At 40.0% G+C, this 57,671-nt stretch carries 46 protein-coding genes and 2 pseudogenes (1 of these 48 running past the window's edge); 28 read left to right on the top strand and 20 right to left on the bottom strand.

The window, feature by feature from the left end; genetic code table 11:
- Positions 1 to 250: 250 nt before the first annotated feature.
- From VYJ22_RS08425 to VYJ22_RS08355, 15 genes and pseudogenes are all read left to right on the top strand, one after another.
- Entirely contained in the window at positions 251 to 2,485 is a 2,235-nt protein-coding gene (locus VYJ22_RS08425; protein ID WP_329903526.1) for a RelA/SpoT family protein, read from the top strand.
- Between the two features lie 30 nt (positions 2,486 to 2,515).
- Positions 2,516 to 4,495, top strand: a complete 1,980-nt coding sequence (locus tag VYJ22_RS08420; protein ID WP_329903525.1) for a fructose-1,6-bisphosphatase — start codon at positions 2,516 to 2,518, stop codon at positions 4,493 to 4,495.
- A 7-nt stretch (positions 4,496 to 4,502) separates the two neighbouring features.
- A complete protein-coding gene (locus VYJ22_RS08415; protein ID WP_329903523.1) occupies positions 4,503 to 6,851 on the top strand; it encodes a transglycosylase domain-containing protein in 2,349 nt (782 codons plus the stop codon).
- A 111-nt stretch (positions 6,852 to 6,962) separates the two neighbouring features.
- The gene (locus VYJ22_RS08410) at positions 6,963 to 8,162 is read left to right on the top strand and encodes a lipoprotein N-acyltransferase Lnb domain-containing protein (protein WP_329903522.1); all 1,200 of its coding nucleotides are present in this window, start codon (positions 6,963 to 6,965) and stop codon (positions 8,160 to 8,162) included.
- Between the two features lie 6 nt (positions 8,163 to 8,168).
- A complete protein-coding gene (locus VYJ22_RS08405; RefSeq protein WP_329903521.1) occupies positions 8,169 to 9,782 on the top strand; it encodes an alkaline phosphatase family protein in 1,614 nt (537 codons plus the stop codon).
- An 11-nt stretch (positions 9,783 to 9,793) separates the two neighbouring features.
- Entirely contained in the window at positions 9,794 to 13,126 is a 3,333-nt protein-coding gene (secA, locus tag VYJ22_RS08400; protein WP_329903520.1) for a preprotein translocase subunit SecA, read from the top strand.
- A gap of 71 nt (positions 13,127 to 13,197) precedes the next feature.
- Positions 13,198 to 14,088: a YicC/YloC family endoribonuclease gene (locus tag VYJ22_RS08395; RefSeq protein ID WP_329903519.1), complete on the top strand. Its 891-nt coding sequence runs from the start codon at positions 13,198 to 13,200 to the stop codon at positions 14,086 to 14,088.
- A 1,501-nt stretch (positions 14,089 to 15,589) separates the two neighbouring features.
- The gene (locus VYJ22_RS08390) at positions 15,590 to 15,799 is read left to right on the top strand and encodes a hypothetical protein (RefSeq protein ID WP_329903518.1); all 210 of its coding nucleotides are present in this window, start codon (positions 15,590 to 15,592) and stop codon (positions 15,797 to 15,799) included.
- A gap of 12 nt (positions 15,800 to 15,811) precedes the next feature.
- A complete protein-coding gene (locus tag VYJ22_RS08385) occupies positions 15,812 to 16,030 on the top strand; it encodes a hypothetical protein (protein WP_329903517.1) in 219 nt (72 codons plus the stop codon).
- A gap of 12 nt (positions 16,031 to 16,042) precedes the next feature.
- Positions 16,043 to 16,632, top strand: a pseudogene (locus VYJ22_RS08380) (hypothetical protein).
- Between the two features lie 17 nt (positions 16,633 to 16,649).
- Positions 16,650 to 17,063 carry a PcfK-like family protein gene (locus VYJ22_RS08375; RefSeq protein ID WP_329903516.1) on the top strand — a complete coding sequence of 138 codons (414 nt, stop codon included), beginning with the start codon at positions 16,650 to 16,652 and terminating at the stop codon, positions 17,061 to 17,063.
- An 18-nt stretch (positions 17,064 to 17,081) separates the two neighbouring features.
- The gene (locus tag VYJ22_RS08370; RefSeq protein WP_329903515.1) at positions 17,082 to 17,612 is read left to right on the top strand and encodes an antirestriction protein ArdA; all 531 of its coding nucleotides are present in this window, start codon (positions 17,082 to 17,084) and stop codon (positions 17,610 to 17,612) included.
- 67 nt (positions 17,613 to 17,679) lie between these two features.
- Complete coding sequence (locus VYJ22_RS08365; protein ID WP_329903514.1) at positions 17,680 to 18,903, top strand: PcfJ domain-containing protein; 1,224 nt, start codon at positions 17,680 to 17,682, stop codon at positions 18,901 to 18,903.
- A 27-nt stretch (positions 18,904 to 18,930) separates the two neighbouring features.
- Positions 18,931 to 19,185, top strand: coding sequence for a hypothetical protein (locus VYJ22_RS08360; RefSeq protein ID WP_329903513.1), 255 nt, complete (start codon positions 18,931 to 18,933; stop codon positions 19,183 to 19,185).
- A 4-nt stretch (positions 19,186 to 19,189) separates the two neighbouring features.
- Complete coding sequence (locus VYJ22_RS08355; protein WP_329903512.1) at positions 19,190 to 19,420, top strand: hypothetical protein; 231 nt, start codon at positions 19,190 to 19,192, stop codon at positions 19,418 to 19,420.
- Positions 19,421 to 19,661: 241 nt separating this feature from the next.
- Here VYJ22_RS08355 and VYJ22_RS08350 read toward each other — a convergent pair whose 3' ends face one another.
- From VYJ22_RS08350 to VYJ22_RS08340, 4 genes and pseudogenes are all read right to left on the bottom strand, one after another.
- Positions 19,662 to 21,860 (bottom strand): hypothetical protein, encoded by a 2,199-nt coding sequence (locus VYJ22_RS08350; RefSeq protein ID WP_329903511.1) that lies wholly within the window; start codon positions 21,858 to 21,860, stop codon positions 19,662 to 19,664.
- 123 nt (positions 21,861 to 21,983) lie between these two features.
- A pseudogene (locus VYJ22_RS11635) lies at positions 21,984 to 22,196 on the bottom strand (glycoside hydrolase family protein); the annotation flags it as partial.
- Between the two features lie 702 nt (positions 22,197 to 22,898).
- Positions 22,899 to 23,876: an alpha/beta hydrolase gene (locus VYJ22_RS08345; protein ID WP_407988826.1), complete on the bottom strand. Its 978-nt coding sequence runs from the start codon at positions 23,874 to 23,876 to the stop codon at positions 22,899 to 22,901.
- Positions 23,877 to 23,982: 106 nt separating this feature from the next.
- Positions 23,983 to 24,795: a glycosyltransferase family 2 protein gene (locus tag VYJ22_RS08340; protein ID WP_329903510.1), complete on the bottom strand. Its 813-nt coding sequence runs from the start codon at positions 24,793 to 24,795 to the stop codon at positions 23,983 to 23,985.
- Positions 24,796 to 25,098: 303 nt separating this feature from the next.
- Here VYJ22_RS08340 and VYJ22_RS08335 point away from each other — a divergent pair, with 303 nt between their 5' ends.
- Genes VYJ22_RS08335 through VYJ22_RS08320 form a run of 4 tightly spaced genes read left to right on the top strand, consistent with a single transcriptional unit; the run spans position 25,099 to position 28,493 of the window.
- Positions 25,099 to 25,875 (top strand): polysaccharide deacetylase family protein, encoded by a 777-nt coding sequence (locus VYJ22_RS08335; protein WP_329903509.1) that lies wholly within the window; start codon positions 25,099 to 25,101, stop codon positions 25,873 to 25,875.
- 33 nt (positions 25,876 to 25,908) lie between these two features.
- Entirely contained in the window at positions 25,909 to 26,862 is a 954-nt protein-coding gene (locus VYJ22_RS08330; RefSeq protein ID WP_329903508.1) for a glycosyltransferase family 2 protein, read from the top strand.
- Positions 26,863 to 26,886: 24 nt separating this feature from the next.
- Positions 26,887 to 28,083, top strand: a complete 1,197-nt coding sequence (locus VYJ22_RS08325) for a glycosyltransferase family 87 protein (protein WP_329903507.1) — start codon at positions 26,887 to 26,889, stop codon at positions 28,081 to 28,083.
- Positions 28,083 to 28,493, top strand: a complete 411-nt coding sequence (locus VYJ22_RS08320; RefSeq protein WP_329903506.1) for a GtrA family protein — start codon at positions 28,083 to 28,085, stop codon at positions 28,491 to 28,493. Before VYJ22_RS08325 ends, VYJ22_RS08320 begins: the two co-directional genes overlap by 1 nt.
- A gap of 75 nt (positions 28,494 to 28,568) precedes the next feature.
- Here the strand turns inward: VYJ22_RS08320 and VYJ22_RS08315 are convergent, their stop codons facing one another.
- The 6 genes from VYJ22_RS08315 to VYJ22_RS08290 form a co-directional block, all read right to left on the bottom strand.
- Positions 28,569 to 29,687, bottom strand: a complete 1,119-nt coding sequence (locus tag VYJ22_RS08315; protein ID WP_329903505.1) for a glycosyltransferase family 4 protein — start codon at positions 29,685 to 29,687, stop codon at positions 28,569 to 28,571.
- 142 nt (positions 29,688 to 29,829) lie between these two features.
- Positions 29,830 to 30,051 (bottom strand): DUF2795 domain-containing protein, encoded by a 222-nt coding sequence (locus VYJ22_RS08310; RefSeq protein ID WP_329903503.1) that lies wholly within the window; start codon positions 30,049 to 30,051, stop codon positions 29,830 to 29,832.
- Between the two features lie 80 nt (positions 30,052 to 30,131).
- Positions 30,132 to 30,698 carry a cob(I)yrinic acid a,c-diamide adenosyltransferase gene (locus VYJ22_RS08305; protein ID WP_329903502.1) on the bottom strand — a complete coding sequence of 189 codons (567 nt, stop codon included), beginning with the start codon at positions 30,696 to 30,698 and terminating at the stop codon, positions 30,132 to 30,134.
- Positions 30,699 to 30,713: 15 nt separating this feature from the next.
- Positions 30,714 to 31,379 carry a hypothetical protein gene (locus VYJ22_RS08300; RefSeq protein WP_329903501.1) on the bottom strand — a complete coding sequence of 222 codons (666 nt, stop codon included), beginning with the start codon at positions 31,377 to 31,379 and terminating at the stop codon, positions 30,714 to 30,716.
- A gap of 161 nt (positions 31,380 to 31,540) precedes the next feature.
- Positions 31,541 to 32,215, bottom strand: a complete 675-nt coding sequence (locus VYJ22_RS08295; protein WP_329903500.1) for a potassium channel family protein — start codon at positions 32,213 to 32,215, stop codon at positions 31,541 to 31,543.
- A 10-nt stretch (positions 32,216 to 32,225) separates the two neighbouring features.
- Positions 32,226 to 33,950 carry a TrkH family potassium uptake protein gene (locus VYJ22_RS08290; RefSeq protein WP_329903498.1) on the bottom strand — a complete coding sequence of 575 codons (1,725 nt, stop codon included), beginning with the start codon at positions 33,948 to 33,950 and terminating at the stop codon, positions 32,226 to 32,228.
- A gap of 223 nt (positions 33,951 to 34,173) precedes the next feature.
- Here VYJ22_RS08290 and VYJ22_RS08285 point away from each other — a divergent pair, with 223 nt between their 5' ends.
- Positions 34,174 to 34,311: a hypothetical protein gene (locus VYJ22_RS08285; protein WP_329903497.1), complete on the top strand. Its 138-nt coding sequence runs from the start codon at positions 34,174 to 34,176 to the stop codon at positions 34,309 to 34,311.
- Positions 34,312 to 34,529: 218 nt separating this feature from the next.
- Here VYJ22_RS08285 and VYJ22_RS08280 read toward each other — a convergent pair whose 3' ends face one another.
- The 10 genes from VYJ22_RS08280 to VYJ22_RS08235 all read right to left on the bottom strand — a co-directional run bounded on the left by VYJ22_RS08280 (position 34,530) and on the right by VYJ22_RS08235 (position 47,219).
- Positions 34,530 to 35,441: a glycyl-radical enzyme activating protein gene (locus VYJ22_RS08280; protein WP_329903496.1), complete on the bottom strand. Its 912-nt coding sequence runs from the start codon at positions 35,439 to 35,441 to the stop codon at positions 34,530 to 34,532.
- Positions 35,428 to 37,857: a trans-4-hydroxy-L-proline dehydratase gene (hypD, locus tag VYJ22_RS08275; protein ID WP_329905594.1), complete on the bottom strand. Its 2,430-nt coding sequence runs from the start codon at positions 37,855 to 37,857 to the stop codon at positions 35,428 to 35,430. The genes VYJ22_RS08280 and hypD overlap by 14 nt, the downstream gene beginning before the upstream one ends.
- 119 nt (positions 37,858 to 37,976) lie before the next feature.
- Entirely contained in the window at positions 37,977 to 39,266 is a 1,290-nt protein-coding gene (locus tag VYJ22_RS08270) for a S28 family serine protease (RefSeq protein WP_329903495.1), read from the bottom strand.
- A 76-nt stretch (positions 39,267 to 39,342) separates the two neighbouring features.
- Positions 39,343 to 40,731: an aminopeptidase P family protein gene (locus VYJ22_RS08265; protein WP_329903494.1), complete on the bottom strand. Its 1,389-nt coding sequence runs from the start codon at positions 40,729 to 40,731 to the stop codon at positions 39,343 to 39,345.
- A gap of 558 nt (positions 40,732 to 41,289) precedes the next feature.
- A complete protein-coding gene (gene nqrF, locus VYJ22_RS08260) occupies positions 41,290 to 42,525 on the bottom strand; it encodes an NADH:ubiquinone reductase (Na(+)-transporting) subunit F (RefSeq protein ID WP_329903493.1) in 1,236 nt (411 codons plus the stop codon).
- A gap of 39 nt (positions 42,526 to 42,564) precedes the next feature.
- Complete coding sequence (gene nqrE, locus VYJ22_RS08255; protein ID WP_329903491.1) at positions 42,565 to 43,179, bottom strand: NADH:ubiquinone reductase (Na(+)-transporting) subunit E; 615 nt, start codon at positions 43,177 to 43,179, stop codon at positions 42,565 to 42,567.
- Positions 43,180 to 43,211: 32 nt separating this feature from the next.
- Positions 43,212 to 43,853 carry an NADH:ubiquinone reductase (Na(+)-transporting) subunit D gene (nqrD, locus tag VYJ22_RS08250; RefSeq protein ID WP_329903490.1) on the bottom strand — a complete coding sequence of 214 codons (642 nt, stop codon included), beginning with the start codon at positions 43,851 to 43,853 and terminating at the stop codon, positions 43,212 to 43,214.
- 5 nt (positions 43,854 to 43,858) lie between these two features.
- Positions 43,859 to 44,611: an NADH:ubiquinone reductase (Na(+)-transporting) subunit C gene (nqrC, locus tag VYJ22_RS08245; protein ID WP_329903489.1), complete on the bottom strand. Its 753-nt coding sequence runs from the start codon at positions 44,609 to 44,611 to the stop codon at positions 43,859 to 43,861.
- Positions 44,612 to 44,623: 12 nt separating this feature from the next.
- Positions 44,624 to 45,835 carry an NADH:ubiquinone reductase (Na(+)-transporting) subunit B gene (locus VYJ22_RS08240; RefSeq protein WP_329903488.1) on the bottom strand — a complete coding sequence of 404 codons (1,212 nt, stop codon included), beginning with the start codon at positions 45,833 to 45,835 and terminating at the stop codon, positions 44,624 to 44,626.
- A 28-nt stretch (positions 45,836 to 45,863) separates the two neighbouring features.
- The gene (locus VYJ22_RS08235) at positions 45,864 to 47,219 is read right to left on the bottom strand and encodes a Na(+)-translocating NADH-quinone reductase subunit A (protein WP_329903487.1); all 1,356 of its coding nucleotides are present in this window, start codon (positions 47,217 to 47,219) and stop codon (positions 45,864 to 45,866) included.
- A 362-nt stretch (positions 47,220 to 47,581) separates the two neighbouring features.
- On the opposite strand from VYJ22_RS08235, the gene VYJ22_RS08230 reads away from it, so the two are divergent.
- From VYJ22_RS08230 to pyrI, 8 genes are all read left to right on the top strand, one after another.
- On the top strand, positions 47,582 to 48,646 hold the full coding sequence (locus VYJ22_RS08230; RefSeq protein ID WP_329903486.1) for an NAD-dependent epimerase/dehydratase family protein: 1,065 nt from the start codon (positions 47,582 to 47,584) through the stop codon (positions 48,644 to 48,646).
- 548 nt (positions 48,647 to 49,194) lie between these two features.
- The gene (locus VYJ22_RS08225; protein WP_329903135.1) at positions 49,195 to 50,103 is read left to right on the top strand and encodes an IS982 family transposase; all 909 of its coding nucleotides are present in this window, start codon (positions 49,195 to 49,197) and stop codon (positions 50,101 to 50,103) included.
- 473 nt (positions 50,104 to 50,576) lie between these two features.
- Entirely contained in the window at positions 50,577 to 51,500 is a 924-nt protein-coding gene (locus tag VYJ22_RS08220; RefSeq protein WP_329903485.1) for a dimethylarginine dimethylaminohydrolase family protein, read from the top strand.
- A gap of 14 nt (positions 51,501 to 51,514) precedes the next feature.
- Complete coding sequence (radA, locus tag VYJ22_RS08215; RefSeq protein WP_329903484.1) at positions 51,515 to 52,900, top strand: DNA repair protein RadA; 1,386 nt, start codon at positions 51,515 to 51,517, stop codon at positions 52,898 to 52,900.
- A gap of 3 nt (positions 52,901 to 52,903) precedes the next feature.
- A complete protein-coding gene (locus tag VYJ22_RS08210) occupies positions 52,904 to 54,481 on the top strand; it encodes an NAD(P)/FAD-dependent oxidoreductase (RefSeq protein WP_329903482.1) in 1,578 nt (525 codons plus the stop codon).
- 317 nt (positions 54,482 to 54,798) lie between these two features.
- Positions 54,799 to 56,031, top strand: a complete 1,233-nt coding sequence (locus tag VYJ22_RS08205; protein ID WP_329903481.1) for a transglutaminase-like domain-containing protein — start codon at positions 54,799 to 54,801, stop codon at positions 56,029 to 56,031.
- Positions 56,032 to 56,352: 321 nt separating this feature from the next.
- Positions 56,353 to 57,264: an aspartate carbamoyltransferase gene (gene pyrB, locus VYJ22_RS08200; RefSeq protein WP_329903479.1), complete on the top strand. Its 912-nt coding sequence runs from the start codon at positions 56,353 to 56,355 to the stop codon at positions 57,262 to 57,264.
- A 13-nt stretch (positions 57,265 to 57,277) separates the two neighbouring features.
- Positions 57,278 to 57,671: the 5' portion of an aspartate carbamoyltransferase regulatory subunit gene (gene pyrI / locus VYJ22_RS08195; protein ID WP_329903477.1), read on the top strand. The gene runs 62 nt beyond the window's last position; only the first 394 of its 456 coding nucleotides appear in the window; its start codon is at positions 57,278 to 57,280; the stop codon falls past the right edge of the window.

The raw sequence follows: 57,671 nt of genomic DNA, 5'->3' as shown, positions 1-57,671 counted from the left end.
ATAGATATCCGCTTACTTTTATTAATATTATTGCATTTATTAAAATAAAATAGAATATTCACCCGTTATTTTTCTTTATTTTTACGTATTATTATTTTACGGTTTCTTACGGTAATTGAAACAATACTTCATGTTTATGGAGAAAAAAGCTTTCACAATGAATAGATAAAGTCTTTTTAGCGTGTTATTGTGATACGAACAGTATTGTTTTATAATTCTCCGATTAAAATTCTTTCACTAAATTTAGGGTATGTTTACAGAGCGCGAAAAGTATAAAGTGTTTGGTTGCGTAAAAGAACTTTTACCAACACTCAAAGAGGTTGTTGTGCAGGACAGACTGAGGTCTATCCGTGAGACCATGTTGGGTTTGATTGAGGCTAAATGTTTTGATCGTGACGACAACGGCTTCAATGGCTTTGTAAGGCAAATGGAGGTTGCGCGTATAGCCGTAAAGGAGATGGGGCTTGATGCAGACTCTGTATTGGCTGTACTGTTTTACAGACCCGTATATAAGGAGTTTATGACTCTCTCCGAAGTAGAAGCTCTGGCGGGAGAGAATGCTGTACGTCTGATACAGCTACTAATCAAGACATCCGAGCTTTACATGCGAGCCAAATCTGTAAACTCTGAGAACTTCCACAATCTACTTCTCTCTATTGCCGAGGATATGAGAGTGGTGTTACTTATTATAGCTGATAGACTTTATCTCCTGCGCAATGCCAAGCAACTACATACTGATGAGTTGAGGACATCTTTGGCAGTGGAGGTTTCTTTTTTGTATGCACCCATCGCACATAGGTTGGGTTTGTATACGATCAAGGGAGAAATGGAAGATTTGTGTCTCAAGTACACAGATAGAAAAACATTTGACTACATCAAACGTAAGCTGGGTGAGACTAAAAACTCACGGGAAGCGTATATCAAATCTTTTATCACCCCCGTGCGCGCACGCATCAATAAAGATATGCCCCATGTGAATTTTGAAATCAAAGGGCGCACCAAGTCGATAAGTTCCATTCGTAATAAACTGAAGAAACAGTCGTTCGAGGATATATATGATCTTTTTGCCATCCGTATTATTTTAGATGTTCCTCTGAATGAAGAGCGGCATCACTGCTGGCATGTATATTCTATCATTACAGATATGTTTATGCCCAATCCTGAACGTCTCAAAGACTGGATATCCATCCCTAAAAGTAATGGATATGAATCCCTGCATATCACGGTCATGGGGCCACAGAATAAATGGGTGGAGGTACAGATACGTACCCGCCGTATGGATGAAATTGCTGAGATGGGACTAGCTGCTCACTGGAAATACAAAGGGATCAAGAGCGAAACAGGATTGGATGAGTTCCTTACATCTGTACGTGAGACGCTGGAGGAAGTTCGGCACAATGCTCCCGGTGATAAGGGATCTATACTCGAAAGCTCTTTGCTAACCCTGAAAACTCAGGAGATATATGTATTTACCCCCCAAGGTGCTGTGATAAAATTACCCAGTGGTGCTACTGTACTTGACTTTGCGTTTACTATTCATAGTCGAGTGGGAGCACAAGCGGTGTCAGCAAAGGTCAATGGAAAGAATGTTTCTATCAAGCAGCAACTGCACAATGGAGACTCGGTCGAGGTTATTACTAATGCCCAACAAACGCCTAAGGCCGACTGGCTCAATATCGTAGTAAGTACCAAAGCCAGATCGAAGATCAGGCAAATCCTGCGAGCAGAGGAGGAAGCCGGCATCAGTGTGGCCAAAGAGCTAATAAACAGGCGTATCAAGAACAGAAAGCTTCAGTACAACGAAGCCCTGTTTCTCCGTCTCACCAAAAAGCTGGGGTACAAAACTCTCTCAGAGTTTTATAATGATATCTCCCATGATAAGTTGGATGTACAGCTTTTTATGGAGCAGTATGAGGTCGAGCTCAAGAAAGAGGCGGAATACAGGGAGTCTCAGGCGGCAGCATCAGCTCATAGGAGTGCTGATACATTTGTAGATGTCGTGACTGAGCCCAATGATAGCGATAGCAGTAAATCCTCTGCTTCCGATATTTTGGTTCTTGATCAAGGGCTTACGGGAGTGGAGTATAGCTTGGCTCAGTGCTGTCATCCTATCTATGGTGATCAGGTTTTCGGATTTGTCTCTAATAAAGGAATCAAGATACATCGCACCGACTGCCCTAATGCTCCGGATATGTTTTCACGTTTTGGCAATCGTATTATACAAGCCCGGTGGAGCGGTAAAGGCAATGAGGGGTACAGGGTGAGCCTTGAGATTGTGGGGCGTGACGACTTAGCCGTTGTGACCAATATAACCTCATTGCTCAAAAAAGAAAACAATACTAAATTACGGGGCTTTTCCATCGACTCTGCTGATAGTTTGTTCAAAGGCATATTTACCGTGGAGGTAAATGGCAGAGAGGCACTATCTAATATTATACGTAAACTTCGCAGCGTTGTGGGTGTTAAAAGTGTAGAGCGTTTATAAATTGGAATACTAACCTAAAAACCATACATCATGAATGCAACCGATGCGGAACTCAAATATTTGACATTGCTGTCTGATAAGTTCCCTACAGCGGCGGAAGCTGCTACTGAAATAATGAATTTAGAGGCAATATTGAGTTTGCCCAAAGGGACAGAGCATTTTCTTGCCGATATACACGGCGAATACGAGGCTTTTATACATGTGCTTAAAAATGCTTCAGGAACCATAAAAAGAAAGGTCAACGAGCTGTTCGGAGGTAAAATACGAGCGCAGGAGAGGTGTGAGCTATGCACTCTTATTTATTACCCCAAGGAAAGTATTGACTTAGTCAAGAGTAAAGATGAATCTATGGATGACTGGTACATGGTTACCATAAACCAGCTGATCAAAGTATGCCAAAAAGTAGCTGAAAAATACACGCGCTCCAAGGTGCGCAAGGCTTTACCCCCAAAATATAGTTATATCATACAGGAATTATTGCATGAGGATGGACTGAATAAAAATAAATCCGCATATCTGCAAAGTATATTCCGTTCTATTATCGAGACCGGTCAAGCAGAGGACTTCGTTATAGCTATTTCTGAGACAATACAGCGCCTGGCTATCGATCATCTGCATGTTGTAGGAGATATTTATGATAGAGGGCCCGGAGCTCATATCATTATGGATAAATTGATTAGCTATCACACTTTTGACATCCAATGGGGCAATCATGACATATTGTGGATGGGTGCAGCAGTGGGCAACGCAGCCTGCATGGCCAATGTAGTGAGGATAGCTCTGCGCTATGCCAATCTGGATACACTGGAAAACGGTTACGGTATCAATTTATTGCCATTGGGCAAATTCGCCATGGAGACGTATGCCGATGATCCGTGCGAGCGCTTCAGACCGAAGCTCAGCGAAGAGTCCCGTGCTTTTTATGATGATAAGAGTGTTTATCTTATAGGTCAGATGCACAAGGCTATTTCTATCATACAGTTCAAACTCGAACATCAGATAATCCAACGTCATCCCGAATACAAAATGAATAATAGGGATATCTTGCATGGTTGGAATGCTGCTGATGCTACTATTGTTTTGCCTGACGGCAAAGCTTATCCTACGCTTGATAATTATTTACCTACTGTTGATCCCAATGATCCTTATGCATTCACAGAGGGTGAGCAGAGGATTGTGGAGCGACTGATGCAATCATTTCTACAAAGTGAAAAGTTGCAGAAACATGTCGACTTTTTGTACCGTAGCGGTAGTATGTATCTTTGCTACAATTATAATCTGCTGTTCCATGCATCAATCCCTCTGAACGAAGACAGATCCTTTAAGGATGTAACAGTGGGAAAGAAAAAATATAAAGGCCGAGCTTTGCTTGATAAGGTAGAGGAGTGGATACGTGCTGCTCATTTGGACAAAAAGCAAGGGCTTGTCGATACCGATCAAATAGATTTTATGTGGTATTTGTGGTGTGGCCCTGATTCCCCCTTGTTTGATAAGTCAATGATGACTACCTTTGAGCGGTATTTTATAGAGGACAAGGATACTCATACGGAGAAGAAGGGTTTCTACTATGTGTATCGTACGGAGCAGGAGGTGTGCGAGAAGATATTGAGCGAGTTTGGGCTTGAGGGACCCGACACTCACATCATCAATGGGCATGTGCCCGTGAAAGCATCCAAAGGAGAAAAGCCTATTTCTGCCGGTGGTAAGTTGATGCTTATAGACGGTGGGTTTAGCAAAGCATATCAGGCAAGTACCGGTATAGCAGGATATACCCTGATATTTAACTCTGAAGGGTTGCATTTGGTGAAGCATGAGCCTTTCAGTTCTACCCATGAAGCTATAAAATACATGGAGGATATTGAAAGCGTTACAGTGGTGAGGGAGTTTAGCTCGCATAGGATGCTGGTGAGAGATACCGACAAGGGTAAACAGCTTACCGAGCAGGTCAATGACTTGAAAAAACTCCTTACAGCTTATCGCTACGGAGCCATTAAAGAGAAAGACTTATAATTTTTAGATGAAACCGCATAGTAAACAGATCATCCGCATTTTGTGGATTATATTTTTTGGAGCTTGGGGACTAATATTTGTGCTGTTCTCCTTGATCTCATTAGGTGTTATAGGCTATATGCCGGCTGTGGAGCAGCTGCAAAACCCCATTGACAAATATGCCTCACAGCTCATCTCTGCCGAGGGAGATCCTTTGGGGTCATATGCCCAAAGTGGGGACAACCGCGTATATGTGGCATACGAAGACATCTCTCCCAATGTAATCAATGCATTGATCGCTACCGAGGACGTTCGTTTCCGCCAACATTCGGGCATTGACTTCAGGAGCTTGCTTAGAGCTTTTGTAAAACGAGGAATCTTGAGACAATCCAATGCAGGAGGTGGCAGTACCATCACGCAGCAGCTCGCCAAGCAGTTGTACTCGCCCCCGGTGAATAACATATTGGCTCGTTTGTTCCAGAAACCTATAGAGTGGGTGATAGCCTCCAAACTTGAGCGGTTTTATACCAAAGAAGAGATATTGTCAATGTACCTCAATAAATTTGACTTTCTCTATAATGCCGTGGGAATAAAATCGGCAGCGTATACTTATTACGGCAAAACTCCTGCGCAGCTTACGCTCGACGAGTCCGCCATGCTGGTAGGTATGTGTAAGAACCCCTCATTATTCAATCCTGTATTGCACAAAGATACAGACAGGCCTAAAATGAGGCGTAATGTCGTATTCCAACAAATGGAAAAAGCGGGAATACTCTCAGATGCAGAGGTAAGTTCGTTATCCGCATTACCGCTCAAAATAAACTTTCATCGCATTAGTCATAAAGACGGTTTGGCTCCTTACTTCCGTGAGTATCTTCGCAAGATATTGATGGCAGATAAGCCCAGTAAGTCCAATTATGCTTCTTGGCAAATGCAACAATTCCATGATGACAGTCTGGCTTGGGAAACCAATCCTATCTATGGTTGGTGCAAAAAGCATAAGAAAGCTGATGGTAGCAATTACAACATTTACACCGATGGGTTGAAGATTTATACCACCATTTCAATACCTATGCAGAAATACGCTGAGGAAGCTATGACCAAACATATGACCGAAGTGTTACAGCCTGCATTTGACAGGGAGATGAAAGGTAATAAATACGCACCGTTCTCCAATGATCTTACTACCACAGATCGTGAGAAGATAATTCTCAAAGCTATGAAGCAATCGGATCGATGGCGTGTGAGTAAAGAGGCCGGTATGTCCGAAAGAGAGATATTGACATCTTTTAGGAAGAAAACCAAGATGCAGGTATGGAGTTGGCATGGTACTGTAGATACAGTGATGACACCCATGGATTCTGTGAAGTATATGAAGAGTTTCTTGCGTAGTGGATTTGTTGCTATGAACCCTGCCAATGGTCATGTATTGGCTTATGTGGGTGGTATTGACTTCAATGCTTTTCAGTATGATATGGTATCTACGGGGCGCAGACAGACGGGATCTATAATAAAACCGTTCCTTTATTCTTTATCTATGATTGAGGGGATAACGCCTTGTGATATGATGATGCATGTGCAGCAGGTACTGTATACAGAGGCAGGTAAGCCATGGGCTCCCAAAAACTCTAATAATAAACTCATTGGAGAGATGGTGTCGATACAATGGGGTTTGCAAAACTCCGATAACTGGGTTACGGCTTATCTGATGTCTCGTACCTCACCTTATACCTTTGTGAGACTACTTAGAAGCTATGGTTTACAAGGCCCTATGGATGCCGAGCCATCTATTTGTCTGGGTACACCGGATGCTACCGTAGGTGAAATGGTGAGTGGGTATACCACCTTTGTAAATAAAGGTATCCGCGTTGCGCCATTACCTATTACGCATATTGAAGATCAGTATGGCAATGTTGTTGCCAATTTTACACCGCAGATGACAGAGGTACTTCCCCAGGACGCTACATTGAAAATGCTATATATGCTTCAGAGTGTGGTCAACGGAGGTACTGCCAGCCGACTCAAATACAGATACAATCTGGATATGCCACTGGGTGGTAAGACCGGTACTACACAGAATAATAGTGATGCTTGGTTTATAGGTTTTACACCCAAAATTGTTGCAGGCTGTTGGGTGGGAGGTGAAGAGCGCAGTATACGTTTCCGTTCCATGAACGTAGGACAGGGGGCCGCTGCTGCTTTACCTATTTTTGCTGAGTTTATCAAACATGTTTATGCCAATCCTAAACTGGGGTATAACAAGAAGGATGCATTCGATATTCCACCGGGATTCTCTCCTTGCGGAGGACTTGATTCAGGTGATATTGTGACTATTCCCGCAGATACTACTCAGACGTTTGATGAAATTATAGAGTAATATATTCAAGGGTGCTGTCAAGCTGTTCAGCACCCTTTTTAAATTTCAGTCTATCCGAAAATGAGATGTAATTTTCTTTGTACGAGGCCTAACGGCTACATCTTGATATCTTTGTTACTGATAAGCCTGATGCATCCTTACTTGCCTCTCAAGGCTCAGGACAGGTATGCATTTCCTGATAAGTTGGATTCCGCTGCAGTGATGAGTATTGTTGTGGCATCACCTATTGAGGACGAAGTATATACCGTATACGGACATGCGGGGTTTCGTGTCAATGATCCGGTGCAACACATTGATGTTATTTTCAATTACGGGATATTTGCTTTTAATTCGGATTTTACGGTGAGGTTTATCAAAGGTAAGACTGATTATGCCGTAGTTCCCATAGAGGCTTCATATTACATGAATGAATATCTCGGACGCGGAAGTGATGTTACTGAGCTTGTTCTCAACATGTCTGCGATAGAAAAGCAGAAGGCTTGGGAGTATCTGCTATGGAATATCAGACCCGAAAACAGTGTATATCGCTATAATTTCTTTTATGACAACTGTTCTACACGTCCTGTGTCAATATTTAGCGAGAGCTGTGGCGGACATCTAAAATTCCCGAACATCAAAACTGTAACATGGCGCTATCTTATCAATAGAGCAGAGCGTAATAAGCCTTGGATGGTTTTGGGGACCGATTTGGCTTTGGGCTCTAAGACTGATGCCTCGGCCTCTGTTCAGGAGCAACTCTTTTTACCGTCCAAGATAATAGAGTACCTGCCTCAAGCATCTCTTGTATACAAAAATGGAGATACCAAGCCGGCCGTCTTGTCGGTCAGAAAAATGCCCTACATTATTCCTGCTCAACCATATACTTACGGTGCATTCCTTTCATTCCTTATACATCCTCTCACCGTCTTTTCGCTATTGCTAGTCATCACTTTTGTGATATCGCTTATGGCATGGCGGAGAAGGAAGCTGTACCGTATTTATGACTGCATTATATTTGCTTGTGCAGGTCTTGCAGGCCTTCTTCTCTTTTATCTGGCCTTTATCTCTGAGCATCCTTTTACTTCGCCCAATTATAATCTGGTTGTTTTACATCCCTTACATCTCTTGCTTGGTGTGCCTTTAATGTTATTCAAGAGATTAAAAAAGTGGGGATATTATTATCATTTTGTTAACTTTGTAGTCCTAAGTCTATTTGCTCTTCTTGCTATTTTCCTGCCTCAAAACTTTAATGCGGCAATGATACTTGTAGGAGGGACTTTATGGATCATATCAGTCAAGTGGCTGATGATACAACGTAAACAAGATAAATAACACGATATGCTTCCGCAAGAACAAAGAAGTGTAAAAAGAATATTCACCTCATTAGTGGCTCTTCTTGTATTACAGATACAAGCAGGTGCTCAGCCTCTACCCAAACTTGTTGTTTGTATTACGGTAGATCAACTTCGCGGAGATCTTTTGGATGAGCTATCTCCTTATATGGGTTCCGATGGAATAAATCGGTTGCTCAAGGGTGGATTGGTATACACCAAAGTCAAATACCCTTATATGCCCAATAATGCTGCTGCAGCTACGGCATCAATCTTTACGGGAACCAATCCTGAAATTCACGGTATAACTTCTCCCAAGGCATATGACAGGACTGCCAAAAGTATCAAGGATATATTTCGTGACGATAACTTCGTGGGTAATTATACACGAGATAACCTATCTCCTAAGCCATTGATGGTAAATACTCTGGGAGATCAGTTGAAAGTTGCGGATAAGTCTTGTAGAGTTTATAGTATTGCCCCTGATTATGGCGAAGCTATCTCTGCCGGCGGTTATGCTGCCGATGGTGCATTTTGGATTGATGACCGCATTGGAAGTTGGGCAAGTAGTAACTATTATGAGAAGATGCCGGCTTATATTGACAGATATAATAGATCAGCCGAGGGCCCGAATAAACGTCTTTCATCTGTCAAGTGGACTCCTACGGGAACAGATAGATTTTCCAGCCCTTATTTTTCAGGTAAAAAAATTACTTATTCTTTCAACACCAATAATGTGCCGGATTATAAGCGTTCGGCTTTGGTCAACAAAGAAATATCAGACTTAGCCAATCTTTTTATCGGGAATGCGGGCTTTGAGACTTCCAATGTACCCAATTTACTTACGCTTAATTATTATGCAGGTAATTACCCCAAATCAGTCAACGGTGATTATAGCCCTGAGATCGTAGACACGTATCTCAAGCTTGACCAAAGTATCGCCTCCGTTCTCAACCAGATTGATAAAAAAATCGGGTTGCGCAATTGTATTGTCACCTTTACCGGCACGGGATATTATAATCCTGCCAAATCATCGGGTACTTCAGCCGAAAAGCTAAAACACTCGATTAGTCTCAAGCGTTGCAAAACGTTGATCAACCTTTTCTTGTCGGCCTCTTATGGTTCCGGTGAGTGGGTAAGTGATTGCTTTGACGGAAATATCTTTCTCAATCGTAAACTCATCGATCAGAAAAGAATTTCATTGTCTGATATTCAAAACAAGGTTTGTGAACTCCTTTATGACTTGGATGGTGTGAGTGGGGCTTACCCTTCACTCCTTTTCAACAGTGGTTCTGCACTCACTCGTGATGTGTTGAAGTGGAAATTAGGCAGTCATCCCAAATATCGTCCTGATGTATACATTCGTTTGGCTCCCGGTTGGATCTTTGAAGATAGCACCTTGCAGGAAAGCGTGGAGTCTTCGGGCAATTCTTATCAGACATTCAATGCTGTCCAAACGCCTTTCATTATTTATGGACTCAATATTGAGCCTCGCGTTTTGGAAGGTAAAACGGTTTATGCAGGAGACATTGCTCCTACCATAGCTTCTATTCTTAGGATCAGACCCCCTACGGCTGCTGACCGTTTTTCATTGGATATCACAAGTAATAAGAAAAAATAATAAATACATATATGGGATTTAACGAATTATTATCGAAGCTTTTCGGTAACAAGTCTCAGCGAGACTTAAAGGAAATCATGCCTTACATTGATAAGATCAAGGCTGTTTATCCTGAAATAGAGAAATTGGACAATGACGGTCTTCGCCAGCGTACTGCCGAGCTCAAACAGCACATTCAGGACTACGTAGCAGAAGAGAGAAAAGAAATAGAAGATATCAAGCTTTCAATAGAAGACAAAGACCTGGAAGAAAGGGAAGAAAGCTGGACAAAAGTAGATAAAATCGAAAAAGAAATCCTCGACAAGATGGAAGAAGTGCTCAACGAGATACTCCCTGAAGCCTTCTCAATCGTCAAGGAAACCGCCAAAAGACTTTCGCAAAACCCTGAGATCAGAGTTCGAGCCACGGATCTTGACCGTACACTGGCCGTAGAACATGACTTTATCACCATAGAAGGCGACACCGCCGTATTCAGCAATCACTGGATGGCAGGAGGTAATGAGATCATATGGGATATGGTACATTATGATGTACAGCTTATCGGTGGGGTAGTCCTTCACAAAGGCAAAGTAGCTGAGATGGCTACCGGTGAAGGTAAGACTTTGGTTGCAACTTTACCTGTATTTCTCAATGCTCTTACAGGTAATGGTGTGCACGTAGTTACTGTAAACGACTATCTGTCCAAGCGTGACTCCGAGTGGATGGGACCTCTGTATATGTTCCATGGGCTCACGGTGGACTGTATTGATAAGCACCAGCCAAACTCCGATGAACGTCGCAAGGCTTATAATGCCGATATTACTTTCGGTACCAATAATGAGTTTGGTTTTGACTATCTGAGAGATAACATGGCTACCAGCCCCAACGACTTGGTTCAGCGCAAACATAACTATGCTATCGTGGATGAGGTAGACTCTGTATTAATTGATGATGCACGTACACCTCTTATCATTTCAGGTCCTATACCCAAGGGAGACGATCAGCTTTTCGAAGAGTTTCTCCCGAATGTGGAGAAAGTAGTCAATGCTCAAAAGAAACTTGCGGCTCAACTGCTTATCGAAGCTAAGAACAAGATTGCCAGCGATGACAAAAAGGTTCAGGATGAGGGTACTATGCTCCTTTATCGCTCTTTCAAGGGGTTGCCCAAGAACAAGGCTTTGATCAAGTACCTCAGTGAGCCGGGCATCAAAGCTTCTATGCTCAAAACAGAAGAGGTATATATGCAGGACAATATGCGCAATATGCATCTTGTTACTGATGATCTATACTTTGTAATTGATGAGAAGAACAATAGCATCGAGCTTACGGACAAAGGTATAGACTTGCTTACTTCGGGCACTGATGACCCTAAATTCTTTGTGTTGCCTGATATTGCATCAGAGTTGTCCGAACTGGAGGCGATGAATCTCACCCCTGAGGAGTTAGCTGAGAAGAAAGAAGAGCTTATTACCAATTACTCTATTAAAAGTGAGCGTGTTCATACCGTGAACCAATTGCTCAAAGCCTATGCTCTCTTCGAAAAAGACGATCAATATGTAGTCATGGACAATAAGGTATTGATTGTGGATGAGCAGACGGGACGTATTATGGATGGTCGCCGTTATTCCGATGGTTTGCACCAGGCTATTGAGGCTAAAGAACGTGTCAAAGTGGAAGCTGCCACCCAGACGTTTGCTACCATTACGCTCCAGAATTATTTCCGTATGTATCACAAGCTTTCGGGGATGACTGGTACTGCCGAGACTGAGGCTGGTGAGCTCTGGGATATCTACAAGCTTGATGTGGTCGTTATTCCTACGAATAGGCCTATCGCTCGTAAGGATATGAACGATAGGATTTACAAAACTGCGAGAGAGAAATATTCTGCTGTTATAGATGAGATAGGCAATCTGGTTGAGAAGGGACGTCCGGTTCTTGTAGGTACTACATCGGTAGAAATATCCGAGTTGTTGAGTAAAATGCTTACGCTCCGTAAGATTCCTCACAACGTACTCAATGCCAAGTTGCACCAGAAGGAAGCTGATATTGTAGCAGCTGCAGGTCAGAAGGGTACGGTAACCATAGCCACCAACATGGCGGGACGTGGTACCGACATCAAGCTAAGCCCTGAAGTAAAAGCTGCAGGAGGTCTCGCTATCATAGGTACAGAGCGTCACGAGTCACGTCGTGTGGATAGGCAGTTGCGCGGACGTTCAGGACGTCAGGGTGACCCGGGTTCTTCCATATTCTTTGTGTCACTTGAGGACCATTTGATGCGTCTCTTTGCTTCCGACAGATTAGCGTCTATGATGGATCGTTTAGGCTTCAAAGAAGGAGAAGTGTTAGAAGCTCCCATGCTTACCAAGTCTGTAGAAAAAGCACAGAAGAAAGTCGAAGAAAACAACTTCGGTATCCGTAAGAGACTCCTTGAGTATGATGATGTGATGAACTCTCAGCGTGAAGTTATCTATACACGTCGCCGTCATGCTCTCATGGGTGAGCGTATCAGCATGGACGTTATGAATACGCTTTATGACGCAGGGAAAAACATTATTGATATTTATTTGCCCGAAAATGATTTTGAAGGATTCACCGAGCATCTTCTCAGAGTTCTGGCAGTAGAGCCTCCTTTTACTTCTGAGGAATTCTCCAAAGGTAAAGCAGAGAGCTTGGCGGATCAATTGTTCGATCACGTATACGGCATCTATAAGCATAAGATGCAAAACATCGCCGACGTGGCTTATCCTATCTTACATCAGGTTTACACTGATCAGGGATCTACCTACGAGCGTATCATGATCCCTCTTACTGATGGTCGTAAGAACTACAACATCAGTTGTAATCTCAAAGAGGCTGATGAAACTCAAGGCAAGAGCATCATCAAGGAATTTGAGAAGGCCATAGTTCTTCACATGATCGATGAGTCATGGAAAGAACACTTGAGAGAGATGGATGAGTTACGCAATTCCGTACAGAATGCCAGCTACGAAAACAAGGATCCTTTGCTCATCTATAAGTTGGAGTCTTATGACCTCTTCAAGAGCATGATAGAGCAGATGAATCGTAAGACGGTAGCAATACTCATGCGTGTAAAATTGCCTATGCCCACAGAAGCTGAGCAGCAAGAAGCTCGCCGAGTAGAGGTAAGACGTGCAGAGGCTGAGAGACGTCAGGATATGAGCAAGTACAAAACCTCTAAGGATGATCTTTATGAGGGCAATAATGTCCAGAGACAAGCTGCCTCGGCTCCACAGTCGGCTCCCAAGCAAGAGCCTGTAAGGGTAGAGCATAAAGTGGGCCGTAATGAACTTTGTCCTTGTGGTAGTGGAAAGAAATTCAAGCATTGCCATGGCAAAGGTTTGTAATTAAACATGAATTTACGGGGCATTGCAGCTGATCATTTACTGATTGTTGCATGCCCCTTAATTTTAATATTATGATATACTCAATGACCGGCTTCGGAAAGGCAACAGCCGAGTACGCCAATAAGAAAATCACCGTTACCGTAAAAACGCTCAATAGTAAGCAGTTCGACTTGTCGACTCGCATTCCCTCATATTACAAAGAAAAAGAACTGGAGTTGCGCTCAGCATTGAGCTTAGCTTTACAGCGTGGCAAAGCTGAGCTTAGTGTCAACGTGGATATCCAAACTCCCGAGGTCGGAGCCGGCACTATATTCAACGAAGATGTTGTAAGCGGTTACATCTCTCAGATCAAACAGCTAAGCAAGTCCCTTGATATTCCCGAACCTCAAAATTGGTTTGAGCTTCTCCTTCGTCTTCCGGGTAGCATGCTCAACGAGCAAGATACAGCCTCTGAGACACTGAGTGATGAGGAGTCCAAAGCTCTCTTACAAGCTTTGCATGAGGCTATAGACATGCTCAATGATTTCAGAAAGCAGGAAGGTGTAATGCTCGAGGGGGTACTGAGAGATAATATCAACATGATCGCTAAGCTTTTGGAGCATGTAAACGAACCCGAGCAGGAACGTATCACCCTGATCAAGCAACGTATTGAGGATGGCTTGTCCAAGCTTGCTATAGAGAAGGTCGATAATAATAGGTTGGAACAGGAAATGATCTATTACATAGAAAAACTGGATATCAATGAGGAAAAAAATAGACTGAGACACCATCTTGATTATTTTATCAATACCATACAACTGGAACCCGGACAGGGCAAGAAGCTTGGTTTCATCGCACAAGAGATCGGGCGTGAGATCAATACTTTAGGTTCCAAAAGCAATCATGCAGAAATGCAGCAGATTGTGGTGAAAATGAAAGATGCTCTTGAGCAGATCAAGGAGCAGGTGCTCAACGTGCTTTAAAATCAGCCTGTTAGCTATTTTCGACTCCGTAATAATTGAAATTAGCATCAGCTCTACCACATCGAATTTGCGGGGCGTTTCATCCCTTGTAGGAGCCGATTGTATGGCATACTTTTCATTGTTATATTGCACAGGACCTCTGTCATTTTATTCCTGATCAGTAGTGAAATTGTTTCTTTTACACCGTGGTTTTACGGTTGCGGATATTTTTTCAGTTTGTAATGTCGTGGTATTATAAGTCTACCCTTTAAGGACAGACTCTATGGTAACGGGATTCTTTTTTTGTTTCAATTAAATAAGTATATCAGGTAAATTCTTACCCACCTTTCTTTACTTTCCCTAAAAGAGACCGTTGCATAGCAGGCAAATTGCTTCGTTGCTTGCGAGATTCGCGCTTGGTCATTTACCTGAAGTAAACTCCCTGTGCACTCACTCTTAGCGCCTTGCACTTTACCTTCTTTGCCCGGTCAAAGTGTCTTTTGTCGGCTTCGCCTCCAAAATCCACGAGACTGTTGACTTTTGCAACAGTCTCTAAAAGTATTCTTACTAAGACGTAAAATGTGATAAAATGAAAAATTAAAATGAGTATCATATGGGTACTTATTCAGCAGAATTGTGTCAGAATATGCGTTTTTTACGTTTGTAATGTGTCTTTTTGTTATTCTTAAAAGAGGGGTGAGTTTAATAAAATGCCCGGGGGAATATGGTGTATATGGCTCTTTGAGGTGTTTTAACTAAAACAAAGATGTATCTTAGTTAAAATACTTTTGTGTTTCAACTGTAATACTTTTGTGTTTCAACTGTAATACTTTTATGTTATAACTAAAATAGAATTGTATTTTAGTTAAAATAGAGACCTCTTTCTTCAAAAATCTATCATTTAGGTCTAAGTAATTGGCTATCAGCAGCCGAATGAGTTATGAAATGCAGTAGTAATGATTTAGCAACCTATCTTCTGCAATGATATACAACGCTTTGCATAACTCGAATAACCTATTGCAAAGGTAATACTATCTACGGAGAAAGACGAAACTTTCTCCGTTTTTCTTTTCTAACGGGTCTCTATTCAGACAGCTGATTCTATTTTCTCGTCTTATTCTTCATGATTATGGCAGCTTACTTGTGAAGACTGCCTTTCATTTTTTTTTCGCTCAGCCCTCTCCGGCGTTCCTCTCCACATTCCACTTTAAGTATTCACATCGGGATCGGTTGTTCGTTGTCAGCGGCAAAGGTAGTTCCGGGCTTTCACGGACAAAAAAGGTCGAAGCGGTAAGCCGTTACGACGACAATCTCCACACTTCCATTTCATCGCAGGTAGTATTCTCGCCGTAAACCTTGTTTGTCCTAAGCCCTACCTTTTATCGCCTTGAAACGAAAACGACCGACCCGACGGAAAGACGCATAAAAAAAATGTCGGAAACACGAGGACAGAGAAAATGAAAAATGGAAACTCAACTTCCTCACCTCTGGAATCCGCATAAAATCAAAAAAATCAGACAAGATGAAACTGAGATACAAAATATCAATTTGGGTGGCTCTTGCACTCGTAGGCTCTCTCCTTTGGGGTGGAAGCGTTTGGCTTTGGCTGTCAGGGATATGTGTGGGAAAATTCCTCATTCGGCTACTCCTTACCATCGCTTTGGCAATCGCAGTGTACATTTTGACTTATGCCCTCATCATCGGGGGAATACTTTGGTTACTCATTTCTTAAACAGACAGATATATGAAAAGAAGAAGCAAGACAATCGCACAGCAATGCAGATACTACGAGGTGGATAACATTTTCGAGTATATGGTATCGGTTTACCCCAACGGGAATATATCCGCTTTTGGAGAATTATACAAGGAACTCTATCGGAAAGACAGAAAGGAATTTATCCTCTATCTCTTTTCAGAAGTCAACCCCATTCATATCCGAGAAATCATTTTAGCAACCCTATAAATTCACGAGAATATGAGAACGGAAACAAGAACATACGAGGTTTATAACCTCCACGAATTGACAAGAGATGCACAAGCGAAGGCACACAGCCGTTGGATGGAAGACTTCGACTATGCTTGGGCAAACGAGACCGAAAGACCTTGCAAGCCTTTGAACGGATATTCAATATCAAGGCGGAAAGATGGTCATACGATGGCTACATCTATCAGTATCGCTTCACTTCTTATTACAGCGAAGAGGAAGATAATCTGAAAGGGGGTAGACTACTGAAATACCTTATTAATAACTATTGGAGCGATTTGTATATACCCAAAACCATTTGGGGACACAATTACAAGACAAAGCGTAAGAGCCGTGTATTCGTTACTAATGATTGTGTATTGACAGGTTATTGTATGGACTATGAGATATTGAAGCCCATATATGACTTTCTGAAATCTCCCGACAACACCACCCTATACGAACTTATGGACAAGTGCTTAAATGGCTTTTTCAAGGCTTGCCGAGATGATATGAAATACCAACTCAGCGAAGAAGCCTTTGCCGAGAGTTGCGAATATAACGAGTTCGAGTTTCTATCTGACGGAACATTATTCAACTAATTAAAACATCAAAGACAATGAAAGGTACAGAACATTTCAAGGACGTTATACAAAACTATTTGGAGACCAGAGCATCATACGATGAACTCTTTGCAGAGAGTTTTCGCAAGGAGAACAAGAACATAGACGAGTGCATTACCTACATCTTGACGGAAGTCCAAAGAATGGGTTGTGCAGGTCTGTCCGATGAGGAGGTATATTCCCTTGCCGTCCACTATTACGATGAGGACGATCTGCAAGTAGGTAAATCCATTAACTGTAAAGTCGTGGTAAACCATACTATCGAACTTACAGAGGAGGAAAAGGCAGAAGCAAGGAAAAAAGCTATCGAACGATACCAAACGGAAGAATACCGCAAACTTACCGCCAAGAAACCCAAAGCGAAAAAGCAGGTGGAACAGCAGCCCCAACCCTCATTATTTGAGTTTTAACCCTAAACAGAAAAGGATATGAAAGCAATGGATTTGAATGAAGCACGCATCTATGTAGGTACTTATACCATGTACAATAACGGCTCATTGCAGGGCGAGTGGGTGGAACTCTCAGGCTTTTATGATTGGGACGAGTTTATGGAACGTTGTGCCGAGATACACGAGGACGAGGAGGAACCCGAATATATGTTCCAATCGTGGGAGAAAATCCCCGATTGTCTGATAGACGAGGGGCATCTGGACGAGAAATTCTTTGAACTTCGGGACGAGTTGGATAGGATGAACGACACGGAGAAAGAAGCCTTTTGGGTATGGACGGAAGGCAACAGTATCCAACTCACACAAGACGCTTACAACCTTGTGAAATCTTTCCAATCCGACTACATCGGAAGTTATGCAAGCAGGGAGGATTTTGCGGAGGAATTTGTAAAAATGGAAAATAACTTATCCGATTTTGCTCTGAGTTATTTTGACTTCGGCAAATATGCCGATGACCTTTTCGATGCGGACTTTTGGTATAAGGACGGCTATGTATTTCGCAATAACTGATTGAGGAGAACAGATTATGAAACCGAGAAACAAAATTGAAAAGGCAGTACTTGCCTAGAGCAAGAACTTGCGACCGATAACCAAGACGCAGAGCAAGTGGGCATTTCGTGAGTGTATAGACCACTTCGCCTACCGATTGCCCGCAGGTCGCACCACGTGTATGGATTGTGGACATAGTTGGATAATGGATAAGCCAGCCGAACATTGCACTTGCCCTCATTGCAGGGCAAGGTTGCAAGTCAAGGAAACCTTTGAACGCAAGATAAGGCAGAAGCAATACTTTACCATTCTAACTACTTGTGGAGAGTATCAAGTGTTGAGAATGTTTCTTCTTTCCTCTGAAATGGAGAAAGGTTGCAAGGCTCAACATTATACCTTTGAAATAGGTCAGTATTGGTGGAACGCACAAGGTAGACAGACGATTGTTGCCGTTCAACGAACATTAGGCAGATACATTGACACCTTTTCTTTCTGTTCGCCAATGGCAGTACGCAACGATAACGAAGCCTACCGCCATATATCGTACTCACAGATATATCCCAAGTTCAAGGTTAAGGACACACTCCGCAGGAATGGATTTGAGAATGATTTTCACGGCATAGCACCGACAATCCTTATCCCCTCTTTATTGTCCGACAGCCGAGTGGAAACATTGATGAAAACTGATAGAACCGAGCATCTGAAATACTTTCTTAATAATTCACGGACATTTGACGCTTGTTGGCAGTCTTATAAGATTACCATTCGCAACGGCTATAAGATAGAGGATATTTCAATATGGTGCGACTATGTGGATATGCTCCGCAGATTGGGCAAGGACACACACAGCCCGAAATATGTTTGCCCCACCGACCTATATTGGGAACACGACTGCAGACAAAGCGAACTTTGCAAACAGAGAGAAAAGGAGGAAAGGGCAAAAAGACTCAAAAAGGCAATGGAGGAAGAGAAACGTTTCAGAGAATTGAAAAGTAAATTCTTTGGTATCAGTTTCACGGACGGCACAATCCAAATCCACGTATTGGAAAGCGTGCAGGAACATTTGGAGGAAGGAGTTGCAATGCATCATTGTGTGTTCGATAATGCCTATTATCTCAAAGAAAACTCTCTTATCCTTTCAGCAACCATCAAGGGCAGGCGGATAGAAACTATTGAGGTCAATTTGGATACAGTCAAAGTGGTGCAAAGTCGTGGAGTGTGCAACCAAAATACAGAGTACCACGAGCAAATTATAAGCCTTTTCAATGCCAATCGCAAATTGATAAGGCTGAGGATGAGAGCGACTGCATAGGAAACAATCACTAAAACATCACAGAATATGAAAGCAGGAATAGAAAGCATCGTATGCAATTGGGCGGACGAGATACCCTATATTCTTGTAAGGGTAATCAATGCCATTACCCTATTCGCCAATGAAGAGGAACTAAGGGCAGCCGTCAAGCGGATAGCCGAAGAAACGGAACTTGACAAGTTCTTTGCCTATGGTTACGGCACACATCACTTTTGGCTTACCCACCGCAGGTTATCGAATGGCGAGCCAATGGAGCACAGATTATTAAAGGTTGAGTTTTGAGAATATGAAGAAGAAAGTTTATAGAGTACGGACGCAGTACATTTTCGAGGGAGTATTTGAGGTGGTTGCCGAGAGCAGGGAGGAAGCACGGCAGAAGGTCATTCAGAATTGCGGATTGGTGATGGGTGGAAACATTCACAGCACCCTGCCCGATGGGGAGGTGAATTGGGCTTTCTCCACTCACCCCGAAGTAAGGACGGGACGGATAACTGTTCAAGAAGAGCAGAAGGAGTAAAGCTGTCGGCAGATTTGCCGACAGCTCCTTTCTTTCGTGAGCATCGGGCGGACAAAGAAAGGAGCAAAGAAACCCTAATGAAAAACACCTCGTTACTTTTGACAGTGAGTTGAGACGGCTCAAAAGTAACAAAAAGCCAATGCTAAATGGCTCATATTACGTTAATCAACAGAAAGCAATCTTTGATTAAATTCCAGTCTAATTCAAATTAAGGGTTAAAATATTTCAGACTTTTACTATACTAAATTATAAGATGTTCTTTGCAATCTTTGTAAAGAGCTATAAGATGAGAAATAGACATGTCTATTAGCGGTTCAAACATAAAACTGTTAATATGAATAATTTCGGGAGTCATCATATTAACCCTTTCTATTATCACCTTGTTTTCATCATCAGGACAACATTTCTTATATAATCCTGTCCATTTCCCAGTCTGATTACCATTCACAACAAGCTCTTCTTCACTTTTTCCTGTTGATATGATTTTGTCGTGCATATAATTTTCAGCTAAATGACGTATTCCAATTGATAAAGCTATTTTATTCTCGATTAGTATCGGGTCAGGAGCTTCCTCTTGTACAATTGACTCCGCCATGCTCATTATAAGAGAATATATTTTTTTATCAGAGCTTTGACGCTTTAACCCTTTTCCAAGAGTATAATCCTCCAAAATATCCATAACCTCCTTTTCCGTTATATCCTTGGTGTATTTCTTATGATGCAGACAGTTTGTAAGCGTACCGTATTCTGTTGAATTTACCCCTTTTGTATATTCTATCAGATTTCGTACAAATGGAATCATACTAATGAAAATTTTATCATCTTTATCTTTACCCACAAAAGCATTGGCAAAAACATTCCCTCTGTATTGTCCTGGATGTAGAACTACCAAATTATCAGAAGAGCGTTCTACCATCCAGAGAGAATCTCCTTTGAGGCTTAAACGAGATGTCAATGTTCGATAGAAATCATAATTGTGAGTTAATATAAGCAAGTGTATGTTTTGGCTTTCTGACAAATCTTTTATGTATTCCACAATGGCATATTTGTTCTGATAATCAAACGAGTCAGCAATATCATCCATCACAACAATTGTCTCATGTTCTAATAGTTTTCGAGATTCCATCTCAAACAAGAATTGCAAAATAATGAAAGCTCGCTTTTCTCCACGACTAAGAATCTTGTCAAGGTCTTTCTTTTCCTTAACAATGGGTTCTTCTCCATCTTGGACATAAGAAAATTGAAGTTTGGCGGCATCTTGCTTTAAGATTATATCTCGCTGATTTTCAATAGATACTTTTATCGGAACATGAAAACGAGCATTATATAGAGTTATTATATCTTTCCATTTTACTTGTTGCTTTTCTGCTTCTTCCAATACATTAATCAAATCATCTTTGTTCTCATTGTAAACTTTAAGGTATGATTCGAATGTCGGTTTTATGTCATCTTTTGAAAGAAATCCCAACCAAACTTTTTGGCGGAAATTTTCGTAGTTAAGCATTTCACCAATCCATTCGGGATGACTTTCGATTACCTTTTTGAAACCTCTTAACTCAGTATTTTTATCAATAGCTTTTGTTATTTTTTCAAAAACCTTTTTGAGTTGATCGTCTCCAAGAATCCGATTTTGCTCTTCTGTCATTTTTTGTTGTAATTCTTCATGCGAGGTTATCTCATCACCATTTTGTAATATCATTTTATGATGAACTCCAAAGAAGTTACCGTCAGAAACATTCTGTAATAATTGTGAGGCTTGATATGTACCAAAGGAATGACCATCCACCGCTCTATACAAATACGATTCATTCAAAAGTTTTTCGTAATTGTCAATATACTCTTTGAGTTTATCGCGATGAGTTTCTAAAAAGGCTTTTACCGTTCCTTTGGTATCGAAAACATCATTATACTTAAAATCGAATAAAGGTAATCCAGACTGAACTTTTGAACTCAACCGTTCTAAAACACTAAAAATGGTATCACTATCTCCTTGCGAAAAAGCTTCTATGATTTCTTTCTCACAATCTGTACTTTGGGAGCATGATTTTAATTTTAAAATAAGAGCATCTTTCTCTGTTGTTAATTTCAGATATATCTCATCATATTTGCTTTTCAACTCTGCACTGGCAAGAAAATTGACAAATGATTTTGAGTAATCTATATCTTCATCACCATTGACTACAAATATAAAATCTGGTGAAATATCTTTTTCATCTGTCGTTAAACTGTATTTTGCCTTATTTGCTTCACATAGTTGATCACAAGGTTTTTCCTTTGTCTGTCCAGATAAGTATTTCATTGTTTTTGCAAATGAAGTTTTCATAGCCCCATTTGGTGCATATATTAAATGAGAATGCTTTCCTTCAGAGAAAGAAAATTCATGCTTCAAACTTTTTATACCATAACAATATTCCCAATCTATTTTTATTTTATCCATCATAGCGTCTTCCTTAAGATTATTACTACTGCAAAGTTACTCATTCATAATGAGAAAGGCGAATAAAACGGCAAGAAAACACCCCTTGCAAGCCGATAAAACTTGCAAAGGGCGTACTTCGTGAAATCAGGGAATATAAAACAGAGCAAACTCCACCTTTCGTCGTTTGACAAGTCCTCGCAGGATTTTGCCCTTGTATCGGCAGAACGAAACATATTCACGGTAAATATCCCTATCTCCCTCCTCCAATTTTTGGACAAGGTGGCTCTTCGGTCGTCTGTCACTTCCCAAGAGACGATATTCGCCTATATTGTAGGATAGAACGAAGAAACCGAGTGCTATTTATTTGCTTCTTTCCTGCCATCAAAGTATCTTTGTCGAAGATAATTCTATAGGTTCAGATCGGATTTTGCTCTATTCATTACCGCTTTTCCTAATCCCTATTTTCAGAATGGGAGGTAATGTTTTGGTAACGCTGCTCTGTCCGAAGTTGGCATAAACCTGTCTTTTCACGGCTTTCTGCCAAATGGCTTAAAAATCAGAACTGACTGTACCACAGTTCATTTGCGCTGTTCTGCCATTTTTTGAACCTTTGGGATAGATTTTCAGCTAAAAAAGTAATCCATCTTGAGCGTAAAAAAAGAAAAAGCCGTAAAGAGGAGCAGGTGCTCTCTTTACGGCTTTTTATGGTGATGAAGCGTCGTTAGCTATCTTTTGACATTTTGATATTTCTTTTTGTTCAATCTGTTTTGACAAAATGTAATCTCCCTAAGCTATACATGTATATAAGAATAGTGGCAAATAGTTTTTTACTCCTATTCGTTTGATAGATATGATGGGAGGGAAAGTTCATTGTATTGGTGTAAAATGTATTTGTCATGCCAACAAAAATACAACATCGTACCCCCCTTTGTCAAGAGGTGTGGGCAGTTTTATTTTACGGCAAAGTAATAAAACCTAATAAAAAACAACCCGCGGATCAAAATAGGGAGGTATATAGCTTATGATTAAGACAAAAATACATGTACTGCACCAATCACATTATTGTATATAAGGGGCAAGGAAATTCTTTACTCTTTCTCTATACTCTTGCGGATTTACTTTGTAGGAAAGTGCATGACCTGCACCGGGTACAATCCAAAGTTCTTTTGGCTTCGGCTTGGCTTCATAAAGTGGGTACACCATCCCTGTAGGTACATAATCATCTTGATCACCATGGATAAACAGCATAGGGAGTTTACAATGAGCTACTTGCTTCAGAGCTGATGCTTCTTTGAATCCCCAACCATATTTCATTTGGCATAGTGCGCTGGCGGTATATAAAATAGGAAAGGGGGGTAAATGAAAATCCTCTTTCATCTGTTTGGCAAACTGATCCCATACTGAAGTATATCCACAGTCTTCCACAAATGCTTTTACATACCTCGGTTGTTTATCGCCCGAAACCATCATAGTTGTAGCTGCTCCCATAGAGATCCCATGCACCACCATGTGTGTGTCACCTCCATATATATTGTTGGCTACTTGCATCCATTGCTCTACGTCTAGCCTATCTTTCCATCCCATTTGTACAGCTTTTCCTCCGCTTTTTCCATGATATTGCAGATCAGGAAGCAGGATATTGTAGCCTAAGTCGTGGCTATATAGATGCCCTATCATCATCATACGCAAAGCATTGTCTGTGTATCCATGCACTATAACCGCCGTCTTTTTAGTGTGGTGGGCATAGGGTACGTAATAAGCATGCAATCGTACACCTTTTTTATTGACAATAAATGTATCGCGCAGAGCATTGTGGGTGTTGAGACTATCTAACCATTCTTTGCAAAGAGGGTAGTTGTCACTGATATACTTATCTGTCAGGTTGTTTTTATCAGTGATAGTTTTGATAGGCGTAAGAGCGTAATTGGTCATGTATAAGCTCGCCCCGCCGATCAATAATAAGAGGAGTAACACTGTGCCGATTGCAACTCTGATTAGGATCTTGTAAGATTTATTTTGTCTTCCTTTATGATTCATTGTGATGTATACTAATATAATTGTAAAGTAAAGGTTTTAAGCTGAAATATATGAGCTATTCCTCGATAAGAATGCACTGGCTGATTACAGAGAGAATTTATTGATATTATAGAATTTTATAGTCGCCTCGCACTTCCTCAAAGCCATTGGGTACACGGATCAGTTTCTGATCCTGAGACTCCCTCATACGAGAGAAGTTCTTTTCTTTGTTGTGCATATATTTATCCTCATGCCAGAGATGATAAACAATACCGGAGAATTTAAGGTACTTCTTTTTGAGGCCATAAGATTGTAAGCGACGTGCAAAATCTATATCTTCTCCCCCCCAACCTTCATAATCATTGTCATAGCCATTGATGGCAATACAGTCTTTTTTGAAAAAAGACATGTTGCAACCCAATCCCACAGACGAATATTTGCGGTACCTCCGTTGTAAATACAGAGCCAAAGCTTTTAGTCTGAATCCGTTTTCCCTCTTGGACTCAATGCCCGGAGATAGAGGAGTGATTTTACGAGACCGCCCTTCTCTGCAAATTTGCTCAGATAGTCTTTTGCCTAGATTTACCCGTCCGCCTTTGACGTAAAATCCGGGTTGGGCTGCATAGAGATGATCCTCGATGAAATGTTTATTCATCATGATATCTCCATCTATCTCTATAATATAGTCTCCAGATGCGGCATCGAAAGATTTATTGCGCATTTGCGCTAGTTGAAATCCTTTATCCTCATGCCATACATGCTTGATTGGAATCCCTAAATCAACCCTCATGGCATCAATAGTATCTTTGGTTTCGTTGATAGAACCATCGTCGCCTATTACTATTTCGTCCGGTAAGATTGTTTGAAGCCTGATGCTGTCAAGACATACACGAAGGGCATCGGGTCTGTTATAAGTCGAAATGATCAAAGAGGTTTTCATTCAAAAAAACATAGCATAAATGGTTCGAGACAAAAGTAATATAAATGTTGATTATGGATACTATCTTAAAAAAACTAATTTTTTGTCAATAGTTTCTCACAAATGCTACAGAGCTTTTCAAATACCTTATTTAGTGTTATTTCATTATCAGAATACTTAAATTTTAGTTAATTTTGTAGCCGTATAAACAAGTAATGTCTTTCAACATAATAAGGATTCTATTAGCTGTATGTCTCTTGATTATAATTTTATAGTAGAATACAAGACTCTCGATTATGTGATTTTGATTTTTCAATAAGAAGTATGGTGTTATTAAGTTTTGATACTGAAGAGTTCGATGTGCCTTTGGAGCATAGCGTGGACTTGTCAATGCCTGAACAAATGAAAATCTCGGGGATAGGCTTGGGCAGAATATTAGATGTGCTGGAGAAAGAAAAAGTCACAGCAACTTTTTTTTGTACAGCAAATTTTGCATCAAATTCTCCTGATCTCATGCAAAGAATCGTGAGCGGTGGCCATGAAGTGGCATCACACGGTTATTATCACAGCTATTTCGAGGTACAGCATCTGAGAGAATCTAAAGAGAAGTTGGAAGAGATAACAGGAAAGCCTGTTACGGGGTATCGGCAGGCTCGTATGATGCCGGTGGATGAGAATGAAATTTGTGCAGCAGGATACACTTATAATTCTTCTATCAATCCGACTTTCATCCCCGGTAGGTATATGAATTTTAGGGAAAAGTGTACTCCTTATTTAAAGAGTGGTGTATGGCAGATACCTGTATCGGTAGTGCCGTATGTGAGGTTTCCATTGTTTTGGCTGTCGTGCCACAACTTACCTATGTCTCTTTATCTGAGTCTTTGTAAATATGCCTATCGCCACTATGGCTATTACACGGTTTATTTCCATCCGTGGGAGTTTGTTGACTTGAACAAAAATCCAGAATGGAAACTCCCTTTCATTGTTCGCCACAACTCCGGTGAACCAATGTGCAAAAAGCTGGCTCAAATAATAGGTGCATTCAAACAAGAGAATGCAGTATTTGGGACTTATAGCGAGTTTATACGAGAAATGAAGTGAAGTTCTTACCAAAACCACAATAAAAACTGATTTATGATACGATTAGCTATCGTTTCGCCTTGTTACAATGAAGAGGAAGCTTTACCCTCGTCAGCACAACAACTAACCAAAATGTTGATTGACTTGATTGATAAACGTAAGATATCTCCTGACAGTTATATCATGTTTGTCAATGATGGTAGTGCTGATAAAACATGGGATGTAATCAAAGAGCTGAATCTTACTAACTCTTATGTATGCGGACTCAACCTGGTGTTTAATGTAGGATCGGAGGCTGCTCTCTTTGCCGGCATGATGAATGTCAAGGATGAGTGTGATGTAGCTATTACAATTGATGCAGACTTACAGGATGATCTCAATGCTGTAGAAGAAATGATAGACAAGTACTATAATGAGCACTTGGATGTAGTGTATGGAGTGAAGACTTCTCGCAAAGCTGATTCATTTTTCAAGCGCCATACTGCTCAAACCTTCTACAAGATGCAGCGTTACATGGGAGCGAAGATTATATACAATCATACCAACTTCCGGTTGATGAGTAAGAATGCTCTTGACGGATTGGCTCAATTTTCCGAAAGGAGCCTCTATCTCAGGGGACTTGTGCCCATGTTAGGGCTTCCTTCGGGACAAGTGGAAGAGGTAATCAAAGAGCGTGTCGCCGGACAATCAAAATACAATATTTCTGCTTTGATGAGGGTTGCCGTTGATGGTATAACCTCGTTGACTATACGCCCCATGTATTTTATTTTGGGCATAGGTGCTATGGGAGTAGTGATGAGCTTCCTGATGTTTATTTACTCTATGATTTCTTATTTTGCACATTGGGCTGTACGTGGGTGGACTTCCATAGTTATATCCATATGGTTCTTGGGTAGTATGATTTTATTCTCACTGGGGGTCATCGGGATTTATGTTGGTAAAACTTATCTTGAGGTCAAAGGAAGGCCTCGCTATTATGTCGCAGAAAAATTGACAAAGAAATCGTAATTTAAAAGGTATATCGTAATTAATATGAATGCACAAAGAGCTTATTTGGGCTTGACGGACAAGGTGTGTCTGTTTTTTAGAAAACCGATTTTCAGTGATAGGAGTTTTTTATTAGCATTATCGGTCATTATCCCTATTATCACATTTCTCTGCAGATTACCGCATCACAACAATTATTTGATCTTCAGAGGTGTGTTCTGGCATGCTTATGAAGGAGTGTCATTATATGCGGAGTATCCTAATGAGTATTTTGATACCAATTATTACGGACCACTTTTCAGTCTTGTGATAGCCCCTTTTTCCTTGTTGCCACATTATGTGGGCTTTTTGTTTTGGCAAGTAGCACTTTCTGTGTTTTACTGTTATGCTGTGCGAAACTTGCCCCTGAAGCATCTACAAAAAGTTGCTATATTTTGGATTGCAGCCAATGATCTCATCAATGCTCTGCTGATGCAACAGTTCAACGTTGCGATAGCAGCCATGATAATCTTGACTTACAGTTGTATTGAAAGGGAAAAAGATTTTTGGGCTGCACTCTGTATTGTTGCAGGAGCATTCATTAAAATATACGGCATAGTCGGATTGGCTTTCTTTTTGTTCTCAAAGCATAAAGGTAAACTGGTCTTGTCAATCTTGTTTTGGGGCATAGTGGCGTTTTTAGCTCCTATGATAATAACTTCTCCAGGCTATATCATGGATCAGTATGCAGAGTGGTTCCAGCGTTTGGCATATAAGAATAAAGCTAATTACTTTGCATGGCACCAGAATATCTCTTTTCTGGGAATAGTACGTAAAATCAGTGGTTCTTCTTCATATTCGGATTTGTGGTTTATAGTTCCTGCTATAATATTGTTTGTAATGCCTTACACTCGTTTTTCACAATACAAATATCCGGCGTTTAGGATCATGTTTTTGGCATCTGTCTTGATGTTTGTGATTCTTTTCAGTACCGGAAGTGAAACCAGTGGATATGTTTATGCTCTTACCGGTGTTGCTATCTGGTATGTAGCTGTGCCATGGAAACGATCTAAATGGGACGTAGCCTTATTGGTGTTTGTATTATTGATAAGCAGCTTTTCGTCATCCGGTATTATACCTCGGTCTATCTACAAAGGCTTCATCGCACCTTACGCACTCAAAGCTTTGCCTTGCACCATAGTATGGCTCAAACTTTGCTATGAAATGATGACACGGGATTATAAATCTTTGGGAGAATCTTGATGAGTCTGGTAGATATAATACAGAAGCGAGGTAGCTTGTTAAGGTATGTATTGGTGGGTGTAGTAGCTGCTGCTATTCATTATGGAGTTTATATTATAGTGCAGCAGTGGCTCGCTGTGAACATAGCGTATACAATAGGCTATGTCATAAGTTTTGTAATCAACTTTTATCTCACTTCTTATTTTACTTTTCATGCTAAACCTTCATGGCGCAAGCTTGTAGGGTTTGGAGGTAGCCATTTCATCAACTACATATTGCATATGGTACTCCTCAATATGTTTTTGATTCTGGGGGTGAGCAAACTTATTGCACCCTTATTGGTGCTTTGTTTTGTAGTACCCCTGAACTATGTGCTGTTGCGATTTGTGTTTGTGGGCAGAAAAAGAAGTTGTAAGAAAGGGCAAGTGTAATATTCTGTAAAAGGTATGGCTTGCTACATGCTTTGAAATGCCTCTTAGTAGATATTGAGGTATAAGTTCTTGGTCTTATAACACGGAGTTGTAAACATTCATGAGATCAGAGGCTATTTGGGCAGGAGCAAACCGTTCGATATATTTTTGGCTACTTGATACCATCCTGTTTCTTAGATCATTGTCATTCAATACATTCTGTAGCATATCTGCCAGCATTTCAGCATTATTAGGATCTGTATAGAGGCACCCGTCACCACCGGCTTCTTCCAAACATGATCCTGTGGCTCCTATTACAGGGATCCCGGCTGATATGGCTTCTATGATAGGTATGCCGAATCCTTCGAACTTTGATGGATATACAAATACTTCTGCATCTTTGTATAATGCAGGTAAATCTGCAAATGGGACCTGGTGTAGCAATTGGACACGTTGCTGGAGTTTATTAAGTATGATTGTTTCGCTTACTATGTCTGTATAAGGAGTCTTTTTACCTATTGCTATCAGACAGATGTCCTTATCCTTGAGAAGGGCTAAAGATCTCACAACAAGGTCAAGATTTTTACGAGACTCAATGCTTCCTACATATAGGATGTATCTCTCCGGAAGTTTGTACTTCTGCTTTACTACAACAATATCTTGGAGAGTTGCTTTTGCAAAATCAGGTGCGCAGCCTTGGTACACTACATCAATGCGCTCTTCAGGAACATTGAAGAAATCAATAATGTCTCTTTTGGTTGTTTCACTTATAGCAATGACTTTGTCGGCTTTCCTTGATGCCAGACCATATTTCTTGGCATATAACCACCTATCGATATGCTTATAGTATTGAGGATAACGAAGGAAAATGAGATCATGAATGGTAACAACCGTGGGGATAGATTGGGAATATATACCCAACGGAAGTTCATTGCTCAGACCATGATATACATCTGTCTTGAACTCTTTCAAGGCTTTGACTACTCCGAAATTTCTCCATAAACTCCCCACTTTGGAAGAGTCGGGAGTCAAGAGGCGTGCAGTTTTGTGTTTAAGAATATGCTCATAATACAGTTTATTCCCTCGCGAAGGGGAACACATCATATAATTATTGGAGGGATAATACGTAGCCAAAGAGTCGACTATAAAACGGCTGTAATTACCAAGTCCGGTAGCGTTATTGGTAATCCTTTTGGCGTCGAATGCAATATTCATAGATTTGGTCTCAAAAGTTTGACTAAAGTATAGTCTAATGATTATTTGATGTGTATAAACTCGAAGAGCGATAAAGGAAGTTTTATATAACCCTCCTTATCGCCCCGGTTTCTCAATTCATTTCAAGACGTGAGTTCTTGTATTAGTATTCCTCTTCGTCAAAGAAAAAATCTTCTTTACTTGGGTAATCAGGCCAAATATCTTCGATAGATTCATATAATTCGCCTTCATCCTCCATTTCTTGCAAATTTTCAATTACTTCAAGAGGGGCACCGGATCTTTGAGCATAGTCGATAAGCTCATCCTTAGTAGCGGGCCAAGGAGCGTCCTCAATCTTAGAGGCTAATTCTAAAGTCCAATACATTTCGTTACTTGTTTTAATATTTTAACTTCGGTTGAAGAGTTCTCTCAAAATCAAATTAGCGCAAAAATATAATAATATTCTCAATCAGCTGTATATTCCCACACTATTTCTCTTCCATTGATTCTAAAAGTTTCTTTACGAGCCACAGCAAAAAGATAATCGCTAAGTCTGTTTATGAATTTCAGCACTTGTGGCTCGAGTGGGGTTTGTGTATTAAGTTTGTAAATAAGTCTCTCTGCTCTGCGGCATACAGTACGGCATATGTGGGCTGTAGCTACTGACTTGCCGCCTGAAGGTAATATGAATGCCTTCATCTTGGGTACTAAGCTATCCAAACGGTCAATTTCTTTCTCGATTCTTTCGATTGTGGAGTCAAATACTCGACTCTCTACCTTAATTTGAGTTTCATTTACATCTGTAGCTAAATATGATCCTATGGTGAAAAGTTTATGCTGTAACCAAGTGAGCATCTCATGATCTTTATCTTCCAGATCAAAAGCCATAAGTAGTCCGATAAAGGAGTTAAGCTCATCTACAGTTCCATAGCATTCAAGTCTGAGATCAAACTTATCCACTCGTTGTCCTCCTACCAGACTTGTTTTGCCGGTATCACCGGTTTTGGTATATAAATTGCTTTTTTTATCCATGATCAAAAACTGTAATTATATGTAACCTCTATATTTCCCAGGAGTCAAAGTCTTGTCTATCTTTAGCAATCCCATGTCATAAAGGTCTATGACAACGTTTTTCTCTGCAAAAGCCTCTACTTCTTTCCATATTTTATAAATAAGGTTGATATCTCTTTTGTTCAGATTGAAAATAATGAGGCATTTATCACAAAAACGCCCGTCATAGCTAAATAGTTCGGCTATCCATTGTGCCAGACTTTGCTCGTCTATCCTTTCAACGATGATAAGGGTGGGTTTCTTATAAATCCTGTCAAGAAAAGTTTCTCCTGAGATGATATCTACAGGGATGTCAGGCTTGGCAGCATTGATATAGTATTGTACAAAAGACTTTTTTTCTGCATTGATAATGGTGCATTCTTGCGTAGTCGAATTTAACGCAAGCCTAAAGATAAGCTCCAATTGTCTTCTGCTCTTGAAAATATTGATTTGTTTATAGGGTTGCATATCAAGATTACCTATCACATTGCCCCATAGGTTGGGATAAACATCATACTGTTCATTGCTATCGATAATCTCAGTAAGCATATGATAGGCATAAGGCGAATGTACGTGGTGCCCCTTGCGATTGAAAAGGTATCTTTTCAATCGTATACGGAAACGTGTGAATATCTGACCAAGCCTTTTAAATCTTCTTATCATAAATGGTTTTTAGGAATGGCTAAAATAATTATAAATAGTAATAAAACAACGGTATTTGCAAGAAAAAATAGCCTTCACGGAATCATGTTAAAATATGGTATCGGATGAAGCCTTTTTTATATAAATTATAGTGCTGATGTAGAGTGAAGAACGGACCTTCTTTATTCGTCAAATGTTTTTAGTAACTTGCGCATATCCTGATTGTTTCCATATACTGTGATGATGTCCCCTCCCTCCAGTTTGGTATCTGCTCGGGCAAGTTCTATCTGTAACTTATTTGAATTATTATTACTATTGCTCTTTTCCACATTTAAGAATATGATTTCGTAGTGTTTGTTAACGTTTAGCTGACTTATGGTTTTTCCTACAAATGAATCGGGTACAGCGATACGCATAATACTGAAATGCTCATTGGGATTCATATAATCCAACAGTGATTTATAAGAAAACTTTTTGGACCATCTTATAGCTGATTCCAGCTCCGGACGTATCACAATATCTACACCTATAGCTCGTAATATCTCTTCCTGCAAAGGCTGTATGATACGGCAAGCTATACGTGCCGAACTGATACGCTTCATCAATGCTGATACAAGCAGATTACTACCACTATTGCCCCCTATGGCAACGATGATCCAGTCAGCATCTTCAAGAGGAAGGGAGCGAGCTTCACTTTCACGTTCACAATCGAGGCATAGTGCATACGTTATATCATCTTTGATCTCTTCTATCAGAGCCATCTCACGATCTACTCCTATAACTTCATTGCCGTTGCCTTGTAATTCTCTTGCAATACTGGAGCCAAAGAGCCCCAGTCCTATTACGATAAACTTCATAAAATATTTGTTAGCTTATTGTTATTTCCTCTTTGGGACATTTGTATTGTTGTATTTTTGCCGGTGGTACAAGACTCATCAGTAAGGTAAGCATTGTGACGCGACCTGTAAACATAGTGAAGATAACAATATATTTACCTGCTTCACTGAGCAGGGGTGTTACACCCAGACTAAGTCCTACTGTGCCGTAAGCTGATGTCGTTTCGAATAAAAGTTGGGTGAGAGTAAATCGTGGCTCTGTAATACTCAGGAGGCAAGTATTTACGATTATCGTCATGATAGATAATATTACCACACTGAAAGCTCTGTATATGGTGTGTCGAGTTAGTTTACGATGAAAAACTTCAACTCTATCACGTCCTCTGAGTACATTATAAATTGTCAGCATAGCTACTGCAATAGCTGTAGTCTTGATTCCTCCACCGGTTGATGCAGGGGAAGCTCCTACCCACATGAGAAAGAGCATGAGTAAGATCCCTGGTATAGAAAGCTGTGTAATATCAATTGTATTGAATCCTGCAGTACGGCAGGTGGTAGATTGAAAAAATGCTGCCGTTATTTTACCTTCCCATGGCAGATCACTCAAAACTCCGTTCCATTCCATCAACAGTAGCATGATAGTCCCGAAGGCAAGTAATGCTCCTGTAGTAATAAGTACAATACGCGATGTATTGGATATACGTTTTATAGGAGTATTTATGAATATCTCGCGTTTGTATTTTATTGTTTTGATAGTATGCTCCCTTACATCATCTATTACAAAAAATCCAATTCCCCCTAATATAATAAGTAGTGCTATGATCCAGTGAATACTATAAGCTGTATGTAATATAGGTCCTGCCAGACCCGTATCTAAGGTAGAGAAGCCCGCATTGCAAAAAGCCGAGATCGAGTGGAAAACAGAGAAAAATAATCGATGCCTGAGATCAAGACCCAATTGCTGTGGAAGGCAAAGGAAAATGGCGATAGCTCCCATCAGTTCGATAGTGAATGTGATAAGAATAATACGCCTAATGAGAAGGGTAACTTCTGCAAGACGATTTACACCCGTTACTTGTCCTATGATTATTCTATTTTCATATGTTGTTTTTCCTCTGAAAAAACGGGCGAAATAAACAGCTATCGTCATGATACCAAGACCGCCTATCTGAATTAACAAAAGTATGATACTTCGACCTATAACAGTGAAGTCACTATGTGTACTCAATGTATTGAGTCCGGTAACGCACACAGCACTTGCTGAGGTAAAGAGAGCATCAACAAAGGTAATACCTTGGGGTGTAGCATTGGGCATCTCCAGAAGTACAGCCCCTAATAATATCATGAGAAGAAAACTGGCTACAAATATTTTGGCGGGATTGATGTGCTTGCGGTTGAAAGAGGGTAGATGGACAGATGCTTCCCTCACAAATACCATGACAGGAATAAGATAAATACCGAAAAAGTCATGAAACTTTAATGACCAAAATATAAAAATGATGAATAATAAGCTCATTATTATATCTGAAATCATTACGCTATGACTTATTATTTCTCTAAAACGAGTATTAGCCATACGGCAAACCAGGGTAGTGATACCAAGTACTCCTACAATGATATAAATTGCGGGATATGCTACTTCGGTGGCATTGTACTTGCCATATCCTATCTCATAGAGAAAGATCAGGATGCCGGAGATAGATATATAGAGAGATAGATTGCTCAGTATATGTACGACACGTTTGTTGACAGGCATAGTATCTTCTAAAAAAGTGGAAGCAAATATACGGTATAAATCCAAATAACTTCTATATAATAAATTATTTTTTTATAAAGAGTTTGCCCTAGAGGAGACTGTTGCAAAAGTCAACAGTCTCGTGGATTTTGGAGGGAAAGCCGACAAAAGACACTTTGACCGGGCAGAGAGGGTAAAGTGCAAGGCGCTAAGAGTGAGTGCACAGGGAGTTTACTTCCGGTAAATGACCAAGCGCGAATCTCGCAAGCAACGAAGCAATTGGCCTGCTATGCAACGGTCTCTAGAGAAAAGTATGCTCAAAATACATCTTTTTGTAGTAATCATTTTCTATGAACCATGTCAATATCTTGTGGCATATTAGACTTATATTGGATACGTAAATAGAGAAAAGAAATGGAGATACGCTTTGGGGGCGTTATCTCCATTTCACTCATCAAACATCATAAAAAACTAACTGATCGGGGTTGTGCTTCTCAGCATGAACTAAACAAATAAGGATAGAATGTAGTATCTCATATATCATGTGAAAAGAGAATTTAAATCTATCTTAAAAAATGCTAAGTGTCGTTTCTAATTACTTCAACAATACGTATTAATACCATATGAGCGAAAAATACTTATACAGCGGTCTATTGTTTGGGGTGTCGGTGTACTCATCTCAAAATTATCAGGATTATATTTCATCCCTAGTTTCTCTGCTTTTGATTTGCCTATCTCATGATATGGTAACAGATCTACGTGATTTGTTTGCCAAGGTAATGAAGAGAGAAAGCGAGCTGTTTCGGAAATATTTTTTTCATCAGCATTTATTCCTTCAATCAAAGGTATCCTTATATAAAAAGCCTTACCCGAGTCTGCTACCATACGAATATTATGAAGTATAAGATTATTGGGAACTCCTGTATAAAGAGCATGTTTAGCACTATCCATATGTTTAATATCAACGAAAAATAAGTCTGTAAGAGGCATAACCTCTTTTATAGTGTGCTCAGGAATATGAAAAGAAGTATCTACCAAAGTATGTATATTTTTACTTTTACATTTACTTAATAATGGGATCAAGACAGAGGTATGGGCAAGAGGTTCACCTCCGCAAAAACTGATACCTCCTCCTTTGCCGATGATAAATAGTTGCTTATCTACTTCGCACATAATCTCATCAATATTTAGACTGTCCCCCGAGATCTCTAGTGCTTTTGTGGGGCATCTATCCGAACAATTGCCACAAACAATACAACGAGTAGTATCTCGTTCTATACCATGAGCTCCTAAATGAAGGGCTTTTTTTCTACATCCTTCAAGACATTCACCACATCCAATGCATCGCTTAGCAGTATACATCATTTGTCTTTCCTGTGATAGTCCTTCAGGATTATGGCACCATATGCAACGCAGAGGGCAACCTTTGAAAAAGACTGTCATCCTAACGCCCGGCCCATCATGTATGCTGTAGCGCTTAATATCGAATATATAATGATTAGAAGTGCTCATTTTCTGTTCGTTCGATAATATCCTGCTGAAGTTCCGGATTCATATCATTGAAATAATCGCTATATCCGGCTACTCTCACCAACAGATCTCTAAATTCTTCAGGTTGTTCTTGTGCTTTATAGAGCGTAGCACTATCTACAATATTGAACTGAATATGATGTCCACCTAAGGAGAAATAAGCACGTACCAGTTGTCCAAGCTTACTCAGATCCTCATCGCTTTTCAGAAGAGAAGGCATAAGCCTTTGATTGAGCAAGGTTCCTCCCGAGAGGCTTTGGTCGAGCTTGCTCAAAGATTTTATCACAGCTGTGGGGCCATGAGTATCTGCACCATGCGAAGGGGATGTCCCATCAGAGATTGCTTTACCGGCAAGTCTGCCATCAGGAGTTGCTCCTAACATTTTACCAAAATATACATGACAAGTGGTAGACAACATATTGAGTCTATATACTTCTCCTTTTGTATTAGGTATGCCGTCTATACAATCAAAAAGCGCCTTATATACCATTACAGCAATATCATCAGCTTTATCATCGTCATTTCCAAAGAAAGGTGTATGATTTAGGATATACTGTCTTTGAGGTTCATAACCATCAAAGTTGGCATCCATCATGGCAATTAACTCCTTCAATGTATATTTTGCTTCATCATAAACATGCTTTTTTATTACAGATAAAGAATCTGTAATAGTCCCGAGGCCTGTACACTGAATATAGGAGGTATTGTACCGGGGACCACAATCGTAATAATCCCTCCCCATGGATATACAATCATCAATAACAACAGATAAGAATGTCGCAGGAGTATATTTTGCAAACATCCTATCAATGTAGTTATTGACTGAGGCTTTGAGCTGAACAATGTAGCGTAATTGGAGTAGGAAAGCTTGATAAACTTTATTAAAAGTATTGAAATCTCCGTTAGCACCTGTCTCTATACCGACCCTAATACCACTAAGAGGGTTAATACCATTGTGTAAAGTAATCTCGAGTATCTTGGGGACATTGAGATAACCTGTCAACAAATAAGCTTCTTTGCCGAAAGCTCCAACTTCTATACAACCGCTACACCCTCCTTCACAGGCGTCTTCAGCTGTTTTACCTTGGCGCATCATCTCATGGATGTAAATATCCGGATTAAAAATTGATGGATAACCATAACCATGACGTATTACTTTACATCCCGCAAGTAAGAAATCTTCAGGAGTATTGGATGCAATGTGTATAGAACATCCGGGTTGCAACATATGTAATTCGTCTTGTACCTCAAGCATTATGTATGAAACTTCACTTACTCCACAAGATCCATCTTTTTTGATGCCCCCTAAATTTATATTGGTGAAATCATTATAAGTCCTGCTTTCTTTGGCCGTAACTCCTACTTTTGGCGGTGCCGGGTGATTATTAATCTTTATCCATAGGCATGATATCAACTCTTTAGCTTCTTCTCGGGTAAGAGTTCCATCAGCAATTTCCTTTTCATAAAAAGGTGTGAGATGCTGATCGAAGTGCCCGGGATTCATGGCATCCCAACCATTGAGTTCCATGATAGTAGCTAGATGTACAAACCAATACATCTGAATAGCTTCTCTAAATGATGTAGGAGCATAAGCTGGTACACGCTTGCAAACATGAGCTATCTCATGGAGTTCAGCTATTCTTTGTTTATCTTCAGGAAAACTCTGTTCTATGTGCTGCGCCATTTGCTCTGCGAGTAGGGCATGTCGTGATGCAAAAAGTATAATAGCATCGCAAGATATTTTCATGGCTTCCAGTTGATCTTTCCTATCAGTAGCAATAGGATCATTAATGAAATCTAGACAGTCTATTTCATTTTTAATAAGTGACTTAAAGTCATTCATTCCAAGTCTGTAGATCTTACCATCGAGAGCTGTATGTCCTGGAGCCCTCTGTTCCATAAATTCAGTAAAAAGAGCTGCATCATAAGCCTTTTTCCAAGCATCCGGCACATGGTTAAAGATTCTGTCCCTTTGACTACGACCTTTCCAGTAAGGAATTATATCACGTTCATAGATAGCTATGTCTTCTTCACTAATGAGATAAGGTTGTAATTCCCGGCTATTAAGGACACGAAGATCATCGACAGAATGACATGTTAGTTCCGGAAATGTAGGAACAGCTTTGGGCTTCTCACCTCTTTCTCCTACTATAAGTTCGTCATCTCCGATGTAGATGGTCTTGCGTTTACAGATTTCATAGAGATTGAGAGCACGCATCATGGGAATGGAATACTTTCCGTAATTTTCCTTGTAAAAAGCTGTCTCGATAATTGCTCGTTCTATAGAAAGAGTTACAGGCATGTCCACACTCAACTTACGTAGCCTTTGTATCCGAGTATTACTACCCAATAATCCTGTTTTATCTATTATCTTTTCTGATTGAGCCGGACAGTTCATATTGTCCGGCTCTGTAACCATTTTGCCACTCATAAAAAACAAAGATTGTGTTTTGTTGTGTTTACTGTATGATAGTTCATGAAAAGCTTTAGCAGCATCCCAATCAGAGAGGCCATCAATCAAGGGCGATTCACTGGCAAATTCATTTCCAACCAACTACCCAATACTTTATAGATACTGTCTTGCATAGCCAGGGGAAAACTTTTGATTCGTGTAGCGTGGCTACCTCCCGGGTTGACCATCTTCACTGCATTCGTTGCGCGAGATGTTACTACAGAGGTAGCTGTCCATGGGTCATTGCCTCCATATATATAAAGCATATAATTACCGTTTATGTCTAACCAGTGATGTATATCCTGCATCGCTTTGGGGTCATAACTAACCTTGTGCCCGGTAGGCATAGTGAAGTCGAACGTGATATCCCGAGTGTCCTTGAGATACTTCCTAAAAGGTTTTACATCATAGCTATACATTCCTATTTGATTCATGGCTTGGTAGAAAAAGGGTCGAACACGATCTATGGCTTTTTCTTCAAAAAAAGTAAATGCATTGAGAGACTTCCAGTAATCAAAAATTTGTTTATCATTGGCTTTCGCATCAGGAATTGTATTGCAATCACCTCCCCATTGCCAAAAAGAAAACTCAGACTCCAATACGCTTAGATCATATGCTCTTTCAAGTCCCATAGAAAACTTCCAGCCTTTTGCTTTTACCAGTTCTTTGAAAATAGGGAATAGGCTTTGTTTTCGTTCGAAAAGTAAATACTGAAATTTTCTCAATTTCTCACGGCACTTGGGTGTACCCACTGACGAAAGAAAGCGATGGATGCGAGGATCCGCATTGGAAAAATTAAGTGGAGCTACGTACGGCACACTTACATTTACATCTTGGGGGTAAAACCTTCTATGAAATATTGTGGTTTGTCCACTTTTACTAATGCCTGTAGATACCCACTTGTGAGTATAAAAAGGTTTGAAAGCTTGTATTACTGCATGTTGGTCAGCAGCAGCCTGCCGAATGTTGAGATATTCCCATGGAATAGAATCGGTAGGGCGACTATGTGAGAAGAAGCGATGTTCTATAGTTATCTGATTAGAATTGAGTATGTGAGATAGTTCATGTGAATGAGATGTATACATTGTGTAACCATCTAAAATCATCAACATAGGTGAGGAGAAGTCCTTATGTGAATAATATACTCTAAGGGGGAAATAACCTCGCTCAGGATGCTGATGATCCATGGGCATCCTAAACCAGACTTCGTATGTAGATATGAAGAAACTATCATTCTTTATCTCCTTAAAGCTGTCTATCAAAGAGATTGATCTCAATATCTCCTCAGGAGTGGTGTGGGCAAGCTTATGTCCCTGTACTTGGGGTACAGGAACAAAGCTTGACAAAAAGAACATTGAAAACAAAAAAACTGATAGAATTCTTAGCTTGACTATTCTTTTCATAATATAATTATAGATTAATAAAAAACAATCAAGAGAAAGCTTTTGCTCTTTCGTTCTCTACGTCTTCAACACTCTTAGCGAGGGGGTCTCCAAGAATGCGATGACCATTTTCTGTAATCAAGATATCTTCTTCGTTGCGAATGCCACCGAAATCACGATATTTATTGACCGCTTCAAAGTTGATAAACTCCTTATTGATGCCTTTCTTTTGCCAATAATCAATAAGTTCGGGGATGAAATAAATGCCGGGTTCTACAGTGAGTACATAACCGGGTTGCAACTCTCGTCCCAATCTGAGTGATTTAATTCCAAACTGAGTACTTTTCGGTGTATTACCATATCCTATATATTGCTCACCCAAGTTTTCCATATCATGCACATCCAATCCCATCAAGTGACCTGTACCACATGGAAAAAATAAAGCATAGGCTCCGCAGGTAACGGCATCTTCTGTATTCCCACGAGTAAGTCCCAGCTCTTTGAGTTGGTCAAAAATAATACGCCCCACTGCCAAATGAACTTCTTTGTAATTTAGTCCTGGCCGTAGCATATCAATGGCGGTATTATGGGCTTTTAGAGCAATTTCATATATTTTTTTCTGTCTGTCTGTAAATATTCTATCAACAGGGAAGGTGCTACTCATGTCTCCTGCATAACCGAGAGGGGACTCATAGCCGGCATCAAGAAGAAACAATTGTCCTGATCTGATCGTATTGCCATGATAATGATTGTGAAGGAACTGGCCATTTATAGTAGCAATAATCGGAAATGAAAGACCTCCTCCGGCAGCTAACGCTGCTTCGTGTACTTTGGCTGCTACTTCATACTCTTTCATTCCGGGAAGCGCATAACGCATTGCAGCCTGATGCATCTTTACAGTAGCATTTACAGCATGTTCTATCTCTTCTATTTCCTCTTCTGACTTGATGTTGCGTTGATTACCTATAGCCATAATGAGATCAACGAATTTGTGTTGTTTGATCTTATCAAATGAGATACCCAAGTATTCATGAATTTTTAACAAATGCTCGGGGCGATATGGAGGCAGATACATCACTTCATTCTTGTCTATGCCATTGAGTTTATTCCTCAGGTCGCTCAATGAACCTGTATTTTCCACTCCATATTGAGTGGCAAGGTCGGAAATTGAAGGTTGACTTCCTGTCCAGACAATCAGATCTATGGTAGCATTATCGCCGAATATGTAGTCCTTACCACCATCAATATCCATAAGAGCGAACAAGCCTGGTCTGTTTACTCCAAAGTAATATAAGAAACAACTATCCTGACGAAAATTGTAGGTGTTGTCTTCATAATTCGCTCCTGTTTCGTCATTGCCGACAAAAAGGATGATACCTTTTTTCAAGGTATTTCTCAAATGCTCACGGCGAGCTTTGTAAGTCTCTGTATTAAACATGAGGATAAGTGGTATTAATGCGTGATTTTGCACACGCAGATACATAAAACTTTAAAGAAGAGAAAGCGAAGGATAAAGAAGTGTAGTGATTAAAAGAAACACAATAAATATGCTGAATGATTTCTCAATCATTCTAAATCAACATAGCCAGCATGCAAAAAGACATTTGCCGTTGTTGTGATACAAACGCTGTATAGTGTTCTTTAACATAGTGATTTAATATTCGCATCAAATATAAGAATTAAAAATCTGATTATACATAAATAAATGGGAATATTTTTCATTTGATTATAATGGTTCTCTAAGATCAACCTACGAATAAAACAGATGCTTTCCCTTAAGGTATTATTATTGCCTAAAGGATAATAAACCTAACCTAATGACGAAATCTTTTTCGCTTTCCTCTTAAAATTAAACAGGAAGAACTCTCATTTATTTGATTGCCATTTTACTGGTCGATAATGAAAAACAAGAAACCAGATACAAGCAAAAACGGAGAAAAACCGTTTTTAGGTAATTCTCCGTTTAGATTAGAATGATAGAGATGTATTTTTTATATTATCCGAAATCATCAAAATACAACTGGCTACGCTCAACCCCTAAATTATCCAACATTGTCTTAACCGCATTTGCCATAGGACCCGGTCCACACATGTAGTATTCAATATCTTCAGGTGCATCATGATCTTTAAGATAATGGTCGTAAATAACCTGATGTATGAATCCTACGTAACCTGTCCAGTTGTCTTCAGGTTGAGGATCAGAAAGAGCAATGTTGAACTTGAAGTTCGGGAATTCTCTTTCGATCTCACGGAAGTCTTCTTCATAGAATATTTCCTTCTTGGAGCGAGCTCCGTACCAATATGTAACCTTACGGGTTGTTTTGTGTGTACGGAATAGATGGAGTATCTGTGCACGAAGGGGAGCCATACCTGCGCCACCTCCGATATAAAGCATTTCTGCATCGGTAGGTTGTATATGGAAGTCTCCGTAAGGGCCACTCATAGTTACTTTATCTCCGGCTTTGAGGCTAAAGATATAAGATGATGATATCCCAGGCTTAATACCCGGAACCCACTTGTGTGTATTTCTATCCATCGGAGGAGTAGCGATACGCACGTTAAGAGTGATGATATTACCCTCTGCAGGATAGTTGGCCATGGAATAAGCGCGCACTGTTTCCTCTTCGTTTTTCACGGTAAGGCTCCACATATCGAATTTATCCCAATCTTCACGGAATTTATCTTCAATAAGATAATCCGAATATTTGATGTTATATTTAGGAATCTTGATCTGAGCGTAGCTACCACTTTCAAAATTCATGTGTTCGCCTTCAGGCAACTTTACCACAAACTCTTTGATAAAGGTAGATACATTTCTGTTCGAGAGTACTTCGCATTCCCATTCCTTAACACCGAATACAGACTCCGGTATCAGAACTTCCATATCAGCCTTGACCTTGGTCTGGCATGAAAGTCTCCAATGGTCTTTGATCTCTTTGCGAGAGAAAAATCCTGTTTCGGTTGGGAGAATTTCTCCTCCTCCTTCAGGCACGCGACATCTGCACTGACCACAACTTCCGCTACCGCCACAAGCGGATGACAAGAAGATATTCTTACTCTGTAAAGTATTGAGAAGTGTACCTCCCATAGGCACTTCAAACTCTTTCTCGTTGTTGATAACGAGTTTGACATTACCCGACGGGATAAGTTTGGACTTTGCAAAGAGCAAAGCTACTACCAGTATAAGTGTGATGAGTAGGAACACAATCACACTGATTAAGATTATATTCATTTTCTTATTGGTGTCTGTTTAATAGTTCTTACTCTGTTATTATATTTTCACACCTGAAAAACTCAGGAAGGCCATTCCCATCAATGCCGTGATGATAAATGTGATACCCAAACCTCTGAGAGGTTTAGGAATATCCGAGTATTGTATCTTTTCACGGATTGCAGCCATACCCACAATAGCCAAAGTCCAGCCGATACCGGAGCCAAAGCCGTATGTCGTAGCCATACCTGTGTTTACAAACTCTTTCTGCTGCATAAATAGTGAACCACCAAGGATGGCACAGTTTACAGCAATTAGTGGCAAGAAGATACCTAATGAAGCGTATAGTGAAGGGCTAAAACGCTCTACTACCATCTCTACTAACTGAGTGAAAGAGGCTATAATAGCGATGAAAACGATCAGAGAAAGGAAACTTAAATCTACAGAGGCATATTGCTCACCTAGCCATTTGAGCGCACCGGACTTGAATATGTAATTTTCCAATAAATAGTTGATAGGTAGGGTACAAGTGAGAATAAAAGTAACAGCCATCCCTAAACCGATAGACGTCTTTACATTCTTAGAAACGGCCAAAAAGGAGCACATTCCCAAGTAATACGCAAAGATCATATTATCAACAAAAATGGAACGGAAAAACGTGCTTAAATATTCCATATATTTCTAATATATTATTTAGAGTTTGACTATTATTTTTCTTGTAAATCTTTGTCGTACGAACGATGGACCCATATAATCACGGCAACTAAAATAAGAGCCATAGGGGGAAGGATCATCAAACCATTGTTTACATATCCATGGATTCCATCCGCTGCATATAAAGACTGAGGGATGAGTTGCACCCCAAAGAGAGTTCCTGATCCTAAAAGTTCACGGAAGAAACCTACGATAACCAGAATTATACCATAACCCGCACCATTACCGATACCATCGAGAAAAGACTCCCATGGACCATTTGCCAAAGCAAACGCTTCGAGACGTCCCATAAGGATACAGTTGGTAATAATGAGACCCACGAAAACAGAAAGCTGTTTGCTCACATCGTATGCAAAAGCTTTGAGAGTCTCGCTTACAATGGTTACCAATGCAGCTACTACTACCAGCTGTACAATGATACGGATACGATTGGGAATAGTATTTCTTAGCAAAGAGATAATAACATTTGCAAAGGCCACTACTACCGTCACCGAAATAGCCATTACTAAAGCCGGCTCAAGCTTGGCTGTTACTGCAAGAGCAGAACAGATACCCAACATCTGCACAATAACAGGATTGTTCTTGCCCAGCGGGTTTATTAATACTTCTTTATTCTTTTTATTCCAAAGTGCCATTGCAATTATTTTTTATTCTTGTTAAGGAATTCTACATATGGCTTAAGAGATGTTTGTAACATCTTGTCCACCCCATTACTGGTAAGTGTTCCGCCGGAAATACCATCGACATAATCTTGTCCGTCAGCTTTCTTGCCGGGTTTCACTACGGCAATGCTTTTGAACTGATTGTCCATGAAGATATGTTTGCCTTTGAATCTGTCTGAGAAATCTTTCTTAGAAATTTCCGCACCCAGACCCGGAGTCTCACCTTTGTTACCAAAGTCACCCCCAAATACTGTAGAGCAGTCAGTAGCATCCAAAGAAAGAAAGCCCCATATTTTATCCCAAAGACCATTTCCATTGAGAGGTAGTATATAATACTCTTTCCCGTCCATTTCTGCTACGTACACAGGTAATTGATACTTATAGTCTTGCTTAAACTCCTCCGCATGTAATATCTTTTTAAATTCAAGATCGGTACTCATGCTGAAGGCTTCATTATTTCCGATCTGGTCTCCGGTAAATTCTTTTACCACAGAGCCGTCATTGGTGATCAGAAGCTCTTTCTTTATCAACTTACGGTAGTTGGTCTTTACATCAGCTTTATTAGGTGTATCAGAGTTGATAGAGCGAAGCATCTGCTGCATCTTATCTATTTGCTCATTGGACTGCTGACGACTTTTGAGTGCAGTAGAAGTAAAAGCCAATAACACCGCCACAATGATTACCATCACTGAGGCATATATAATCGTATATGAATTTTTATCTCTATTCATTGTCTTGTATGTTTAAGCTTTTTGCATTTTAGTTGCTCTTGCAAGACGTTTCTTAACGTTGGCATCAACCACAAAGTAATCGATCAACGGAGCAAAGGCATTCAATAGAAGTATGGCAAGCATCATACCTTCAGGGTAACCTGCATTGAGAACACGGATGAATATGGCCATGACTCCGATCAGGAAGCCGTAAATCCATTTTCCCGTTTCTGTTCTTGCTGCCGTAACTGGGTCTGTAGCCATAAATACAAGTCCGAAGGCAAATCCTCCATAAACCAAGTGTTGTATAGGTGTAACCATCATAGAAGGTGTAGAGCCTATGGCATTGAATCCAAGGGCCATGATCACAGCACCTAATACCCCGGATACCATAATCTTCCAGCTAGCAATACCTGTCCATATAAGGATCACTGCACCGATAAGAATAGCCAGCGTAGAAGTCTCTCCTATAGATCCGGGAATAAATCCGTAAAAAGCATCCAATAGATGAGAGGGATTGCCTAGTGTGTCGTGAATCTGAGGAATGCCGTCTTTAGCTGTAGCTATCTGCCCCAAAGGTGTAGCTCCTGAGAAAGCATCGGTAATATTACCTGAGCCCAATCCAAATGTAGATCCAGTACGCACCCACACATAATCTCCACTCATAGCTGCAGGATATGAGAAGAAAAGGAATGCGCGTGTCACCAAGGCAACGTTGAAAACATTATAACCGGTACCACCAAAAACTTCTTTAGCAAATACTACGGCAAAAGCTGTTGCTACGGCTATCATCCAAAGAGGTGTCTCCACTGGTACGATCATAGGTATAAGGATCCCTGATACAAGGAAACCTTCCTGGATTTCTTCATGTTTCTTTTGGGCAATAGCAAATTCAATACCCAATCCTACTACATAAGAAACTATAATTTTAGGAAGAACAGCTAGGAAACCATACCAAAAAGATGTCCAAAAATCTGTTGTAGCTACAGCTCCTATGGAAATATAATGCTGTAGTCCCACATTGTACATACCAAAGAGTAGTGCGGGCAAAAGGGCAATGATTACCACAGTCATGGTTCGTTTACTATCGATAGCATCGTGTACGTGTACACCACTTTTCGATGTCGTATTGGGAACGAACATGAAGGTCTCAAAGCCTTCGAAGACAGAATGAAGCCCGGCGAACTTACCGCCTTCCGAGAAAGCGGGTTTCATCTTATCGAGTTTTTTTCTTAAAGCGTTCAATGTATTTATACTATATAATGTTATACAATCAAATCATTTCCTTATATAGATTGTCCAATCCATCCCTTACAATCTTTTGCAATGGCATTTTGGAAGCATCTACAAACTCACACAAGGCAAAGTCTTCTGGTGCGACTTCGTACACCCCTCTATTTTCCATATCATTGATGTTAAACACAATGATAGATTTGAGTAGAAACTCCGGCATGATATCCATAGGGAAAACTTCAGAAAACTGATTACTCAGAATCATAGCTCTTACTCCACCCTTGACACGAGCATCCATAACGTATTCTTTGGATTTGGGAGCGAGCCAAGAAAAATAGGAGCGGCTGGTACTGAACTTATCGAATCCGAGGGTAGCCCACCCAAACATGTCGTGCACATCGTCTCCTTCCGGTATTACTGTGATTTGGTCACACTGCAAACTCATAAAAGGATCTTCTTCCCAAACCTTTTTGCCTGTAAGCACATTGCCGTCTATAATACGTTCATGAGAGGGTTTTACACACAGCCTACCACTGAAAGACTCCTCTATCTTTGCTCCGGGGAGCATAGATACATAGCCATGTTCCATAGCATCTGACCCGGTCATTGCCAATGTGCGGGTATAATCTACTTTACCTGTTGTAAGGAATTTTCCAATCACTATAAGATCTGAAGCTTTGAGTGTCCAAACGACTTCATCTTTATTGACAGGTTTAGTTTTGTTGATAAGCACTCCTACAAGTCCTGCAGGATGTGGCCCGTTGATTTCCACTCGTTCTACCCCTCGGATATCAATCAGAGTTTTTCCATTAACACCCAAAAATACTTTTCCATCGGTCAGTTTTGACAGAGCATCCAAAGCTAATTGAATATAATTTTCATATCCTTCAGCAAGAAAATCGAAATCCGGAGCCAGAGGAGCAGTAAAGTTTGCTGTAATAAATATATCTCTGGGCGCAAAATCCGGATTGGGAACGATGTCATAAGGGCGTTGCTTGAAAAAAGCAAACAGGCCACTTTCCAAGAGCAAAGACATGATAGAGCCTCTATCTTTCGAGCTGATGTTAGCAACATCAAAAGATTTGTATTCCTGATTCCCGTCAGGCTTTACCTCTACATTCAATACTTTTCTCTTTGCACCCCTGTTTACCGCCACTACTTCACCACTCACCGGAGAGGTAAGCTGAATAGAAGGGAATCTTTTGTGATACATAAGTGGTTGTCCAGCCAGAACTTTATCGCCCGGATGTACTATAACCTTAGGAATTACACCCACAAAATCATCAGGAACCACCGCATAAGAAGATGCCGGAGCCGGAGACTTTAGCATCTCTTTGGGTGCTTTCCCTTTGAGGTTAAGTGTAAGGCCTTTTTTTATTGATATAACTTTTGCCATAACACAAGACTGAAATTTTACTGTGAATTAAGTGTGGCAAAAATAATCTTTTTCCAATCATTATCCTATTTATTTTTGATATTTACATATAAAATTCTATAATTAAAAAATAACAAAGCGTTTTTAGAGTTATATGTTATAAGAAATAGGTGAAAACACTGTCAAAACAAAGATGTCTTAAACAATAAAAAATCTATATTTGTTAAATATATACAATAAATATATTGAAGGTGTCTCTCCCGGTTACGGGGAGATCGATAAAAAAGGGAACCTATTACAAACTTTCTTGGTAAGTCGTGGTTAAGCATACTACTCATGTGTGTGGTTAAACGCATTACTTACTGAGACAAATACTTTATTTTATGAATGCGGTCAAATCTCCAGAGGAGCTGAATACACACTATACGATGCCTCGGAAAACAAAGGTTTTAGTTACGGGAGCAGGCAGTAAGATTGGTAGACAAGTATTGAATCAGTTGATTAGTAAAATCGATGATTACGATATTACGGTATTTGATTACAAAAGAGGCAAAAACATGGCTTTTTTTGAGAGATACAAGGACCAGATAAAAGTGTTTTATGGAGATTTGTCTGATCCAAGATCTAGTATAGATGCTTGCCGCAATCAGGATTTTGTAATTCACCTTCTTTCTTTGAGTCCGGAATTAAGCAACAAAAGAATTACTGTCGCTGAGGATGTGAATGTACAGGGTACAAGATATCTTCTTGAGAACTTAGAGACCTATTCGCAAGGAGCATATTTGGTATATTTATCCACTGTGGGAGTATATGGTGACAGGCTCAAAAGTCCTATGATAAGTGTGGAAAATGCTGTAGCCCCTTGCATGGGTGATTATGATGCCCTTACAAAGCTTCAGGCCGAAAAGCTTATTCAGGATAGTAACTTAGAGTGGACTATACTGCGCCCGGCTATTATACTCAATAGTAGCCATGTGTCTCTGGGTAGCTCTATATTCAACATCCCTCTCCAAACGCATATTGAGTTTATCCACATAGAAGATCTTGCAGGAGCACTGATTGGGTGCTATGAAAATAAAAATATGCTGTGGGGACAAATATTCAATGTAGGCGGAGGCGAAAACAATCGTATAATTTACAAATCTTATCTTAGAAGGATGCTCTCGATACTGGGGCTCAAGGATATAAGATTTCCTAATAAGAGTTTTTCTACGCGTAACGGCATAGGTGGATATTTTGCGGATGGTTATGTTCTCAATGATATACTCAGCTTCCGCAAGTATTCTCTTGAGGATTATTTTGAACAGCTCGCAGAAAAACAAAAATTCCTATCTCAAGTAAGAAACACATTACTCAAGGGTTTAAGAACCAAAAACCTTCTGAGTAGAAGCGAGCCTCTCAAAGCATATAAACATGCTGATAAATCAAAGATGAAATATTTCTTTTGACATCATAAGAAGACGATATTGAGATTGCTGAAGGTGTTCATAATCAGATTTTACCAGAGGATGTATCAAAATAAAGTGACTTTAGAAGGTTTTTATCTAACTTTCGGGCTTCACTTGATTTTGAGATATCCTCTTTTTTATTCTATAAGACTATTATAATGTGAAGTCCATAGAACTAAAATATTAGATCATCTCACAATCTATCCATTGACGATTGAACCAAAATCAAATTGAAAAAGTCAATTATCTAAAACTTTAGTAAGCCTACCATTCTTGTAGTTAGATAGTGATTTTTTTTCTAGTTAGGTTTCATTATTTTTCTAACTAGAAAATTCTTGTAGCTCAGTTAGGAAATATCTGTTACGTAGTTAGAAAAATAATGAAACCTAACTAACGTGAGTTCGATATAAGGGATAATAGGAATAATAGAGTTTACAAGGTGTTGTAAATCAGTGTAATTTCTTATGTATTTCATTGCAAAAGTGGTGAATTATTTGTATCTTAGTAGTTGACAATCAATAAGATATAAACAAACAAAACACCACTTTATGAAAACAAATATAGTTGAAATTTTCTGTCTTACCGATGATTTTTCCAAACTTTTCGATACCTTGATTCAGCAAAGAACCCTTTGCGAAGGAAACAAAAAGCGAAGAAATCGCAAGTTTAGGATGTCCGATGCTGAAATCATGACTATTCTGATTCTTTTCCATCATTCGAGGTATCGCGATTTTAAGTCCTTTTATCTTCAATATATTACGCAACAATGTCATTCGGATTTTCCTTCGTTGGTCTCTTACAATCGTTTTGTGGAATTACAAAGCAAGGTGGCATTCAAACTAATTTCATTTCTCAATATGTGTTGTCTGGGCGAATGCACCGGTATCTCATTCATTGATTCCACACCTTTACGCACCTGCCATATCAAGCGGGCACACGGGCATAAGACCATGAAAGGATGGGCCCAAAAGGGCAAATGCAGTATGGGATGGTTCTATGGTTTCAAACTACATATTGTGATTAACGACCGGGGTGAAATCATTCAATATCAAATCACACCGGGGAATACGGATGACCGTGCTCCACTTAAAGGCGGAACCTTCACGAAGAAACTATTCGGCAAACTTGTTGCCGACAGAGGATACATCTCACAAAGTCTTTTCGATAAGCTCTTCATTGACGACATACACATGATTACGAAGATAAAGAAAAACATGAAAAACACTCTGATGAGCCTGTATGATAGGATATTACTCAGAAAAAGAGCACTTGTGGAAACCGTTAATGATCTACTCAAAAACGTTTGTCAAATAGAGCATACACGACATAGAAGCGTCAATAATTTCGCCATTAATTTGATTGCCGGCATAATTGCCTACAATCTGCTACCCAAAAAGCCGGAATTAAACCTCGAAATCATACACAATCCATCAACCCACTTAGTACACCACGCTTAGACCGAACTCACGTTAACTAAGAAAATAATAAGTTCTCACTGCCCGAAAATGGGAAATCCTTGATGTGCAATATTCAACTTGATCAGAATGCATCTTTTCTTTAATGTATTTGACACAGTATCATGTCCTAATTGTAAACATTGTTGATTGGTTCTGATCCTGATTTTATATTCAATATTCAGTTTAAAAATAAGAAAAGAGTACGGAACGGATTATTTCTTTTAAGAATACGGATAAATCGCTATTTTTGTGATATGATGAATCTTCGGATACAAAAGGACGTTGTGTCAATATGCAGTTTCTGTATTCGTATTTATTAATCAGGTCACATATATATCATTGCAGATGATTTGATATGGAGAATACCAAGAGGCAATTCCATCACAAATATTCTTAATATATGTTACTACTCTTACTAATTAAATGATCATTGATGATTATTACCCTTAATCTAAACAAGAAATAACGAATTTATGAGAAAAATTACTCCGCATGTTTTAAATGAAACAGCCAAACTAAAAACTGTAGTGCTGGGACTGCCAGAGAGTCTTGGCGAGGTACCTACGCTTGATCAAACTTATGATGCCAAGAGCTATGAGTCTGTACAAAAAGGAATTTTCCCCAAAGAAATAGATGTAATTGCCGAAATGAAGGCATTTTTGTCTGTACTCGAAGACAATCATGTGCAAGTGCTAAGGCCGGAACATCTTGACAATTATAATCAAGTCTTTGCTCGTGACGTTTCTTTTGTAATCGACGACACCTTGTTCGTTTCCAATCTTATTCCTGATCGTGAATTGGAAACCGGTGCTTTCAAAAATATTTTTGAATCAGTTGCTGACGGGCATCTTGAGAGACTGCCGGAGAAAGTGCATACTGAGGGTGGAGATGTAATCCTATATAATGATATCCTTTTTGTGGGATGTTATATGGGAAAGGATTACCCATCTTTCAAAACAGCGAGAACCAACTGCTATGCCATCGATTTTTTCAAGGAGCGTTTTGGTAAGAAAACCATTGTGCCTATAGAACTTAGAAAAGATGATCATAACCCATATAAATCCGTCTTGCATCTCGACTGTGCATTCCAGCCGGTCAATACTGATAAGGCTTTGTTTTATAGAGAGGGCTTATTAAATAAAAAAGATGTCGGAGTCATAGAAGATATATTCGGAAAAGAGAATATCTTTGACGTAACTCCAGAAGAGGCTTATTATATGAATACGAATATATTCTCCATATCACCGGAGATTGTTGTGAGTGAGAAGCAATTTGTGCGTATGAATAAGTTCTTGTCAGAGGTGTGGGGTATAAAAGTGCACGCGATACCGTACAGAGAAATTTCTAAGATGGGAGGGTTGCTACGATGCTCCACAATGCCTCTTGAGAGATATTAATAAATAAGCATTGAATGCCTAAACAGAAAAAGATATACAGTTGTAATGAATGTGGTGCACAGTACCCCAAGTGGCAGGGACAATGTAACGTGTGCGGTGCTTGGAACTCCATAGAGGAGGAAGTGGTTGTTATAGACCGCAAGCAATCCGCAACATCATCTTCATTGCAATATAAAACTTCAAAGCTGACCAAGCCTCTACGGCTGAATGAAATAACATTTCAAGACGAAATAAGGATAGATCTTCATGATCAAGAGTTTAATCGTGTGCTTGGCGGGGGATTGGTCAAAGGATCGTTTGTATTACTGGGAGGGGAGCCGGGTATAGGTAAGAGTACCCTTATACTTCAGACTGTGATGCGTCTTCCCGACATTGTTACGCTCTATGTATCCGGTGAAGAGAGTGCAGGGCAGCTCAAGATGCGTGCGCAACGTTTGGGCTCTGATAATGAAAACTGTCTCATCTACTGTGAGACCTCTCTCGATACTATTCTTACTACATGCGAGGAAATCGAGCCGGATGTTTTAGTAATAGATTCCATTCAGACTATTCATACAGAAAATTCAGACTCTTCGCCCGGTAGTATTGCTCAGATACGTGAGAGCGCCAACCAATTATTACAATATTCCAAAACACACAATGTTCCCGTCATCCTCATCGGGCATATCAATAAAGAGGGCTCCATAGCAGGGCCTAAAGTTTTGGAGCATACGGTGGATGTAGTGTTGCAGTTCGACGGAGACAAACATTATATGTATCGTATCCTAAGAAGTCAAAAGAATCGTTTTGGCAGTACTAGTGAGTTGGGTATATATGAGATGCAAAATGAGGGATTGCGTATTGTAGACAATCCTTCCGAGCACCTTATAGATAGGAATAGGGATGAACTTAGTGGTATCACTATAGCCGTGGCTATGGAGGGTGTACGTCCTATACTCATAGAAACACAAGCTCTGGTGAGCTCTGCCATATATGCTAATCCTCAACGCTCTGCCACGGGTTATGATACCAAAAGAATGAATATGCTGTTGGCTGTGCTGGAGAAACGAGCCGGCTTTAAATTAATCCAAAAGGATGTTTTCCTCAATATCGCAGGAGGAATACGAATATCTGATCCTGCTTCGGATCTTGCTATCATTACAGCGGTATTGTCATCGAGCTTGGACATAGGTGTCCCTCTTCATACATGTATGAGCGGAGAGGTTGGTTTGTCCGGAGAGGTCCGACCCGTAACTCGTATTTTACAGCGTATCAGAGAGGCTGAGCGATTAGGCTTTAATAGGATTATTATTCCCTATGCCAATTACACTCAGGAGATATCTCAAAACAAAAAAATACAAGTCATACCCGTAAAGAGGGTAGAGGATGCATTCTCTACTCTCTTTAGAAATCATAACTAGTTCATGCAAACTATCCAATTAAGAGTAACTCCAGTAGAAGCCTCATCGGAAGAAAATATCACTAAAGTTACTTCTCGTAAACTATCATTGACTTCATCTGATATAGACCGGGTCATTGTACGCAAGCGATCGGTCGATGCTCGTCAAAGGCAGATATATGTCAATCTCACTGTAGATGTTTATCTCAAAGGTGAGCAATATACGGAGGATACTTTTGATGATATTATATATCAGGACGTATCCGGTGCCAAATCTATTATTATAGTAGGTGCCGGTCCTGCAGGGCTCTTTGCTGCTTTGAGGGCTTTAGAGCTCGGGGTGAAACCAATTGTCGTAGAGCGTGGTAAAGATGTGATTTCACGTCGTAGGGACGTTGCGGATATTGCTAAAACAGGCATCGTATTGCCGGAATCGAATTATGGTTACGGTGAGGGTGGTGCCGGCGCATTCTCGGATGGCAAGCTTTACACACGAAGCAAGAAGCGAGGCAGCGTAGATAAAGTGCTCAGAACATTTTGTAAACATGGTGCTCAAACATCTATTCTTATAGATGCACATCCCCACATTGGTACAGATCGATTGCCCATGGTCATCAAGAAAATGCGTGAGACTATACTTAGTCACGGAGGCGAAGTGTATTTCAATACACGCATGGATTCTCTCATTCTCGAGAAGCAAGAAGTGCGAGGCATACGTACGTCCGATGGATTAGAGCTTATAGGTCCTGTAATTCTTGCCACCGGTCATTCCGCGCGCGATGTTTACCGCTACTTACATGTGGCCGGAATATTGCTTGAGAGTAAAAGCATTGCTGTAGGTGTAAGACTGGAACACCCGCAACAGATCATTGATGCTATAAGATATCATAACCCTAAAGGCAGAGGTGAATATTTACCTGCTGCCGAATATGTTTATAAAACACAAGTCATGGATCGCGGAGTCTACAGTTTCTGTATGTGTCCAGGAGGATTTGTAGTCCCGGCCTCGACAGCGCCTAATGAAACGGTAGTCAATGGGATGTCTCCTGCCAACAGAGGCTCCAAATGGGCAAATTCGGGCATGGTGGTTGAGATACGCCCTGAGGATATCAAGGCATTAGGATTTAAAGTAGAAGATCCTCGATCTCCTATGAATCTTCTCTATTGGTGTGAAGACTTTGAACGAAAGAGCTACCACGCAGCCAATTGTTCATTACATGCCCCTGCTCAGAGAATGACAGACTTTGTAAATCGTAAACAATCAGCGAATTTACCTTCATCGTCTTATCCCTTAGATTTGACATCTTCCAACTTATATGATTGGATGCCAGCACTTATTACTGAGTCTTTGGCTCAAGGCTTTAAGGCTTTTGATAAAGTGACCAAAGGTTTTTTGACCAATGAAGCACAGCTGATCGGTGTAGAAAGTCGCACTTCGTCCCCTGTAAGAATACCTCGAGAGCCTATGCTGTACAATCATATTACAATAAAAGGCTTATACCCGGCAGGCGAAGGTGCCGGGTATGCCGGAGGTATCGTATCAGCTGCCATTGATGGGCAAAACTGTATGGAAGCTGCGGCTGCTTGGGTAAGTGCTTCATAATATCAATAAGAGACTGTTGCAAAAGTCAACAGTCTCGTGGATTTTGGAGGCAAAGCCGACAAAAGACACTTCGACCGGACAGAGAGGGTAAAGTGCAAGGCGCTAAGAGTGAGAGCACAGGGAGTTTACTTCAGGTAAATGACCAAGCGCGAATCTCGCAAGCAACGAAGCAATTTGCCTGCTATGCAACGGTCTCAATAAAGCATTGTACCTCTTTTTGAGGTTTATGCTTGACTATTCAATCAAATAACTCGAGGTATTTATCGGGAGTATTAATATAAATGTTAGAGACTTGAATAATTAAATACTGTAAAAACATGGATAAGAAAAAGGGCTTTCTTCTTCTATTTATTTTGTTCCCGTTTATTCTGATGGGACAAACAAAATCCCCTGCTTTTAATGCCTTCATGGCTCAGTTTGTTGATTTGAACAATAAATATCAAGAAGAATACAAAAACAAACTGTACAGCGAAACGGAAAGCATATCAATACAGATGTTGGGGTTGATAGATAATATAAAACTCTCAGAGCAAGAGAAGGAAGAGTTTCATGATAATTTGATTAAATTCAAAAGTAATGTTTACTATAACATGGCTTGTGCCTATTCATTGAAAGGGGATGTGAATAAAGCGATCAGTATTTTGGACTCTGCTATCCATTACGGATACAAAGATTACAGACATATTTTGAATGATACAGATCTTGATAATATCAGAACGGAAAAGAGCTTTATAGATCTTCATGAGTCTATAAAACAATTTGACAATCTTTATGTCTTGCAGAAATCCAGACCATATATGAGGGCTAATAGCTCTTCTCGCCCTCAATTTACTTATCAAACCCATGACGCCTCGAATCTTAAATCTGTACGGACGTATTTTAAATTGGATTCAGTAGCAGGTAATGGAGATGAATTGTCCAAGATCATGAATCTCATGAAATATGTCCATAATACCATTAGGCATGATGGCGGAAACTATGCCCTTTGTGAGTTTGATGCTATAGACATATACAATTATCACAAAGCTACAGGTATGGGCGTAAATTGCAGACATCTGGCAATAGCACTGAACGAGATGTATCTGTCTATGGGTATTTACTCGCGCTATATCACCTGTATTCCCCGGGATACAACGGATACAGATTGTCATGTCATCAATAGTGTGTACTCCTCACAGTTGAAAAAATGGATATGGATAGATCCTACTTTCAATGCTTATGTCAAGGATGATAAGGGAAACCTATTGAGTATTGCAGAAGTGCGGGAGAAGCTAATAAAAAGCGAACCGATTGTATTGAATGAAGATGCCAACTGGAACAACCAAATTAAGCAAACAAAGGAGGAATATTTATACAATTATATGGCAAAGAATCTGTACTGGTTTAGTTGTCCTGACTTTAGTCGTTTCAATCCTGAAAGCCGATACAGAAATAATAAAAGTAAATATATAAATTTAGTCCCTCCAGAGTTTGAAAAACAACTTACTTCAAATGAATACTTTACTCACGATGCTCATTATTTTTGGCAGTTGCCCTCAGGGAAGAAATAATATACAGCATTATAATAAATCGTTTTAATATGATTTTTGTTATTAGTGTGGGATTAGTAGATTGTAGGGTTGGATGGTGAAGTTCAGCCCTCCCTTATGAATTAATGAATCAGAGTGTAGATAAATGAGATAGCTTATTTATGATAACTGATGGTATAGATATGATTTGTCTCAAATTATGCATTACCCCCAAATATCTTAAATGAAGTATTTCTTTGATTCATATTTATAATTGTACATTGAATGGCAAAAAAAGTGAGCTAAATGATATTTTTATAAGTTTTTTAGTTTAACTTTGTGAAGTACCTCTTAAAATACCCAATGAATCATTTAGTATCAATTAATCAATTGACAGAGGACGATATCATCAGAATTCTTGACCGAGCGCAGCTGTTCGAGCAATGTCCCAATCGTCTTCTCCTTTCAGGTAAAGTTATAGCAACCCTCTTTTTTGAGCCTTCCACTAGAACACGTCTTAGTTTCGAGACTGCTGTAAATAGGCTGGGGGGGAGGATTATCGGTTTTTCCGATGCATCTACCTCTAGTTCGTCAAAAGGCGAGTCTTTAAAAGACACTATCTCTATGGTCGGCAATTATGCCGACCTTATTATTATGCGACATTTCCTTGAAGGAGCTGCTCAATATGCTTCGGAAGTAAGCAAAGTCCCCATTGTAAATGCCGGAGACGGAGCCAATCAACATCCATCACAGACTTTACTGGATATGTATTCCATCCGCAAAACACAGGGCAGCCTCCATAATCTTACCATTGCCTTGGTTGGCGATCTCAAATATGGACGTACTGTACATTCGCTTATACAAGGAATGTCACATTTCAATCCTAATTTTATATTTGTGTCGCCAAATGAACTGGCAATGCCGGATGAATACAAGGAGTATTGTAGGCAGAACAATATTAAGTTTACAGAGACTCATGTCTTTGATGAAGACGTTATCAATCAGTCAGATATTCTTTACATGACACGTGTGCAGCGTGAGAGATTCACAGATATGGAAGAGTATGAGAGAGTGAAAAATGTATATGTCCTCAACTCGGAAATGCTCCAAAACTCAAAAGATACGTTACGAGTATTGCATCCTTTGCCACGAGTCAATGAAATTGCTTATGATGTAGATGATAATCCCAAAGCTTATTTCGTACAACAGGCTCAAAACGGTCTCTACACCCGACAGTCTATAATATGTGAAGTATTAGGTTTGGATGTCAAATAAACAACAGAAAGAGATGAATAAAGAACAAATGCTGGTGGCGACCATACAAGATGGCACTGTTATAGACCATATACCTTCATCGAAGCTTTTCAAAATAGCTCATATTCTGGATCTGGAACAGATTGATAATCCTATTACTATAGGAAATAATCTCAAAAGTTCCAGATTTGGTCATAAAGGTGTAATTAAGATTTCCGGCCGCTTTTTTACAGAGAATGAACTTAATAAAATTGCATTGATTGCTCCCAATGTACATCTCAATATCATCAGAGATTACGAGGTGGTAGAAAAAAAACAGGTTAGCTTGCCCGATGAATTCGCAGGTATTGTAAAGTGTACAAATCCCAAGTGTATTACCAATCATGAACCTATGAAAACTATATTTACGACAATTGATATAACGCAAG

This window comes from Porphyromonas pogonae, from assembly GCF_036320655.1.
GTDB lineage: Bacteria > Bacteroidota > Bacteroidia > Bacteroidales > Porphyromonadaceae > Porphyromonas > Porphyromonas pogonae.
The sequence above is the reverse complement of the archived record's forward strand: the minus strand, read 5'-3'. Positions and strand labels throughout refer to the sequence as shown.

Bases quoted from the DNA above. Each gene is read 5' to 3' on its own strand.
- nqrF (WP_329903493.1), bottom strand. From the start codon at position 42,525: ATGAATATAATCTTAATCAGTGTGATTGTGTTCCTACTCATCACACTT.
- VYJ22_RS08330 (WP_329903508.1), top strand. From the start codon at position 25,909: ATGATACGATTAGCTATCGTTTCGCCTTGTTACAATGAAGAGGAAGCT.
- VYJ22_RS08405 (WP_329903521.1), top strand. From the start codon at position 8,169: ATGCTTCCGCAAGAACAAAGAAGTGTAAAAAGAATATTCACCTCATTA.
- VYJ22_RS08420 (WP_329903525.1), top strand. From the start codon at position 2,516: ATGAATGCAACCGATGCGGAACTCAAATATTTGACATTGCTGTCTGAT.
- VYJ22_RS08350 (WP_329903511.1), bottom strand. From the start codon at position 21,860: ATGATGGATAAAATAAAAATAGATTGGGAATATTGTTATGGTATAAAA.
- VYJ22_RS08325 (WP_329903507.1), top strand. From the start codon at position 26,887: ATGAATGCACAAAGAGCTTATTTGGGCTTGACGGACAAGGTGTGTCTG.
- VYJ22_RS08285 (WP_329903497.1), top strand. From the start codon at position 34,174: ATGACCAAGCGCGAATCTCGCAAGCAACGAAGCAATTGGCCTGCTATG.
- VYJ22_RS08210 (WP_329903482.1), top strand. From the start codon at position 52,904: ATGCAAACTATCCAATTAAGAGTAACTCCAGTAGAAGCCTCATCGGAA.
- VYJ22_RS08315 (WP_329903505.1), bottom strand. From the start codon at position 29,687: ATGAATATTGCATTCGACGCCAAAAGGATTACCAATAACGCTACCGGA.
- secA (WP_329903520.1), top strand. From the start codon at position 9,794: ATGGGATTTAACGAATTATTATCGAAGCTTTTCGGTAACAAGTCTCAG.
- VYJ22_RS08230 (WP_329903486.1), top strand. From the start codon at position 47,582: ATGAATGCGGTCAAATCTCCAGAGGAGCTGAATACACACTATACGATG.
- VYJ22_RS08265 (WP_329903494.1), bottom strand. From the start codon at position 40,731: ATGTTTAATACAGAGACTTACAAAGCTCGCCGTGAGCATTTGAGAAAT.
- VYJ22_RS08340 (WP_329903510.1), bottom strand. From the start codon at position 24,795: ATGAAAACCTCTTTGATCATTTCGACTTATAACAGACCCGATGCCCTT.
- VYJ22_RS08205 (WP_329903481.1), top strand. From the start codon at position 54,799: ATGGATAAGAAAAAGGGCTTTCTTCTTCTATTTATTTTGTTCCCGTTT.
- VYJ22_RS08300 (WP_329903501.1), bottom strand. From the start codon at position 31,379: ATGATAAGAAGATTTAAAAGGCTTGGTCAGATATTCACACGTTTCCGT.
- nqrD (WP_329903490.1), bottom strand. From the start codon at position 43,853: ATGGCACTTTGGAATAAAAAGAATAAAGAAGTATTAATAAACCCGCTG.
- VYJ22_RS08310 (WP_329903503.1), bottom strand. From the start codon at position 30,051: ATGTATTGGACTTTAGAATTAGCCTCTAAGATTGAGGACGCTCCTTGG.
- nqrC (WP_329903489.1), bottom strand. From the start codon at position 44,611: ATGAATAGAGATAAAAATTCATATACGATTATATATGCCTCAGTGATG.
- pyrB (WP_329903479.1), top strand. From the start codon at position 56,353: ATGAATCATTTAGTATCAATTAATCAATTGACAGAGGACGATATCATC.
- VYJ22_RS08270 (WP_329903495.1), bottom strand. From the start codon at position 39,266: ATGTTCTTTTTGTCAAGCTTTGTTCCTGTACCCCAAGTACAGGGACAT.
- hypD (WP_329905594.1), bottom strand. From the start codon at position 37,857: ATGAACTGTCCGGCTCAATCAGAAAAGATAATAGATAAAACAGGATTA.
- VYJ22_RS08295 (WP_329903500.1), bottom strand. From the start codon at position 32,215: ATGAAGTTTATCGTAATAGGACTGGGGCTCTTTGGCTCCAGTATTGCA.
- VYJ22_RS08225 (WP_329903135.1), top strand. From the start codon at position 49,195: ATGAAAACAAATATAGTTGAAATTTTCTGTCTTACCGATGATTTTTCC.
- VYJ22_RS08385 (WP_329903517.1), top strand. From the start codon at position 15,812: ATGAAAAGAAGAAGCAAGACAATCGCACAGCAATGCAGATACTACGAG.
- VYJ22_RS08375 (WP_329903516.1), top strand. From the start codon at position 16,650: ATGAAAGGTACAGAACATTTCAAGGACGTTATACAAAACTATTTGGAG.
- VYJ22_RS08305 (WP_329903502.1), bottom strand. From the start codon at position 30,698: ATGGATAAAAAAAGCAATTTATATACCAAAACCGGTGATACCGGCAAA.
- VYJ22_RS08320 (WP_329903506.1), top strand. From the start codon at position 28,083: ATGAGTCTGGTAGATATAATACAGAAGCGAGGTAGCTTGTTAAGGTAT.
- VYJ22_RS08390 (WP_329903518.1), top strand. From the start codon at position 15,590: ATGAAACTGAGATACAAAATATCAATTTGGGTGGCTCTTGCACTCGTA.
- VYJ22_RS08290 (WP_329903498.1), bottom strand. From the start codon at position 33,950: ATGCCTGTCAACAAACGTGTCGTACATATACTGAGCAATCTATCTCTC.
- radA (WP_329903484.1), top strand. From the start codon at position 51,515: ATGCCTAAACAGAAAAAGATATACAGTTGTAATGAATGTGGTGCACAG.
- VYJ22_RS08335 (WP_329903509.1), top strand. From the start codon at position 25,099: ATGGTGTTATTAAGTTTTGATACTGAAGAGTTCGATGTGCCTTTGGAG.
- VYJ22_RS08220 (WP_329903485.1), top strand. From the start codon at position 50,577: ATGAGAAAAATTACTCCGCATGTTTTAAATGAAACAGCCAAACTAAAA.
- VYJ22_RS08360 (WP_329903513.1), top strand. From the start codon at position 18,931: ATGAAAGCAGGAATAGAAAGCATCGTATGCAATTGGGCGGACGAGATA.
- VYJ22_RS08235 (WP_329903487.1), bottom strand. From the start codon at position 47,219: ATGGCAAAAGTTATATCAATAAAAAAAGGCCTTACACTTAACCTCAAA.
- VYJ22_RS08280 (WP_329903496.1), bottom strand. From the start codon at position 35,441: ATGAGCACTTCTAATCATTATATATTCGATATTAAGCGCTACAGCATA.
- VYJ22_RS08370 (WP_329903515.1), top strand. From the start codon at position 17,082: ATGAAAGCAATGGATTTGAATGAAGCACGCATCTATGTAGGTACTTAT.
- VYJ22_RS08425 (WP_329903526.1), top strand. From the start codon at position 251: ATGTTTACAGAGCGCGAAAAGTATAAAGTGTTTGGTTGCGTAAAAGAA.
- VYJ22_RS08395 (WP_329903519.1), top strand. From the start codon at position 13,198: ATGATATACTCAATGACCGGCTTCGGAAAGGCAACAGCCGAGTACGCC.
- VYJ22_RS08345 (WP_407988826.1), bottom strand. From the start codon at position 23,876: ATGAATCATAAAGGAAGACAAAATAAATCTTACAAGATCCTAATCAGA.
- nqrE (WP_329903491.1), bottom strand. From the start codon at position 43,179: ATGGAATATTTAAGCACGTTTTTCCGTTCCATTTTTGTTGATAATATG.
- VYJ22_RS08415 (WP_329903523.1), top strand. From the start codon at position 4,503: ATGAAACCGCATAGTAAACAGATCATCCGCATTTTGTGGATTATATTT.
- VYJ22_RS08355 (WP_329903512.1), top strand. From the start codon at position 19,190: ATGAAGAAGAAAGTTTATAGAGTACGGACGCAGTACATTTTCGAGGGA.